The following is a 57,671-nucleotide window of genomic DNA, read 5'->3' as shown; positions in this document are numbered from 1 at the left end:
CGGCGTCGACCACCATGGTGCGGAACTTGAAGATGTAGAAGATCTCGCCACGTACCCCGACCCGTTTCTGTTTGAAGAAGACCGGGCCCGGATCGGTGATCTTGACGGCGAGGGCAACGGTGATCAGTACCGGTGCGAGCATCAGGAGCAGCAGGAAGGCCAGACTCCGGTCCATGACGTCCTTGAGGAAGACCGACCTGGTCGCGTGGGCCGGACGCTCGACGTGCAGCAAGGAGAGGTTGTTCGACGGCCGGATGGACATGCGCGGCCCTGCGACGTCCAGCAGGCCCGGGGAGACGATCAGCTCGATGCCTCGCTCTTCCAAGGCCCAGGCCAGCCTGCGCAGGGCTTTGCCGGCCAGATCGGGATGTGAGGCCACCGCGACGACCTCGGCGTCGTAGAGGTCCGCGGCGGCGATCGCGTCGCGGGGGGTCCCCATCACCGGGATCCCCTCGATCGAGGACATCGTGTCGCAGTCGGTGTCCATGCCGGAGGCGCAGACGGCCACCGGCAGCAGCCCCTGGGTCGGTTCGGCACGGATGCTGCGGAGCAGCGAGGCCGCGGCATCCGCCCGACCGACCACGATGGTGCGTTGCATGAGCTGACCGGTGCAGCGATGCTTGCCGAGCCAGTGCCGCATGCCCTGCCTGGTGATCAGCCCGGCGAAGAGCAGCATGGGGATCAAGGCGAGTACATAGGCGCGGGCCAACTGCCAGTTCAGCAGGAAGGAAGCCACCGCAAGCAATGCCAACATCCCGATGACGGCCCGCCCCACCGCGCGATATTCCTCGCTGGACACGCCCAGGAAACGGCGTTCGTAGGCATTGGACATCCCCAATGCGACGACCCAGACGATGCCCACCAACGGGACGATCCAGTAATAGGCCGGCTGAACATAGGACTCGTTGAAACGCATCAAAGCCGCGGCGACACTGCAGAGCAGGCCGGTCACCGCGTCAAGGACAAGGAGCTTTTTCAAGTAACGACGCGACCATGAATTCCGGGCCGATGGACGCGTGACGGAGCTTCCCAGGGTGGGCGCGAATAGTTCATTGCTATTTGCCGGAATCTCCAGCCTTTCGACAGGTATTCCACGGCGGTCGGTCCGATGCTGGACGCGATCACGTTTACGAGTGATCTCGCGTTCATGTATCGACACGCTGCCAACCCCTCCCAGTTGACGACAACAGATTTCGAAGTGTCCCCCCGGAAAAGAAACACCGCTTGGCCGATCCCCATTCGGCCCTGACGAGCGCAGACCTCGGCATCATTGCCGTGCCATCCGTGTCGGGTCGCGCCCGGACACCTCTCGGCATCCCGCCCCTGACGCCTTCGTCACTCTGGGCGGAAATGGCCCGCCGCTCAGACGCCGCCTCAACTGTACTCTCACGACCCTGCACGCGCAGGTGCCGTCCACGTCGGAAAAATCACGGCCGAACATCTCAGGAGGCCCCGCTCCGACCCTGCTTCCACAGAGCACTCACGCCGCTGAAATCCTTGCGGCTGGAAGGGTATCCGTCCCAAGCAGATGCTCTCGGCGTCACGGGCCGTCCTCTCCGGGAAAACCATGGAGAACAAGCTCTTCGATCACATCCACCGCATCCCCCAGGACGAATGGCAATTCCTTGCGCTCAGTGGCGCCGAAATCACGGAGAACGAAATCTGCCACGGACATCCGACCAGGCGGACGTCCGATACCCACTCTGACCCGCACATAGTCACGAGTACGCAGAGCCGAGGAAATCGACCGTAATCCGTTGTGCCCGGCCTCACTGCCCCCGCGCCGCAGACGGACCTGCCCGAAAGGCGTCTCCAGATCGTCATGGACAACGATCACCGAGGCAGCCGGAACCGAGAAGAAAGCCGCCAGAGCTGCAGTCGGTGCCCCCGACTCGTTCATATACGTCGACGGACGAGCTGCGACGATCCTGGGCCCGGGCAGCCCCCCGGGCCGTACCCCTAGCCGTGCTTCTGCCACCGCAGCCCGGGCCTTGTGCGAGCGAAAGGATGCAGAACACCGCGAAGCAATCTCGTCGACCACCATCGAGCCGACGTTATGGCGATTCCCCACATACTCCCGGCCAGGATTCCCCAGCCCGATGATCAAAGCTGGATCCAGGATGGAATGGGATATCACCGGACCAGGGTAACGGTCGGGAGCACGCCCTGGAGACGCGGCCCGACCGTTACCCTCGAACGCCAAATGATCAGGCGTTCTCCCCGGCCTCGTCCTTTTCGATGCCGGCCTCGGCCTCGGCCTCGGCCAGCTCCGCCTCGAGGGCCTCAGCGGAAATCGCCTGGGAAATGTTCACGACGAGGGTGTCGGCCTCCGTCACCAGAGCGACCCCGGCGGGCAGGTCGATGTCGGAAGCGTGGATCTGCGTCCCCGCGGCAAGCCCCTCGACCGAGACTTCGACGACGGTCGGGATGTGAGTGGCCTCGGCCTCGACCTGCAGGGTCTGGGCCTCGACGCTCACCAGCGTCTCCGGGGCGGCGTGACCGACCGTGGTGACGGTGACGTCGACGCCGACCTTCTCACCACGCTGCACGACCACCAGGTCGATGTGCTCGATGATCGGCTTGAGGACATCGCGCTGCACGTCCTTGACCAGAACCATCTGGTTCTTGCCGTCGATGGACAGGTTCAGCACGGCGTTCTGAACCTTCACGGCCAACATGGTCTCGTGGCCGGGGAGGGTCAGGTGGACCGGCTCGGTGCCGTGCCCGTAGAGGACCGCAGGGATCTTGTGCGCCCGACGAACCCGGCGAGCCGCGCCCTTGCCGAACTCGGTCCGCTTCTCCGCGACGATGGTGGTGGCCTCAGACATCTTCTTCTCCTCGATAGACAGGGAATTCGAAACTTCCTGCCTCGACGCGGGAAATCGCGCGGACACCCGCGGCCGGGAGCGCGCACCGCCCAGACCACATCCCGCGTCGATCACGGATCACCGACGACTTCACAGTCCGTGCGGTATCCCTCGCCGAGGCAAGTCTTCATGATAACGGCTCCGGCATCCCCTCCCCTTCGGGGAACTCCCCACGCCGGCCGTGCCCTACGCTCCGCAGCCGACGAACCCTCTAGCGGCTCAAGTGCACACAGCAGCGGGTCACTTTTCAGGAAAGTAGCCCGTGCGCTACCTTCACAACTAGACTGAGCGTCCGTCCTGAACGTCTGCCCATCTCTGATCCGGGCACGAGGACGTCCCGGCCCCATCCACCACTCCACCGCACATGACGCTGCACCGTCACCCGTCGCAGGCGAGGGGATGACCTGTGAACCATCGCTCGAGACCGACGCACGGCTCAGCATGTCCCCAAGATCACCGTGCACACTGTGACCTCTTCCCGTCCACATCCCTACCCCGGAGCGGATCCGACAACGAATGAGCCTCGCCGCATTGCCTCGAGCCCGCGCTGAACTCCAGCCAGGCCAGATCGTCCCCACATGGGTGCCATCTCCCAGCGGCGCGCTCTCCACCATCGTCCATCTCCCCCACAGCGACCGCGCCCGCGGCGCCGTGATCACCCTGCCCAGCCTCGGCGCAAGCCAGAACGACGCCTTCCCAGGTCTCTCCGAGCTCAGCGACGGACTGGCCCGAGCCGGTTACGTCGTGCTCTGCGCCGACTGGTCGGGAACCGGTGAGTCGGCAACCCCCGACCCGACCAGCACCCCGTCGACCTGCCGTTGGCTCGACGACGTCGCCGCCCTGGCACACTACGCCCGGGAAACCCTGCACCAGGACTCGGTCAGCCTGGTCGCCTGGGAACTGGGGGCGATGATCGCCGCCCTGGCCGCAGGTGACCCGGTCAGCCGCAGATGGGCCCAGCCCGGACGGTCGCCCTATTCGTCGGTGGTCCTCATCGACCCCCCAGCCACCGGCGTCGAATGGCTGCAGGAACGGCTGCCCGGGCACACCCGGGCCCTGGCCGGATCCGGCTCAGGCGTCGCCATCTCAGGAATCCAACCGAGCGACATCGAAGCCATCGCGCGGCTCAGCCTGCCCACCGGACGGTCGGACATGGCCCAGGACACCAGATTCCTCGTGGTCACCCGACCGGACGAAGCCCTCGCGCCCGGTCTGAGTCGCTATATCGACGGAGTCGGTGCGCTGACCCGCCCCAGCCCGGCGCTCCTGCGCGAGCCCGGTCAGGAACCGAAGGCCGTGGTCACCCACTCGACCTGGTCTGCCATCGACGGGTGGATCACCGCCGAACCTCTGGCCGAGAGCGTCGCACCCCGGTTCGACCCGGTCCGCTCCGCCCGGGTCACCCCGGCCGGGGTCGAGGAGGAATATGTCGATGTCCAAGGTCTGCCCGGCGTCCTGACCCGCCCCCTGGGGCCCCCGAGAGGAGCGCTGGTCCTGCTGCCTCCTGTCGGTTCCCACCGGGTCGGTCCAGTCGGTCACGGCTGGGTGAAACTCGCCCGGAATGCCGCCGAGCACGGCATCGCCACCCTGCGACTGGACTACGGGGTCGCCGGAGGCAAGGCCGCGGTCGTCGTCACCGACGTCGAGTACGACCGCGGCGCCGGTGTCAAAGCCAATATCGCTGCGGCCGAATGGCTCGCCGAACGGACCGGACGGACCCCGGTCATCGTCGGTCTGGGAGCCAGCGGCTGGGGAGCCCTCCAAGCCGCCCGATGGGCGCCCGTCTCCCGCGTGGTCAGCCTCGCCCAGGACGACTGGTCGACCATGCCCCTGGAACTCCTTGACCCCTCCGCTCCCCGCCCGGCCGCGCCGGCGCCCACCCCGCGCACCTGGCGCCAGCGACTGTGGTCCTGGTTCGCGGCGATCGCCGACCCACCCGGTTATGCACGCCCCTATGCCCCGCCGCGCCACCAGACCCCCCAGCCACTCCTGGAGGGCGCCACCCGTCGTGGCATCGCCTGTGACCTCTTCCTGACCCAGTCGGGGGCCGAGGAGTTCCGGCGGGCCTACGGGCACGACGCGGTGCGTGTCCTGCAAGGCCAAGGCGCCGAAGTCACCATGCGGGTGGTCTCCTGGTCGGACCAGAGGCTCCTGGAGCCCACCGCGCTGGAAGACGCCCTGGACTACATCCTCGACTGCACCTTGGCCACACGAGGGGAACCGCGTATCGGAATGGACCGTCTGCCTCCGGTCGTCCCCGGGCCACCGTACATGTCAGGGCCGCCCGGCGGCCTCCCGCCCATGCTCGGGTTGCCCGGACCTTCGTCCTCGTGAAAGCCCCCGGCCGCTGCCCGCGAGATCTCTCCCTGCGGGCAGCGGCCGGGAAAAGCGCATCTACCGGCGTCCGGATCAGTTCGGCGGATCGAACAGGCTGGTCACCGACCCGTCCTCGAAGACCTCGTGAATGGCCTGGCTGATCAGCGGAGCGATCGAGAGCACCTGCAGCTTCTCGAACTGTTTCTCCGGCGGGATCGGCAGCGTATTGGTGACGATCACCTCACGGGCCACCGAGCTCTTCAAACGGTCGACCGCGGGGTCGGAGAAGATCGCATGGGTGGCCGCGATGACCACACTCTTCGCACCGGCTTTCACCAAGGCGTCGGCTGCCTGGCAGATGGTGCCACCGGAGTCGATCATGTCGTCCACCAGGATGCAGGTGCGACCGGTCACATCACCCACCACCCGGTTCGCGACCGACTGGTTCGGCCGGGAGATGTCCCGCGTCTTGTGGATGAAGGCCAGCGGCGCTCCGCCCAACTTCTTGCTCCACTGCTCGGCGACCTTGATCCGCCCGGCGTCCGGGGAGACGATCGCAAGGTCCTCCTGACCGTAACGCTCCATCACGTAGTCGGACAGGAGCGGCAAGGCCTGCAGGTGATCGACCGGGCCGTCGAAGAAGCCCTGGATCTGGGCCGTGTGCAGGTCGACACAGATCAGCCGATCGGCTCCGGCGGCCTTGAACAGGTCGGCCATCAGCCGGGCCGAGATGGGCTCCCGTCCGCGGTGCTTCTTGTCCTGCCTGGCGTACCCGTAGAAGGGCAGGACCACGGTGATCCGCTTGGCCGAAGCACGTTTGAGTGCGTCGACCATGATCAGGTGCTCCATCATCCACTCGTTGATAGGAGCGGTGTGGCTCTGGATGCAGAAGGCGTCACTGCCCCGCACCGACTGCTCGAAACGTACGTAGATCTCGGAGTTCGCGAACTCGTACGCAGTGGTCGGCACGACGTGGATGCCCAGTCCGGTGGCGACCTCCTCGGCCAGGGTGGGATGTGCCCGCCCGGAGAGCACCATCAGGCTCTTCTCGGTGGTGCGTTTCAGGCTGGTCATCGCTGTTCGTCCTCTGCTCGCGCCGTCTCGGCCCCGTCTTCTTGCGCCGCCCGGGCGGACTGCGCCGCCGCTGCGGATTTGGTGCCGGCCCGCCGCCGGTCCACCCAACCGTCGACATTGCGTTGACGGGATCGAGCCACGGCGATCTGCCCCGGCTCGGTGTCATCGGTCAAAGCCGATCCGGCCGCGACATAGCAGCCGTCGGCAACGGTCACCGGAGCCACCAGCACCGTCTGGCTGCCGACGAAGGAGTGCTTACCGATGACAGTGGGATGCTTGGCCACCCCGTCGTAGTTGGCGAAGATGGTTCCGGCGCCGATATTCGCGCCCTCACCGATGGTCGCGTCGCCGCAGTAGGTCAGGTGGGGGACCTTCGCGCCTTCACCGATCATGGCGTTCTTCGTCTCGACGAATCCGCCGATCTTGCCCTTGGCGCCCAGCCTGGTGCCCGGGCGCAGGTAGCTGAACGGCCCCACGGTGGCGCCCGCTCCGATCAGGGCGTGGTGGGCTTCGGTCCGCTTCACCTCGGCGCCGTCGCCGATCTCGCAGGACTCGATGGTGCAGTCCGGACCGATCAGGGCGTCGGCTCCGACGGTCGTCGCACCGAGCAGCTGGCAGTTGGGACGCACGACCGTGTCGCGACCGATCGTGACGTCGGCGTCGATCCACGTCGTGGCCGGGTCGACCACGGTCACACCGGCGCGCATCCACCCCTCGACGATGCGCCGGTTGAGTTCGGCACCCATCTTGGCCAGCTGGACCCGGTCGTTGACGCCCTCGGTCTGCCACAGGTCGTCGATCAGGTGGGCGCGGACCTGGCGGCCGCGGGCCCGGGCGATGCCCAGCACGTCGGTCAGGTACTTCTCGCCCTGCGCATTGTCGGTGCCGACCTCGGACAGCGCCTCGCGGAGCAGCGCACCGTCGAAGGCGTAGATACCGGAGTTGATCTCGCAGATCGCGAGCTGCCCCTCGGTGGCGTCCTTCTGCTCGACGATGCCCGCCACCGAGCCGTCCGCGTCGCGCAGGATGCGTCCGTAACCGGTCGGGTCCGGGACGACCGCGGTGATGACGGAGGCTCCGCAGGAGCCTTCCTCGTGCGCGGCGAGCATCTGCTCGAGAGTGCGGGAGGTCAACATCGGAACGTCACCGTAGGTCACCAGGACGGTGCCCTCGACGTCCTCGGGCAGCGCGGCCAGCCCGCATTCGGCGGCACGACCGGTTCCTTTGATCTCGTCCTGATCGGCGACGACGGCGTGGGGAGCCACCTGGGCGACATGGTCGGCGACCCTGTCACGTTCGTGGCGGACGACCACGGCCAGATGGCAGGGGTCGAGCCCTTGGGCTGCGGTGATCGCGTGCCCGAGGAGCGTGCGCCCCCCGATCGCGTGCAACACCTTGGGAGTTGCTGACTTCATCCGCGTCCCCTCGCCCGCGGCGAGGATGATGACGGCGGCTGGACGGCTGACGGTCACAGGTGTGCTCCGTGGGCTCGACGACGGGTGCGGGGGCGGTGGACGAGCCCCACGTAGACCGGACGAGTGGCCGCGGCCTGGCGGGGCGCCGACGCCGCCTGCCATGCTACCGCCGCCAGGTCGTCCCCGACTGCTCCGGGCAGGAAAGGAGGCCCTCGGGACGGATTGGGAAGCGTCGTTCGACGATGTCCTCACGCAGGAGCCGCAGCGGTGACGCGCTCCGCGAGCAGACCGTCCGAGATGTCCTAACGAAGCGGCCTCGGGCCGTCGCTTCGGACAGATGGCTCCCCGGGATGGAATCGAACCATCGTCGCTAATCCTGATTCAAAGTCAGGCGGGCCCTGCCAGCAGACCAACCGGGGAAAGCATGCTCCAGGAGACGATATCTCCTTGCATCCACCACAGCTTAGACGACGACAGACCGGGCACCCGCAACCGAGGTGGAAGAACGCTGAGACAGAATAGGGCATGTGACGACGAGCAGGATCGATGGACCCCCCCGAGGGCGGATGACCGGCCGACAGAGACGAGAGCAACTCATCGGCATAGGTCGGGCTGCCTTCGCGCAAAAAGGATTCGAAGCGACGACCGTCGAGGAGATCGCCAATCGGGCCGGGGTCAGCAAACCGGTCGTCTACGAGCACTTCGGCGGCAAGGAAGGGCTCTACGCCGTCGTCGTCGACCGCGAGATAGAGGTCCTGCTGGGCATGATCACCCAAGCCCTGACCAGCTCGGGGAACCCCCACATCCTGGTCGAGCGAGCGGCTTTCGCCCTGTTGGACTACATCGAGACCAGCTCGGACGGTTTCCGGATCCTGGTACGGGACTCACCCACCGGGCAGGCCACCGGGAACTTCGCCTCCCTCATGAGCGATGTCGCCAGCCAGGTCGAATACCTGTTGGCTGCCGAGTTCCGGCGCCGCAACCTCGACCCGGAGAATGCGCCGATGTACGCCCAGATGTTGGTGGGCATGGTGGCGATGTGCGGACAATGGTGGTTGGACTCGACCCGCCAGGCCAAGGACGAGGTGGCTGCCCATGTCGTCAACCTGGCCTGGAACGGACTGGCCGGGTTGGAATCCCGCCCGCACCTCCGGGACCGGAGACACCCCGGACAGCGGAACGGGACGACCACGGACTAGCCGCATCCCACCGGTCTCCACGACCCGCCGAGCCCGTCACCAGCTCCGGGAACGCACGACGTCCGTCCGTGCTCGTCGACGGCCCACCGCGGAAACCGCACCCCCACTAGTTCGACCTCGAGAAACTCGCCGATAGGATGACACGCATGGCAGTACCGGGGATCCAGCCAGCACGTACGGACGAGGTCGACCTCATCGTCGCAGCCTGGCAACGAGAGACACCCCACCTCGACGTCGAACCACTCCAAGTTCTCTCCCGACTGACCAGGCTCTCCCGGCATCTCGACCGAGCCCGCAAAACAGCCTTCGCCCAGCACCACCTCGAAGTCTGGGAGTTCGACGTCATCTCTGCTCTACGACGCAGCGGAGACCCCTACGAACTGTCCCCCGGAGACCTCGTCAAACAGACCCTCTCGACCAGCGGCACCATGACGAACCGGATCGACCGACTCGTCGAACGTGGACTCGTCGAACGTTTCCCCGACCCGGAAGACCGCCGCGGCGTCCGGGTACGCCTGACCGACCACGGCCGCACACTCAGCGAGGACGCCCTCGCCGGGCTCCTCGACCACGAACGAGGAATCCTGGAAACCCTTGCCCCCCACGAACGGCAAGCACTCGCCGAACTCCTGGCCCGGCTGATGGCACCCTTCGAAGAAGGTCACTGACCCGGGATCGCTCAGCTGCCCCGTGAACGATCCCGGAACCGGATCAGGGCTCCGCGACCTCAGCCGCAGCCAGCCACGCCAACTCCAATTCCTCCCGCTCGTCGACCACGGCGCGCAGCTTGTCGTTCAACTCCAGGACCGCCGCATGATCCGTGGCCTTCGACACCATCTGCTGATGAAGACGCTCCTCCACCTGAGCAAGTTTCGACAGCTGCCGATCGATCCGATTCAGCTCCTTCCGCGCCTCCCGGATCTGCGCCTGGCTGTAAGACGCCGCCGAACCCCCGCCGGTCTCGTCGGAAGCCGGACGCCCCGACGTGCCGGCAACCGCCGACACCGCGCCCTGCACCACCTGCGCGCGCAACTCCAAGTACTGCTCCACCCCACCGGGCAGGTCACGCACCTTGCCGTCGCCCAGCAGGGCGACCTGACGATCACACATCCGCTCGAGCAGATACCGGTCGTGGCTGACCACCAACAACGTCCCGGCCCACCCGTCCAGGACGTCCTCCATCGAGGTCAACGTCTCGATGTCCAGATCATTCGTCGGCTCGTCGAGGATCAGGACATTCGGTTCGGTCATCAACAGCCGCAGGAACTGCAACCGGCGCCGCTCACCACCGGACAGCTCCGCCACCTTGCTCTGCTGCCGCAACCCCGTGAACCCCAGACGTTGCGCCAACTGTGAAGCGCTGACCTCCCCCTTGCCCAAGGCGATATAGCTACGCACCTCGGTGATCGCATCGATCACCCGGGCATCCGCCAGCCGTTCCAGCTCACGCACCTCCTGGGAGAGGAAAGCCGTCACCACCGTCTTGCCGACCTTGCGGCGCCCTCCGTCCAGGGTCAACTCACCGAGAAAAGCACGCAACAAAGTCGACTTGCCGGCCCCGTTGATCCCCACGATGCCGACCCGATCCCCGGGCGCCAACCGCCAGGTCACCCGATCCAGGATCGTCCGATCCCCCAGTCGAACACTGGCGTCGACCAGATCGATGACGTCCTTGCCCAGACGGCGGGTCGCGAAACTCACCAGTGAGACCTCGTCCCTGGGCGGTGGCTCGTCAGCGATCAACGCCGAGGCCGCCTCCACCCGGAAGCGCGGTTTACTCGTCCGCGCCGGTGCCCCCCGACGCAGCCACGCCAACTCCTTACGGAGCAGGTTGTCCCGACGTTCGGCCGTCACCGCGGCCACCCGAGCCCGCTCTGCCTTGGCCAGGACATAGGCCGCGTAACCACCCTCGTACGACTCGACCCGGCCGTCGACGACCTCCCAGGTTGTCGTGGCCACCGCGTCCAGGAACCAGCGGTCGTGCGTGACCACCACCAAAGCCGCATCCGAACGGGTACGCACCGAGGCCAGATATCTCGCCAACCAGGCGACGCCCTCCACGTCCAGGTGGTTGGTCGGTTCGTCCAACAGGATGACGTCCGGATCCGCCACCAGGAGCGCCGCCAAGGCGATTCGACGACGCTCACCGCCGGACATCGGTCCGACGACTGCCTCGAGCCCACCGACCCCGCCGGCCTGGACATCCCCCAGCAGGCCCACCATGACATCCCGCACCCGGGGATCGGACGCCCACTCGTGTTCAGCCAGCCCGCCGAAAACAGCCTCCCGGACCGTCGCCTGCGGTGGCAGATCGTCCACCTGGGTCAGCATGCCCAAGGAGACCGTGGAGGCCCTCGCGATCCGCCCCCCGTCGACCTGCTGGCTCCCGGCGAGCACCCTCAACAGGGTCGACTTCCCGCCACCGTTACGGCCCACGATGCCGACCCGGTCCCCGGTCAGGACCCCGAGGGACACCTCGTCCAGCAGATGGGTCGTCCCCAGGGACAGGTCGGCGCGTTCGACGGAGATCAGATTGGCCATGGTTCCTTCACAGTGGACGACGAAGCAGAGGACAAGAAGTAGAGGACCACACGGACGAGGAAACGGTCACCGCACCCGCGGGTTCGTGACGACATGAGCCCCGTGTACCGGACCGGTGACCCGTTTGACCTCCGGAGCGAGCCCTGATGCGGTCAAGGCGACCGCCAGGTCCAGAGCGTCCTCCGGTCCCTCGACCAGGAAGGCGACCGTCGGCCCCGAACCGGAGACCAGACCGCCGCAGGCGCCGTACTCACGACCGAAGGTCAGGATGTCCTGCAGCCTCGGCTGCAAGGAGCAGGCCGCCTCCTGCAGGTCATTACGCAGAGCTGCGCCCAAGGCGTGCACATCACCCGAACGGAGCGCCTGGACCATCGCCGTGCCCGGCTCGGGATCGGCGATCGGCATATCGCCTCGGAGGCGGTCGCATTCGGCGAAAACCCTCGGCGTGGAAAGCCCCTCCTCGCTGGGCACCAGAACCCAGTGATAACGCCCCTTGCCCAGCACCGGAGCCACCTGCTCCCCCCGGCCCGAGCCCACAGCAGTACCCCCGACGAGAGCGAAATTCACATCGCTGCCCAGCTCCGCAGCACACTCGTGCAGAAGATCGCGGTCACCACCCAATCCCCAGAGCACGTCGAGAGCCACCAAGGTCGCGGCGGCATCCGCCGATCCGCCGGCCATGCCTCCCGCAACCGGGATCTCCTTGTCGATGGTGATCGTGCACGGCCCGACCCGGTCGGTGGCACCGGCCCGCGAGGCCAACAACTGCCCGGCTCGTACAGCGAGATTTTCTCCGCCGACCGGGACCAGGTCGGTGTACGGACCCACGACCCTGACCTGCCATTCCTCGGACGGGGTCACCGTGACCTCGTCGAAGAGCCCGACCGCGTGGAAGATCGTCGACAACCCGTGATAACCGTCCGCCCGCGGAGGACCCACCACGAGCTCCAGGTTGATCTTGGCGGGAACCCGCACGACCACAGACTCCGGTTGCACGCTCGTCATGCCCTCACCCTATGTCGACGAACGAGGCTCACCGTTGCCGGTTCCACGCGGCGACGACCCTGGTGAAATCCTCCACGCGCAGCTGTTCTCCCCGCGTCCGAGGGTCGATGCCGGCTTCGACCAGTGCTGCCTCGGCCCGATCGGCCCCGCCGGCCCACCCGGACAAAGCCGCCCGGAGAGTCTTCCTCCGCTGGGCGAAGGCTGCGTCGACGCAGGCGAAGACATCGGCGCGTTCGGCGCCGACCGGCTCCTGGCGTCGGACCAGTCTGACCAGACCGGAGTCGACATTGGGCACCGGCCAGAAGATCGACCGAGGAACGCTACCTGCCAGGCCCACCTCGGCATACCAGGAAGCTTTCACGCTCGGCACCCCGTAGGCCTTGTTCCCCGGAGAAGCCGCCAACCGTTCGGCGACCTCCATCTGCACCATGACCAAGGCCCGTTCGATGCTCGGGAAACGCTCCAGGAAAGTCAGCAGGACCGGAACGGAGACGTTGTAGGGCAGGTTCGCCACCAGAGCTGTCGGGGCCGGCCCCGGAAGCTCCCGGACCGTCAACGCATCGGCGTGGAGCACCCGGAGCCGATCCGCACGCTCTGCCATCACCCCGGCCACCGTTCGGGGCAGTTCCCCGGCGAGGACCGGGTCGATCTCGACCGCGGTCACCCCCTCGGCCCGTTCCAGGATCGCTAAGGTCAACGAGCCCAGCCCAGGACCGATCTCGACCACCGTGTCCTGCGGGCCCACCTGGGCGAGCCGCACGATCCGACGCACCGTGTTGGCGTCGACCACGAAATTCTGCCCCCATTGCTTCGTGGGCCGGATCCCCAACCGACCGGCGATCTCGCGAATCCGGCCCGCGCCGAGCAGCTCGGCCGCCGGCGCGTCCTGCTCGGCGCGGGGATCGGTGGGCTCGGTATCGGAGAGCTTGTCCGAAGGACCGGAAGAGGGGCATGTCATGAGCTGCAGCTTAACGACGCCCGGACGAGGGGCACAGGTCTGACCGCCCTACGTCGGCACCGTGATGCACATCCCGGACACGCGGTCGTGGAACACGGATCTCCTTCCCTGCGCCACGACCGCGCCTCCGGTGTCCAGGTCAGCCCAGGCTCTTCAGGAAGGCGATGGACGAGCGCACATCGGCGACCGGCCCCTCGCCCTCGGGCTCGCCCGGCAGGATGGTGTCCTGCTCGAGCACGTACCAGCCGTCGAAGCCGACCTGGTTCAGGTCCTTGATGATCGAGGAGAAGTCGACGTCTCCCTGGCCCAGAGGGACGTAGATGCCCTGGCGAACCGCATCGGTGTAGGTCAACTCCCCGGAGCGGACTTTGGCGACGACGTCCTGGCGGACGTCCTTGGTGTGCACGTGGTTGATCCGGGCGGCATAGCGTCGGACCAGATCGACCGGGTCGGTGCCACCGATCATGAGGTGGCCGGTGTCCAGGCACAGCCCGATCTGTGAGCCTTCCATGACCCGCTCGACCTCGTCGGCCTTCTCGATCATGGTGCCGACGTGCGGGTGCAGGCTGGCCTTGATCCCCCGGGATTCGGCGAGCGCCTTGAGCTTGTCCAGGTTACCCAACAGTGCGGCCCATCCTGCGTCGTCGAGGACCGGGCGGTCGTCGTAGCCGTCCTGACCGGTTGCGGCGGCCAGGACGAGGACGTCTCCACCTGCGGCTTCGAAGGAGTCGAGTTCACGGCTGACCTCCTCGGAGGGGTCGTGGCCGGGGTCGTGCAGGACGACAGGGACGAAGGCGCCGACGGCGTCCAGGTCGTAGGGCTTCAGCGCGGCTGCACGCTCGGCGGGGGCTTCGGGCAGCCAGCCCTGGGGGCCGAACTCGGTGGCGGTCAGTCCCACGGATTTCATCTCGGTGAGGACCCGTTCGGGGGTGAGTTGGAATCCCCAGCCCGGGACTTCGCAGACACCCCAGGAAATCGGTGCACCGGCGATCTTCATGTCTTCTGCTCCTTCGTGCTGTCGGCGGCTCGTGATGTCGACCGGATGTTTCGGTGGTGACATCTGTTGTCGTGCTTCTGTGTTCGGGGACTCTCTGGGGCGGGTGCCGGCGGCCGGGGTCCCGGGGGTTGGTGTCGGCGTGCCCCTGGGAGCTCAGGACAGGCGTACCCGTTCCCCGGTGCGTGCGCTGTGGGTGGCGGCGTCGGCGATGGCCAGGGCCGCGCGGCCGTCGTGCACATTCGGGGTGATCGGGGTGTCGTGTTCCACTGCGGTGACGAAGGCGGACAGTTCTGTGGTGTAGGCGGCGGTGTACCGCTCCAGGAAGAAGTTCAGGTAGGGAGCCGCGGCTTCGGTGTATTCGGCGCCGGAGTAGCGGACGAGGGTGGCGCGGTGGTTCGCTGCTTCCAACATCCCGGTGGATCCGCAGACCTCGAGTCGCTGGTCGTATCCCGAGGGGCAGTGGCGGTTGTTGATGATGGTGGCCACGGCGCCGGAGGCTGCGGTGAGGGTGACGACGGCGGCGTCGAAGTCGCCGGCGGCTTCGATCTGGGGGTCGAGGTGTTGGCCGACGGCGTTGACTTCGACGATGTCGCCGAGCAGGAAGCGTGCCATGTCGAAGTCATGGATCGTCATGTCGCGGAAGATCCCGCCGGACTGGGCGACATAGCTGGCTGGGGGTGCGGCGGGATCGCGGCTGATGATGGTGACCTGTTCGAGGTCGCCGATCTCACCGGCGGCGGCCCTGGCCTGGATCTCGGCGAATCCGGGGTCGAAGCGGCGGTTGAAACCGATCATGACCCGGTCGGCGCGGTCGCCGAGCTGGGCGATGCAGGCGTCGACGCGGGCGATGTCGAGGTCGACCGGTTTCTCGCACATGATTTTCTTGCCTGCCGCTGCGGCGGCGAGGATATGGTCGACGTGCAGCGGGGTCGGTGAGCCGATGATGACGGCGTCGACGTCTTCCGCGTGCAGGGCTTCGTCGACGGCGAGTGTGGACTTCGCGCCGTGTTCGGCGGCCAGGCGTGCGGCTCCGTCACCGAAGGGGTCGGCGATCCAGGTGAGACGGGTTCCGGGGTGGGCGGCGACGGCGGCGGCGTGCACGGTGCCGATGCGGCCGGCTCCGATGACGGCGATGTTGAGCATGTGTCGGTTCCTTCTGGAGGTGTGCCGGTGTGGTGGCCGATGGCAGTTCGTGCCGTCGGGTCGTGCTGGTGGTGAAGCGGTGCGGGTGTTCAGGAGGCGCGGATGTCCTCGACGAGGACGGGGCGTCCTTCGCGGTAGGAGGTCGTGGCGGCGGTGGCGACGTAGAGGGCTTCGAGGGCGTCGGCTGCGGTGCAGGGGCTGGGGGTGTCGTCGAGGACGGCGTCGACGAAGGCTGCCAGTTCTGCCGCGTAGCAGGGGGCGAAGCGTTCGAGGAAGTTCGTCCATACCGGTCCGGGCAGGTCGTGGTGCCCGGGTTCGGCCGAGCGGAGGGGTGCGCGGTCGTCGAGTCCGACGACGACGCCTCCTTTGTCTCCGGCGAGTTCCATCCGGACGTCGTGTCCGGCGCCGTTGTACCGGGAGGTGTGGGCTGTTCCGAGGGTGCCGTCTTCCAGGGTGAGCAGGAGGACGGCGTCCGAGGCGTCCTGGGATGCGGAGTAGACGGGATCGCCTTTGGCGGTGCCGTAGGCGTGGACCTCGTGGACGCGTTGTCCGGTCGTCCAGCGCAGGATGTCGAAGTCGTGGATCATGCAGTCGCGGAAGATCCCGCCGGAGGTGGGGATGAAGGCCGGGTCGGGGGTGTTCATATCGCAGCTGAGCAGGTGGATGCGGCGTAGTTCGCCGAGTTCTCCGGATTCCAGGCGGCGTTTGGCTTCGAGGTATCCGGGGTCGAAGCGGCGGTGGAAGCCGATGTGGTTGAGGGTGCCTGCGGCTTCGAGGGCGTCGATGGCCCGTCGGGCGTCGGTGATGTCCGTGGCGACGGGTTTTTCGCAGAAGACGGGCATCTGGGTTTCGGCTGCACGGACGAGCAGGTCTGCGTGGGTGTCCGTGCCGGTGGCGATGACCAGGCAGTCGACGCGTTCGCGGTCGAAGAGGGTGTTGATGTCGGTGTGGGTGACGCCGAGGTCGGTGGCGACGGCGGCGGCATGTCCGGGGAGGGCATCGGCCAGGACGAGTTCTGTGACGCGTGGGAGGTCGCGCAGGATGGCGGCGTGGCCCAGTCCGATGCGACCGATCCCGAGCAGTCCGACGCGTGCCTGTTCCTGCATGTGACAACTCCTTCGTCGCCGTGAGCCGGGGGCTCGCCATCGTCGCGGACGGCGATGGTCAGCTGGCGGACTGGGCCTGCTGGGGCCGTGGTGCTCCTGCCGTGCCGTACGACCCAAGTCGATACTTTGTGAGCATGTTCTGTCAAGGCCGTTGGTCATCGGGTAGCGGCGATGACAAAGTCACGAAAAGTCACTGCGGGACGCCGAGAAGGACAGCGTCACGCCACGAAAAAAGCGAGCTCCGCCACCGACCCTCCCAAGAGAAGGCGACGAAGCTCGCGCGCGGACATCCGTCAGAAATCCGCAATTTCTCACATCGTGAGATGCTCGAGGGGGTGGCCGATCACCACGGGCCGTACAGACGCTCCGAATTCTCCGACAACACCCCGCACAACGTAGGCACGTCAACACCGAGAACCCCGGCCATCACCCGCACCGTCAACGGGACCATCCCCGGAACATTCGTCCGGCCACGGAAAGGCACCGGAGCCAGATAAGGGGCATCCGTCTCCACCAGGACCTGGTTCAACGGCACCACCGACAATGCATCACGCAGACCACGAGCATTCTTGAAAGTCACCGTCCCCGAGAAGGACAGGTAATAGCCCCGGTCCACACACTCACGAGCCATCGCCAGATCGCCGGAGAAACAATGCATCACCGTCCGCTCCGGAGCACCCTCCTGCGAGAGCACCTCGAGGACATCCGCGTGGGCATCACGGTCGTGGATCTGCATCGGCAACCCCAGGCGCTTCGCCATCGCGATATGCACCCGGAAAGCCTCACGCTGCACGCCTCGCCCCTCCGGCGGCGTCCGGAAATAGTCCAGACCGGTCTCGCCCACGGCCCGCACCCTCGGATGCGCCGCCAAGGACTCGATCTCCGCCAGCGCATCCGCCAACTGTCCGGCATCGGCCAACCCCGGGATCTCGTTGGGATGCAAAGCCACCCCCGCCACCACGGCGGGATGCGACTCCGCGATCTCCACCGCGGCCCGCGCCGCCTCCAGATCACAGGCGATGTGCACCACCCGGTCGACCCCCACCGCTGCGGCAGCGCGCAACAGCTCCGCCACCTCCGGAGGCGGCTCCCCCGCGCGAGCCATGTCCAGATGGCAATGGCCGTCGACCACCGGCAAGGGGAGCGGATCGATCCGAGCCGCCCCGCCCCCCACCTGGACGGTCACGCCGGGCTGTCCCCGTCGTCGCCCCGCAACCTGGCGACCTCTTCGTCCACCACGCTGGGGTCGAGCTTCGTGAACACAGGAGCCGGCTTCGTGATCGGGGTCCCGGGGACCACCGGCGCAGACGCCCACGCCGGGAAGTGGCTGTACTCACCGGTGATGATCGGGTAGGTGTGCAATTCCTCGCCGATGCCCTCGACCTCGTCGGCGAAGTCCTCGACCATCTCGATCCGAGGCATCGGCGTCAGCGTCCCGTCACCACCCATCACCTGGTGGACCGCATTGGACGAATGCGGCAGGAACGGACTCAGCATGACGTTGAGATCGCAGACACACTGGGCCAACACGTGAAGGATCGTGCCCAACCGCTCACGTTGGTCCTCCCCCTTCAGCTTGAAGGGTTCGGTGCGGGAGATGTAGGCGTTGACCTCACCGACCAGACGCATGGCCTCAGCGATGGCAGCCCGCTGACGGTGCTTCTCGATGAAGGCACCGACCGTGGCGAAACCGCCCCGGACCGCGGCGAGGACCTCCTCGTCACCGGCCTCCAGAGGCCCGCACTCCGGGATCTGCCCGAAGTTCTTGGCGATCATGTTCGCCGTACGGTTCACCAGGTTTCCCCAGCCCGCGACGAGCTCGGAATTCGTCCTGGTCACGAACTCCGACCAGGTGAAATCGGAATCGCTGGACTCCGGCCCGGCCGCGCAGATGAAGTACCGCAGAGCGTCCGGTTGGTAACGCGAGAGCATGTCACGCACATAGATGACGACGCCGCGCGAACTGGAGAACTGCTTGCCTTCCATCGTCATGAACTCACTCGCCACGACCTCGGTGGGCAGGTTCAACCGGCCGTAGTGCCCGGGCTCGCCACCGCACTCGCCCTGGCCCATGTACCCCAGCAGTTCAGCAGGCCAGATCTGGGAGTGGAAGGTGATGTTGTCCTTGCCCTGGAAGTAGTAGCTGACCGCTTCCGGGTCGCCCCACCATTCGCGCCACCGCTCCGGCTCCCCGATCCGACGGGCCCATTCGATGGACGCCGACAGGTAACCGATCACTGCGTCGAACCAGACGTACAGCCGCTTCCCGTTCTGCTCCCGCCATCCGTCCAGCGGGATCGGGATGCCCCAGTCGATGTCCCGGGTCATCGCGCGCGGACGCATCCCCTCCAGGAGGCCCTTGCTGAACCGGATGACATTGGGACGCCAGGTCCCGTTCTCCTCGCGGTCGTCCAGCCATCGGGCGAGAGCCTCGGCGAGAGCGGGCAGGTCGAGGAAGAAGTGCTGGGACTCCACGAACCGGGGGGTCTCCCCGTTGATCCGGCTCTTCGGGTCGATGAGGTCGGTCGGGTCGAGCTGGTTGCCACAGGTGTCGCACTGGTCACCGCGGGCGTCGGTGGCCCCGCAGATCGGGCAGGTGCCTTCGATGTACCGGTCAGGAAGGGTACGTCCCGTCGAAGGGCTGACCGCACCGTAGGTGGTCTTCTCGATCATGTAGCCATTGGCGTGGACCTGACGGAAGAGATCCTGCACGACGGCGTAATGATTACGGGTGGTGGTCCGGGTGAACAGGTCGTAGGACAGACCCAGGTTCACCAGGTCCTCGACGATGATCCGGTTGTTGGTGTCGGCGAGCTCACGTGGAGTGACCCCGGCCTGGTCGGCGGCCACCAGGATCGGGGTGCCGTGCTCATCGGTGCCGCTCACCATGAGGACGTCGTGCCCGGACATTCGCATGTAACGGCTGAAGACGTCGGAGGGCACGCCGAAACCTGCGACATGCCCGATGTGGCGGGGGCCGTTAGCGTACGGCCACGCGACAGCGGAGAGCACCTTGGTCATGCCGGAGAGTCTAGTCCTGGCCTCGAAGGACCTTGCGGACAGGCGGCCTCGACGAGAACCGGCGACGACCACGCCCCGACGAGCGGGATATCGTCACCCCGATCCGGCTCGGAGAGTTGTGAACCGGGCATGAACGGTGGCTTCCACCGAGACGTCCTCAGGCATGATGTCGATGCCGTTCTCCCCGCCGGTGGTCAACGCCAGAGCGGCATCCCGTAGCTCGCCGCCCTGGAAGGCCTCTCCCGCGGTGGAATTCACCCCGGAGAGCAGGCCCTGATCGGCGATCTCGACAGCCTCGACGTCGTCGGCGCCGGCAGCCCTGGCCACCACCAAGGCTCGCTCGCGGGCCTCCTCGACGGCCTGGCCCAGCACCCAACCCGTCACCTGTCGTCGGTTGATCTCCGTGAGACTCCACTCGACGTCGTGCAAGGTGACCCCGGCGATCGTCCCTACCTGGTGCGCGAACCTGGTCAACACCTGGAAGTCGCGGAACTTGACCTTGACCACCGCCGTCGCGGCATAACGCATCGGCAGGAGCGCCCGGGCATCCGAGTAAGGACGCCACGAGCGCGTCGTGATCGGGAGGACCGCATGCCAGGTGACCGGTGACACCCCACTGCCCTCGAGGTCACGGATGCACGCGGACACCTCGTGCACGGACGCCGTAGCCCGGTTCAACGACTCGGTCCGGTCGCCGGATTCGAAACTCACCGTGAGGTGCAATGTGGCACGTTCCGGCGGAAGAGAAGTGCGTTTGTGCCCCACCACCGTGATGTCCATACAACCCCGTTCGTCCCCTTCGACCCGGCTGCACGGACAGCCCGTCGACCAGTTAAAACACACGCCAGGCACACCTTATCCCGAGGTAGCCTCGCCTTACCCCAGCCTGTCCATGCTCTGGCTCGGGCCGGGTGCAGGGCTGGCCCGCCCCGATGTCGCGGGACGGGCCAGCACCATAGGAACTACCCGGAGATCAGTGCAGGAAGACGTTCCGGACGTCGTTGTTCAAGAAGGAGATGACGTCCATGGGGATCTCCTTCGGGCAGGCGTCGGCGCAGGCACCGATGTTGGTGCACCCGCCGAATCCTTCGCCGTCGTGCCGCTGGACCATGGCCTTCACCCGGGTCCACCGCTCCGGTTGTCCCTGCGGGAGCAGACCGAGGTGGGTGACCTTGGCGCCCATGAACAGCATCCCGGCCGCATTGGGGCAGGCCGCCACGCAGGCGCCGCAACCGATGCAGGCCGCGGCCTCGAAGGCCTTGTCCGCTTTCTTCTTCTCCACCGGTGCCGCGTGCGCGTCCGGCGCCGATCCGGTATTGGCGGAGATGAATCCACCGGCTCCGATGATGCGGTCCAGTGCCGTGCGGTCGACCACCAGGTCACGCAGCACGGGGAAGGCCGCCGCCCGCCACGGCTCGACGATGATCTCGTCGCCGTCGTTGAAGTTGCGCATGTGCAACTGGCAGGTGGTGACGCCCTTCTTACCGTGCGGACGACCGTTGATGACCACACCGCAGGTGCCGCAGATGCCTTCACGACAGTCGCTGTCGAAGGCGACCGGCTCTTCGCCGCGGTCGTTGAGGTCCTCGTTGAGCACGTCGAGCATCTCGAGGAAGGACATGTCGGGGGAGACATTGTCCACCTGGTAGGTCGACAGCTTGCCCTGGGCCTTAGGTCCGGCCTGACGCCAGATCTTCAGAGTGATTTTCACTTGTAGCTCCGCTGCTTCAACTCGATGAACTCGTACACGAGGTCTTCCTTGTGCAGGACCGGGGCTTCGTTCTCCCCGCCCCACTCCCAGGCGGCGACGTAGCAGAACTCGTCGTCGTGACGGAGCGCTTCACCGTCCTCCGTCTGGCTCTCCCCGCGGAAGTGGCCACCGCAGGACTCACGACGGTGCAGGGCGTCGATGCACATCAACTCGCCCAGCTCGAGGAAGTCGGCCACCCGTCCGGCCTTCTCCAGGCTCTGGTTCATCTCGTCGGCCTTGCCGAGGACTCGCAGGTTCGACCAGAACTCCTTGCGCAGTTCGCGGATCTTCTCGATCGCGATCTTGAGGCCCGCCTCGGTGCGTTCCATGCCGCAGTATTCCCACATGATCGCGCCGAGCTCCTTGTGGTAGCTGTCGACGGACCGGGTGCCATTGCTGGACAGGAAGTGGTTGACGCGTGCCTTGACGTTCTCCGAGGCCTCGACGACGGCCGGGTGGCTCATGTCCAAGGGCGCGTACGGCCCGCTGGCCAGGTAGTCGCGGATCGTGTTCGGCAGGACGAAGTATCCGTCGGAGAGACCCTGCATCAGTGCCGAGGCACCGAGCCGGTTCGCACCGTGGTCGGAGAAGTTCGCCTCGCCGGTCACGAACAGGCCGGGGATCGAGGACTGCAGGTCGTAGTCGACCCAGAGGCCACCCATCGTGTAGTGCACGGCCGGGTAGATGCGCATCGGGGTCTCGTAGGGGTTCTCCCCGGTGATCTCCTCGTACATGTCGAAGAGGTTCCCGTAGGAGGCGGAGACCTTGTCCCGTCCGAGACGCTGGATGGCGTCGGCGAAGTCGAGGTAGACCCCTCGCCGCACCCGGCGCTCGTTGCCGTCGAGGTCGCGTTCGAGGATCTCGGGTCCGACGCCGCGTCCTTCGTCGCACATGTTCTTCGCCTGGCGGGAGGCGATGTCACGGGGGACGAGGTTACCGAACGCCGGGTAGATGCGCTCCAGGTAGTAGTCGCGGTCCTCTTCAGGGATCTGGCGGGGGTCCTTGTCGCAGTCCTCGGCGCGCTTCGGGACCCAGATACGGCCGTCGTTACGCAGCGACTCCGACATCAGCGTCAGCTTGGACTGCTGGTCTCCGTGCACCGGGATGCACGTCGGGTGGATCTGGGTGAAGCACGGGTTGCCGAAGTAGGCGCCCTTGCGGTGGGCCCGCCAGATGGCGGTGGTGTTGCAGCCCATCGCATTGGTCGACAGGAAGAAGACGTTGCCGTAACCGCCGGTGGCCAGGACCACGGCGTCGGCCAGGTGGGTCTCGATCTCACCGGTGACCATGTCGCGGGCGATGATGCCGCGGGCACGACCGTCGACGACGATCAGTTCGACCATCTCGTGCCGGGAGAACATCTCGACCGTTCCGGCCTGGTTGTCCGGTCCCTTCACCTGACGCTCGAGGGCCTGGTAGGCACCGATCAGCAGCTGCTGACCCGTCTGGCCGCGGGCGTAGAAGGTACGGGACACCTGGACGCCGCCGAAGGAGCGGTTGTCGAGCAGACCGCCGTACTCGCGGGCGAAGGGGACACCCTGGGCGACGCACTGGTCGATGATGTTGGCGCTGACCTCGGCGAGGCGGTAGACGTTGTTCTCCCGGGCGCGGTAGTCACCGCCCTTGACCGTGTCGTAGAAGAGACGGTACGTCGAGTCGCCGTCCTCCTTGTAGTTCTTCGCGGCGTTGATACCGCCCTGCGCGGCGATCGAGTGCGCACGACGCGGGCTGTCCTGGTAACAGAACGCCTTGACGTTGTAGCCGGCCTCGCCGAGTGTCGCGGCGGCGGCGCCACCGGCCAGACCGGTGCCGACCATGATGACGGTCAGCTTGCGGCGGTTGGCGGGGTTGACCAGCTTGGCTTCGAACTTGCGTTTGGTCCAGCGCTCCTCGATCGGACCGCTGGGGCACTTCGTGTCTTTGACCGGCTCACCTGCACGGTAGAGGCCGTTGATCAGTTCACTCATGAGTCGAATCAGCCCTTACTTGATGATGCCGACGAGGATGGCGACCGGGGTCAAGGCGAAGCCGCCGGCCACGGCCACGGCGACGAAGACCGCGGCGAGCTTGGCGTTGGTACGTGCCTTCACACTGTTGGTCCATCCCAAGGTCTGGATCGCGCTCCACGTCCCGTGGTGCAGGTGCATCGCGAGTGCGCACAGGGCCACCAGGTAGATCAGCGTCACCCACCAGATCTGGAAACTGGCCACGACCAGCTTGTACGGGCTCTCCACCCCGTTCACCAGGAAGTCCGATCCCATCCGGCCGTCACCGGTGAACTTGATCACGGTGAAGTGGGCCAGGTGCCAGATGATGAAGACGAAGAGGGTGATCCCGCCCCAGCGCATGGCTTTGCTGGACAGGCTCCGCTGAACCGTCATCTTGGCGGAGTACTTGGTGCCACGTGCAGCGTTGGCGCGCTTCCACAGAGTGCTGGCGGCATAGATGTGCAGGCCGACCGCAAGAATCAGACTGAGCCGGAAAAGCCAGAGGAAACCTTCGTGGGGAAGGATCGGCTCGAACATTGTCCGCAGGTGGTGCGCATAGTCGTCAAAAGCATGCTGACCGGCGAACAACTTGAGGTTGCCGTACATGTGGAAGAGAACGAAGAAGACGAGATAGAGACCGGAGATCGCCATCACGATCTTCCAGCCGATGGACGAGAGGGCCGGACTCGGCCGAGTAGGTGTCAGAGTCGAAGTAGCCACGAGCGCAGTCTGCCCTGTTCTAGTGGAGGAAAAGAGATTTGACGCCCACCTCGATCGATCGTGAATCGATCCTTCGAACCGGCCGACGGCGTGGGCTTCCCCCGGCCGGGCGGCGATCACCCGGTATCGGCGCCGCACGGACCTCCGGCCGCAAGGGCGAGAGCATCGCGGCGGCGCCCTAAGTCACCCATGTCGCTTTCCTCTCTTCGCGGTTTACCGCAACAATCCTAATTCTTCACACCCGAAAACCCACCTTGTGAGCCAGGAATCGTGCCGAAGGTCCCAGGTCGTACGGGCCTGGAAGTAGGCGCGTACGACCTGAGAATGTCTACTTCAGTGCCCCTTGGAGCGCTTCTAGGAGGAGATCCAGTTCCTTTTCGGTGATCGTCAGGGGCGGAGCGAATCGTACCGTCGACCCGTGGGTCTCCTTGGCGAGAACGCCTGCCGACATGAGACGTTCGCAGATCGTTCGGCCGGTGCCCACAGCGGGGTCGACATCGGCTCCGGCCCACAGGCCGCGGGTGCGTAGGCCGACGAGTCCGTTCCCGACGAAAGAGGACAGACCGTCGGCGAGATAGCGGCCTCGAGCCTGAGCCGCCTCGAGGATCTCGCCTTCGGCGAGGATGCCCACGACCTCGTGCGCCACGGCACAGGCCAGGGGGTTGCCCCCGAAGGTGGATCCGTGGGAGCCCGGGGTGATCACCGACATGACGTCCGCGTCGGCGAGTACGGCACTGACCGGAAGGATGCCGCCGCCGAGGGCTTTCCCCAACAGGTAGAGATCCGGCACGACCTGTTCGTGATCGCAGGCGAAGAGGGTTCCGGTGCGGCCCAGCCCGGATTGGATCTCGTCGGCGATCATCAGCATGCCGTGGGTGTCGCACAGCTCCCTGACCGCGCGGAGGAAACCGTCCGGTGGGATGTTCACCCCGCTCTCCCCCTGGATCGGCTCGAGGAGTACCGCGACCGTGTCCGGCGTGATCGCCGCGGACAAGGCCTCGACGTCCCCGAAGGGAATCCCACGGAATCCCTCGGTGAAGGGACCGTAGTCGGCGCGGGCGGTGTCGTCCGTGGAGAAGGACACGATGGTCGTGGTCCGGCCGTGGAAGTTGCCGTCCATGGTCAGGATCACCCCGGTGTTCTCGGCGACGCCCTTGACCCGGCGTCCCCATCGTCGGGCGATCTTCACCGCGGTCTCCACGGCTTCCGCGCCGGAGTTCATCGGCAGGACGTACTCCTTGCCGGCGAGCGAGGCCAGGTCGGTCACGAAGGGCCCCATCTGGTCGTGGTAGAAGGCCCGCGAGGTGAGGGTGAGTCGTTGCACCTGTTCGACGGCTCGGGCGACCAGTCGGGGGTGGCCGTGCCCGAAGTTCAGTGCCGAGTATCCGGCGAGGCAGTCGAGATACCGGCGGCCTTCGACGTCCTCGACCCAGACACCTTGGCCGGATCGGATCACGACCGGCAGGGGGTGGTAGTTGTGTGCTGCGTGGCCCTCGGTGAGGGCGATGTGCTGCGCGCTGTCCAGCGATCTTGCGTCCGTGGTGTCCCCGGCCATGGGTGAGTCCTTCCCGCCTTCGGTCATCCTGTCGAAAATCAGGATGTCAGAACACAACTCACCCCGGTGGGGCGGCCTCGACGCGACATCGGGCCCCGACCGGGGTGAGGAGGACGACCGAGGAGAGGTGGTCCGATCAGGCGAGGACCTTCTCCAGGGGGACGTGTTTCATGTCGAAGGCCTCGGCGACTCCGGGGAAGACGACCTCCCCGCCGTAGGTGTTCAGCCCGAGCGACAGCGGGTGGCTGTCGAGGCAGGCGTCCTTCCATCCCTGGTCAGCGAGACGGATCGCATAGGGCAGAGTGGCGTTCGTCAAAGCCCAGGTGGAGGTGTTGGGCACCGCACCAGGCATATTGGCGACGCAGTAGAAGACCGAGTCATGGACGGGGAAGGTCGGGTCCGCGTGAGTGGTCGGCCGGGAATCCTCGAAGCATCCGCCCTGGTCGATGGCGATGTCGACGAGTACGCTGCCGGGCTTCATCTGGGAGACCAGCTCGTTGGAGACCAACTTGGGCGCTTTCGCGCCGGGGATCAGGACGGCACCGATGACCATGTCCGCCTGCATGACCTGCTGCCTGACGGACAGCGTCGAGGAAGCCAGGCCGTGCACGCGGTTGTTGTACCGCCAGAAGCTCATCCGGAGTTTGTCGAGATCGGTGTCGAGGATGGTGACATCGGCTCCCATGCCGAGCGCGATATTGGCGGCGTTCTGACCGGCGACCCCCCCGCCGAGGACGACGACCTTCGCATTGGCGACGCCGCCGACCCCGCCCATCAGGACCCCGCGGCCGCCCTGAGCCTTCATGAGGGCATGCGCGCCCACCTGAGGAGCGAGGCAGCCGGCGACCTCGGACATCGGGTAGAGCAGGGGGAGCATCCCCGACGGGTGCTGAACCGTCTCGTAGGCGATGGAGGTGGTGCCGGCGGCGAGGAGCGCGTCGGTCTGCGCCTTGTCCGCCGCGAGGTGCAGGTAGGTGAAGAGCACGAGGTCGTCGCGCAGCCGCGGGTACTCCTCGGCGATGGGTTCCTTGACCTTCATGACCATCTCGGACTCGCCCCACAGCTCGTCCGCGGTGTCGATGATCGTGGCACCCTCGGCGACGAACTCGTCGTCGGTGATCGAGGACCCCAGACCGGCACCTTTCTGGACGAGCACGGTGTGCCCGTGGTGGACGAGTTCGTGGACCCCGACGGGGGTGATGCCGACGCGGAACTCGTTGTTCTTGATCTCGGTCGGAATACCGATCTTCACTGCGACCCTCCTGACATGGAACGTCCCTGTATTCCCCGGACGTGTCGTCCCGTACGCGACATTCACTGCCGCTCGTCACGAGCCTAGAAAGAAGCAGCCTTCACGTCAGCCGAATTGCTCTAATAAACAAAAGAACACGAGAATTTTGCCATTTGCTGACCTCTTTGCCTCCGCGCAGAGGACGGTGCCACTTCAGCTGCGGGAGGTCGCGGCCGCGTAGAGCTCCTTGCTGGACATCCCGCTCACTGCGGCCACGGCTTTGCAGGCGTCCTTGAGCCGTTCCCCCGCGGCGACCCGTTCCCGGACCTGCGCCAACGCCTCGGCCGGGTCGCCCCGTCGCTGACCTGCTCCGTCGACGACGACGGTGATCTCCCCGCGCACCTCGCCCCCGGCCCAGCGGGCCAGTTCGTCCAGGGTTCCTCGCCTGACCTCTTCGTAGGTCTTCGTCAGCTCCCGGCAGACCGCTGCCCGACGGTCGGTGCCGAAGGCCTCGGCCAGGGCGGTGAGCATGGCCTCCAAGCGGTGCGGTGCCTCGAAGAAGACCATGGTGCGTCGTTCGGTGGCGAGCTCGGCCAACGCCCGTGCCCGCTCCCCCGGCTTGCGCGGCAGAAACCCCTCGAAGCAGAACCGGCGTACCGGGAGGCCGGACACCGCCAAGGCTCCCAGGACGGCGCTGGGCCCGGGCACGCAGGTCACCCGGATGTCGTGCTCGACCGCGGCAGCGACCAGTCGGTACCCGGGATCGGAGACGCTGGGCATGCCCGCGTCGGTGACCACCAGCACTCGCGCACCCGATCGGAGGTCGTCGACCAGGTCGTCGGCGCGCCCGGCCTCGTTGTGCTCGTGGTAGGACACGATGCGCCCGACGGGGCGTACCTCCAGCGCGGCGAGCAGACGTTGCAGGCGCCGGGTGTCCTCGGCGGCGATGACATCGGCAGATGCCAGTTCCGCGGCCAGTCGCGGTGAGGCGTCGCGGGGGTCGCCGATCGGGGTGGCGGCGAGGACGAGGAGGCCGGTGTCGGTCATAGGACGATCCTGCCAGGAAGTGGCGTGAGCACCTGGGCCGCCTACCATGTCGCCCATGACGTCAGTGAGCGCGACGCCCCCCGAGACGCTCGGCAGACAGGCCGGTGCCAGCCGACCGTCGGCCACGGTGATCGGCCGCGATGTGGATATCGCCGGCCGGGTGGACATCCTGCGCAGGCGTCTGCTGGGGGTGCGGCCTTCGGACCGGTTGCTCGGCTGGCTCGGCCCCTTGTTCGCGGCTCTCGTCGGTGGCGTCATCCGTTTCTGGGAACTGGGCCGGATCAACACGCTCATCTTCGACGAGACCTACTACGTCAAGCAGGGCTACTCGATGCTCCTGCACGGCGTGGAGATGCGGGACAACCAGGTCAACAAGGAGAACGTCCTGTGGAACGCCGGAACCTTCGATCCGGCGAAGATCTTCATCAACGAAGCCGATTTCGTGGTGCATCCGCCGGTCGGCAAGTGGGTCATCGCCGCGGGTGAGTACCTTTTCGGGATCTCCGATCCCTTCGGGTGGCGTTTCTCGGTGGCCCTGCTGGGAACCTTGTCGATCCTGATGCTGGGCCGGGCGGCCCTGCGACTGTTCGGCTCGGCCTATCTGGCGACCTGCGCTGCCGTACTGCTGGCTTTCGACGGGCACCACTTCACGCACAGCCGGACCGGCCTGCTCGACCTGATCGTCATGTTCTTCGCCCTGGGTGCTTTCTGCGCTCTCCTGGTCGACCGGGATCACACCCGGGAGAGATTGGCGCACAAGATCGCTCAAGGTGCGCCGATCACCGGGACCGGGCCGTGGTTGTGGGGGCGGCCGTGGCGCTGGGTCGCCGCGGTGAGCCTCGGGTTGTGCATCGGCACGAAATGGTCCGGATTGTGGTTCCTGGCGGTCTTCGGGCTGATGACGGTGGCCTGGGATCTGGGTGCTCGTCGTACCGTCGGTGTCCGGCGTTGGCTGAGCGGGACCTTTGTGAAGGACGCTGTCCCTGCCGGGATCGGCATGGTCGGCACGGCTTTGGTCGTCTACGTGGCGAGCTGGGTCGGCTGGTTGACCGGAAGCACCGGTTGGGGGCGGAACTGGGCTGCGGAGAACCCGGCGCAGACCGATCTGGGCGGGATCGTGCCGGATGCCTTGCGCGCGTTGTGGAACTACCACCAGCAGGCGTGGAACTTCCATGTCGGTTTGAACTCGGGGCATCCGTACGCGTCGAATCCGTGGTCGTGGATCATCATGGGGCGCCCCACCAGTTTCTACTACGAGGGTCCGAAGCTGGCCGAGCAGGGGTGCGCGGTCGATCAGTGCAGCAAGGCGATCACCAATATCGGCACGGTGTCGATCTGGTGGGCGGCGGCGGCGATGATCCCGGTGCTGCTCTTCTGTTGGGCGATGCGTCGTGACTGGCGGGCCGGGGCCGTGCTGGCTGGTCTGTTGGCGGGGTGGTTCCCGTGGTTCCTCTTCCAGGAGCGCACCATCTACACCTTCTACGCGGTGGCTTTCGTCCCCTGGGTGGTCCTGGCGGTCGTCTACGGGATGTCGCTGATGGTGGTTCCACGGTCGGCCGGCCCGGGCCGGTATCGGATGGGTGTCCTGGTGACCGGCGGTTTCGTGGTGTTGTCGGTGGCTTTGTTCGTGTTCTGGTGGCCGGTGCTCACCGCGCAGGTCATCCCGTATCCGGAGTGGCAGTGGCGGATGTGGTTCCCTTCGTGGGTGTGATTTCTGCGCCGCTTCCGGTCGTGGCCCTGGCTGGCGCGCCCCTTGAGGTCGTAGGTCAGCGTCGTTGCCGGTATCCGGCGAGGACGAGCAGCCCCAACACCAGCACCGACACGGTGAGCAGGGTGCCCATCTGGAGTGCGCGGTGGTCGGGGTCGATGGAGGCCCAGACGGCGACCAGGACGAAAAGGATGACGGCGGCCACGGCGGGGAAGAGAATCGCAGCGACCCGGCTGGGGCGGCGTCGGACGGGGACGGCGCCGGCAGTGTTCTTCTGTCGACGTACCTTCTTGGTCCGGGGCCCTGCTCCTGGCCAGGAGTCGGTGCCCTGAGCTGTGGTCGCTCCTGGCCAGGTGGGGACGACGGGGGCGACGGAGCGTAGTCCGCCCGCTCCCGGCCAGGAGTCCGGCGGGGGCGGGGTGGCTGCGTCGTAGGTCTGCTCGGACACGATGCCAGTCTCACACGCGATGGGAGTTATGTCCGCTATTGACGGTCGAAGGCCCCTGCCCGCAGACCGCTACCGCTCGCGCTGGTCGTCGCGACCCTGTGGGTCGTGATGGCGTTCCGGAACTCCTCAGCGATCCCAGCCCGTCCCTGTCCACACCGGCAGCCGATAGTGATGAGTTCGCCGACGGCATCGAGATCGCGAAAACAAAAGAGCGACGATCCGACTCGGTGAGTCGTTCGTCGCCCTCGCACCAACACCAGGTTCTACCGATGTCAAGTGTTCTCGTACATCTGAAATTGTGGAGCTGAGGGGACTCGAACCCCTGACCCCCTCGTTGCGAACGAGGTGCGCTACCAGCTGCGCCACAGCCCCTTGATGCGAGAACCAACCATAGCACCCGTGAAGTCAACGTAGAAATCAGTCGATAACCCACCGGCTCAACCGGCTCCGCGCCAGGGAAATGCCCTGTTCACTCCCCCACGGCGAGCCGATGTTGTGGCATCCGATCGCCCTGCAGCCCACTGTCCAGTGGCACCACCGGGATCTCTTCGGTATCGGGTTCGGGCGTGGCGGCAGGCCTTTTCATCATGTACAGCGGGCGCGGTACCGGCACCGGCGACCAGCCCCCGCCGAACAAGTCGTCCTCGTGAACGGTCGGGCGCTCCACGCCGTCCTCCGAGGAAGCACGGACGGCGGCCTGCGCGACCTCCACGCCCGCCTCGTCCTGCGCCCTCGACTGGCCGCCTCCGGCAGCACCGGAAATACTCCGGGCAGCGGACACACCGACCGCATCCTCACCCTCGCTGTGGTTCCGATAAGCCGCGGCGCGGCGGATGCGGCGGCCCGCTGACACCTGGTGTTCCCACCACACCTGGCCGAAGAGCGCCGCCGCTGCACCCGCGGCACAGACCGGCAGCCACCACGACACCCGTCCGAGGGAGGCGGCCGACGCGCCGAGCAGGGTCACTGCCGAGGCGACCAGGAAGGCGTAGGCCCGCGTCCGCCGACGGCGGCTGTCCCCCCGACCGTCCGGCGGAGGAACCGCCCACCCGGAGGCGTGCTCCGTACAGTCTTCCGGCGACACGACCGGAAGGCTGGTACCGGGGGTCGTACCCGGCCGGCGGGCCAAGGCACCTGCCGTCAGGATCGAGGCCCCGTTCCCGCCGGAGGACGTCCCGGCCGTCTCGTGCTCCACAGGTTTCGACGAGCGCCGTTCCAGCACCCGGATGTGCTCGGAGAAACGGTCGACGGTACGCGCCGTGATCAACCGTTCACGCCGTCGGACAACCCGCACCCAGCCATATCCGATCCAGGTGACGAGAAGAACGAAGAACACCAATCCACTCGCTGCCACAGCACATAAATTACGACCGTGGACAACCCGCCCCAGGAACTCTCAACGGTGTGTCGAAAGCTTAAATGACAAAGCTGTCATTCATCCCCGATGAACGGATAAAAAGCTGATCAGGTCGGACGTCCGCCGCACTCGACCTCATTCCAACGATCGACCCACGAACGGCCCCGCACATCTTCACGAAGCAATGAGAAACAACGATGGTCCCGCCATTCTCCATTCACGAAAATGACACCCCGGGCGACACCTTCATCCACGAAACCGAGTTTTTCCATCACCCGCGTACTGGGCTGATTGTCCAATTGCACATAAGCCACCAACCGGTGCAGGGCCAGCGGACCGAACGCACGATCCACCACCGCGGACAACGCCGCCGGCGCGATCCCCCGCCCGGCCCACTGCTGAGCCGTCCAATAACCCACGACCGCCGACCGCGAAGAACCCCACACCAACTGACTCAACTGCACCTGCCCGACGAGACAACCGTCCACCTCCACCACGAAGGACTGGGCACGCCCCGCCCGACCCTCAGCGTCGTAATAACGCACCAGACGCCCGAAAGACGCACTCCGCCCCGGCCGAGGACTACCCGCCTCCCACGGACGCAACCAACCCTGCTGGGCCTGACGGAGCGCCTCCCACTCGGCCCGATCCCGGCGCCGCAGAGGACGCAGGACCACATCGGGACGCCCCCCGGCGCGACGAACACGCACGACGGCAGGCCAGAGCCCACTCACACGTGGTCTCCTCCGCCCATCTGATCCAACACATGGGCCAACACCGGCTCCAGAGCGGCGAGCGCATCCTTGACGCCGCCGGTCGAACCAGGCATGTTGACCACCAAGGTGCGGCCGGCAACACCGACAACTCCGCGGGAGAGCACGGCATTGGCGATGCCATTGTCGATACCGACCCGGCGGATCGCCTCGGCCAGACCAGGGATCTGCCTGTCCAGCAGAGGAATCGTCATCTCAGGGGTGAGATCCGTGGGAGTGACACCGGTGCCACCGGAAGTGAGGACGACATCCGGGCCGACAGCCACAGCCTCTTCGAGCGCTCGACGGACCGGTTCACCATCGGCCACGATCACCGCGTCAGGACAGATGACACCCCACTCCCGGAGACGGTCGACAGCGAGTTTCCCGCTGCGATCGGCGTAGATCCCCGCCGCGGCTCGTGTCGAAGCGACGATGACCACCGCCGTCCGGCCGGTGAGTCGAGAACCTTCCTGCGAACTCATGCCTCTTCAGACCAATCTCCCGACCGGCCCCCGGACTTGGAAGTGACGCGAAGATCGGTGATCCGGGCGTGCTTGTCGACCGCCTTGACCATGTCGACCAAGGCCAATGCGGCGACACTCACACAGGTCAACGCTTCCATCTCGATACCCGTCCGATCCGCGGTACGACAGATCGCGTGGATGTCCACGCCGGCGTCGGTGACCTCCAGGTCGACCTCCACACCGTGCACCGCGATCGGATGCGCCAGAGGAACCAGATCAGGACATTTCTTCGCGGCCTGGATACCGGCGATACGAGCCACCGCCAGCGCATCACCCTTCGGGACGGTCCCCGAACGCAGCGCCGTCACGGCCTCTGCGCTGAGGAGCACCCGGCCGGCAGCCCCGGCCTGACGGGCAGTGACCGCCTTGGCCGTGACGTCGACCATGTGCGCGGTCCCATCGGCCCGCACATGGGTCAACCCTTGGTTCTCGTTCACGCAGCACTCCCCTGTTCTTCGCCGACGACCTCGATCGGCCCGATCTGCAAGCAGGACAAGGTATCGCCTGGAGACACCCTGGTCACATCGGCAGGGACCACGGCCAAGGCGTTGGCCGCCGCGAGCCCGCCGAGGATGTGACTGCCCTGGGCCCCGGCCAGCCGGACGGTGTGCCGGTCCGGGGAACGGGTGAGCTGCACCCGGGTGTACTGGACTTTGCCCTGCGGAGACGCCCACCCGTCGGTGACGACGGCGCGGATCGGCTCCTGCTCGCGGGCCGGCCGGCCGGCCATCACCCGCAGCGCAGGCGCGACGAAGGCCTCGAAGGAGACGAGCGCGCTGACCGGGTTGCCCGGCAGGGTAAACACGGGAGTACGGTCCGGGCCGATGACGCCGAACCCCTGAGGTTTGCCCGGCTGCATGGCGACCTTGTGGAAGTCGACGGTGCCCAGACTGTTCAAGGCCTCCTTGACGACGTCGAAAGCACCCATGGAGACACCGCCGGTGGTGATGATCGCATCGGCGCGGACGAGCTGGGACTGCAAGGTGTGCAGGAAGGTGTCGATGTCGTCGGGCACGCCGGAAACCCGGTACGGGAGGGCGCCGAGTTCACGGACCGCGGCGACGAGCATCGGCGAGTTGCTGTCGACGATCTGACCCCGGCCGGGCATCTGCCCGGCGTCGACGAGTTCGTCGCCGGTGCTGATCACGACGACCCGAGGTGGGGGGACGGCCACGACCTCGCCGTAACCCACCGCGGCTATGACCGCGATCTGCCGGGACCCCAGACGGGTTCCGCTACGGACGACGACCTCACCGGGGGCCACGTCCTCGGCTTCACGACGGATGTGCCGCCCGGAAGGAGGCGAGGCGTGGACGGCGACCGTCTCCGCGCCGGCGTCGGTATCCTCGACGGGAACGATCGTGTCCGCGCCTTCGGGAACGGGCGCGCCGGTCATGATGCGATAGGCCCGTCCCGGCGGGAGCACCAACTGCCGGGTGTCACCGGCAGGGATGTCCCCGACGACGTCGAGAGTCACCGGGGTCTGCGGCGAGGCGCCCTCGACATCGGCGGCACGCAACGCGTACCCGTCCATCGCGGAGTTGTCGAAGCCGGGCAACCCGGTGAGCGCGGTGATGTCCTCGGCGAGCACACATCCCTGCGCGTCGAGGAGGTGCATGCGACTCGCCTGCAGTCGAGAGACCTGCGCGAGGATCCGCTCCAGGTGCTGTTCCACGCTGATCATGGTCTTCCTTTCGCTCCCGGGTGGATCCGGGCCACATCGCCGTGAGCTGAACGCATGGATGCACCCTATCGGCGCGGGCAGACTTGCCCCATGAGCCCACACCCTGCGGAGCTGACCCCGTCGGAGATCACTGCCGTCAAGAAGGACATGCGGGCCCGGGCGCGCGCCAGGAGAGCAGCCCGAGCGGCCGAGGACGACAGCACGGCACGGCGGTCCAGGGATGCCGATCTGATCGCCGAGGCCGTCCTGGACGCGCCGGGGCTCCCCGGCCGGGGCGACTGGTCGGGGCTCGTCGTGGCGTCCTACCTGGACATGCCCACCGAGCCGGCCACCGATGCGATGCACCGGGCGTTGACCGGACGAGGCGCCCGGGTCATCGTCCCGGTCCTCCTGCCCGACATGGACCTCGACTGGACCGATGCCCGATACGGGCGCCCAGGCAGCAGAGAGGACCCCGAGCAGCCGACTCCTCGGCACGGGGTGGACGCCGTCGGATCGGCCGACCTGGTGATCGTGCCCGCGCTCCTGGTTGACGAACAGGGATGGCGGCTGGGCCAGGGCGGTGGATGCTACGACCGGGCGTTACGACGCCGACCCGCGCATGCCCTGGTGGCGGCGCTGGTCGATGACGACGCACTCGTCCCCTGGGTGCCCCATACCGTCCATGACCGACCGGTCGACGCGGTGATCCGTCCGACGTCCGGTTGGACTCATCTCCCGGCCGGATCATCCGATTTGCGAAAATAGCCCCGCCGCAGCCCGTCACAGAGGAGCACCGTGTCCCCGCTGGAGTCCTTCACCGTGTGGGACCTCGGGATGTGGCTGGCGATCGCCTCCGCCGTCCTCGTCGTCGCCGTCGCCGCAGTACGCCTGTCGACCAGGACCGGGCTTCCCTCGCTGCTGATCTACCTGCTGATCGGCGTCGGGCTCGGCCCGGAGGGGCTGGGACTGGAGTTCCAGTCCATGTCGCTGACCCGGGTCCTGGGGTATCTCGCGCTCGCCCTGATCCTCGCCGAAGGTGGGCTGACCACGGACTGGTCGGACATCCGCTCCTCGGTGGCCCCGGCCGCGCTGCTGTCCACGGTGGGGGTCGGCGTCTCCGTCGTGGTCGTCGCGGTCGCGGCCCATCTCCTCATCGGGATCGACTGGCAGATCGCACTGCTCCTGGGTGCGATCCTCGCTTCCACGGATGCCGCCGCCGTCTTCTCGGTCCTGCGATCGGTTCCGCTGCCCCGGCGCCTGACCGGCATCCTCGAGGCCGAGTCCGGTTTCAACGACGCCCCGGTGGTCCTGGTCGTGGTGGCATTGTCCGCGCAAGCCGCCGGCCAGGCCCCGCAGAGTTCCGTCGGCGACGCGGCCCTCCTGCTCGTCGTCTCGATCGTGGGCGAGCTCGTCGGAGGAGCCCTGATCGGGGTGGCGACCGGCTGGCTCGGTGCCCGGGTGATGCGTCTACTGGTGTCCGGTCATTCGGGGATCTTCCCGATCGGGGTGTACGCCTGGGCCATGCTGGCCTACGGGTTGGCTTCGGTGCTGCACACGTCCGGGTTCATCGCCGTCTACCTGGCCGGGCTGTTGTTGGGCAACCAGCAGTTGCCCCACCGGGCGGCGACCCGGGGGTTCGCGCAGGCATCGGGCTGGTTGGCCCAGATCGGTCTCTTCGTGATGTTGGGGATGCTGACCACACCCACCGAACTGATCGATCAGCTGTTGCCTGCCGTCGTCCTGGGACTGGTCCTGCTCGTCGTGGCCCGACCGGTGTCGGTGTTCGCGTCCTGCACCTTCTTCGGACTGTCCTGGCGGGAGCAGCTCTTCCTGTCCTGGGCCGGGCTCCGCGGCGCGGTACCGATCGTCCTGGCCACCGTGCCCTTCATCGCCGGAGTTCCTGGGGTCAGTTGGCTCTTCGACCTGGTGTTCGTGCTGGTCCTCGTCTTCACCGTCGTGCAAGGGCCCACTCTGCCCTGGGTGGCGCGGCGACTCCACGTCACCGAACGGGACCGGGCGCACACCCTCGAGGTGGAGACCACCCCGTTGGAGGAGGTCGGCGCGGACCTGTTGGAGGTCAGCATCGGCGAGGAGTCCCGACTCCACGGAATCGAACTGTTCGAACTGCGTCTACCGGTCGGTGCACAGATCGCCCTGGTCGTCCGCGACCGGACCTCCTTCGTGCCGACACCGAACACTGCTTTACGCCGGGGCGATCGGATGATCGTGGTGGCAGCGCCAGGAACGCGGGAGCAGACGGAGCACCGCCTGCACGCCGTCGACCTCCAGGGAAGGCTCGCCGGTTGGCACCGGACCATCGGTGCCCCGGACGGGAGGAAACCGCCTGTCAGAGGTGGCCGGGCGGTCGCCGACGGCCCGGATCGGCCGGGGTGACCTCGGAGCTCGCGTCGAAGAACACATCCCCTGGACAGCGCTGTGACCAGCGGCGGCGTGGAATGGCTGCGGTCGTGGCAGCGTTAGAATCGTCGATGAACCCACTTTTCCCTGCTGGAGATGATGCATGCCCACCTATGCCTACGCCTGCACCGACTGCGGACACAACTTCGAGGTACGTCAGTCTTTTTCCGACAACGCTCTGACCGACTGCCCGGAGTGCACCGGGCGGCTGCGCAAACTGTTCAACGCGGTGGGCGTGGTCTTCAAGGGCAGCGGTTTCTACCGCACCGACTCCCGCGGTTCGTCCTCCAGCTCGACGGCGGCCTCCTCGACGTCGACCTCGACGTCGTCGTCCGGTGGCTCCGGCTCGTCCGGTAGCTCCACCCCCAGCTCCTCGTCGACCAGCAGCTCGACGTCGACGAGCTGACTCGACGACGGATCTCCCGCGCGACGACGGCCCCGTAACCCCTCCGACCAGGTGGTGACGGGGCCGTCGTGCGTGCCGTAGACGAAGGTGGCACCTCCGGTACCGCGCGATGAGGGCCGAGCCGATCTGCTCTCGTCCACATCCGCCCGCGCGGCCGACACGATGTCCCCATCCGGGCCAGGGAGGCTCCGGCCCGCCCAGAGTGAGACCTAGGCTGCCCGACCATGGCCCTCCCCACCCGCACCACCGCCCCGCCCTCGACCCCAGGTCGGCTGCCGCGCCCCTTCCGTCGAGGCGCCCCTGAACAACTGCCCTCCTCCCGGACACGCGCCTGGCGTCGTACCACCCTGCGCAAGCTCGCCGCCGGTTCTTGTGCCCTGGCCGCCTGCTGGCTGACCCTGCATCAGGTCGAAGCCCGCTCCGCCCCCGAGGAACACACCGTCCTGACTGCCGCCCACGACCTGCCCGTCGGACACACGTTGACCCAGGCCGACCTGACCCGACTGCCGGTTCCCCGCCGAGTCGTTCCCCCCTCAGCTCTCGACGATCCCGCAGCCGTCGTCGGCCGCACCTTGACCGGGACGCTCAGCAGCGGGGAGATCCTCACCGCACCCCGGGTACGTGCCGAGGCCCTCACCCTCCCGGAAGGCCGCCGCGCCTTGCATCTCCCCTTGGCCGACGGCGGGGCCCTGACCCGACTCAGCCCCGGTGACCACGTGGACATCGTCGCCGTCCGCGACGGCAATGTGCTGGCTGCGGACGCAGTGGTCCTCGACGTCGACAAGGTCTCCTCGGGTGCTTTCGGCGCCGCACCGCAGAACGACCGTGGGCTCACCGTGTCCGTCTCGACGGCCCAGGTGGGGCCGGTGACCAACGCCGGTCTGGGCGGCAGCACCCGAGGCGTCCACGTGGTCTCCCGCGGGCAAGGTCCGGCCTCGGGGAAAAGCTGAGGAATTCATTCGTCGCAACACCCGAATGAGATGAATAAGCAGGAAGCCCAACATGAGTAGGATGTCCGACGGTCGTTCCGCCTCGCACGACGACGTGTTCTTGATCTCGCGGGCGAACCTGTCCCCCATAAAAACTTCGTCGACAGGACAACCATGCTCAAAGGCTTCAAAGAATTCATCATGCGCGGCAATGTCGTGGACCTCGCGATCGCGGTGGTCATCGGTGCGGCATTCCAGAAGGTCGTCGACACATTCGTCTCGGCCATCGTGACCCCCATCCTGAACGCGATGCCCGGAGCAAAGGTCGAAGGTTGGGGTTTCCAACTCCTCGCCGACAAACCGAATACCTTGATCAACTTCTCCACCATCATCAACTCGGTGATCGTCTTCCTCATGACGGCAGCGGTGGTGTACTTCATCTTCGTCGTGCCGATGAACAAGCTCGCCGAGCGTCGCGCCCGCGGCAAGGAGCCGGAGCCCAAGGCCGTCTCCGAAGAGGTGCTGCTGCTGCAGGAGATCCGCGACGAGCTGCGCAAACGCGCCTGACGATCCGGGGACGCCGTATCTCCGGCCCGGAGTAGTACACCGGCCGGCAGGATCGCAGCCGCCACAGCGGAGGGGCGGGACATCTGACGATGTCCCGCCCCTCCGCTGTCACCAGGTGCTCTGCTCACCTGTGGTGTCGAGACAACTTCAGCCCCAGTGCGGCGGCCGTTGCTCCAGGATCCACCGGTCACGTTCACTCAACAGGGCGGGTTTTCCGCCGGTCCGTCCGGCGGCACGCCCACCTGGGACGGATGGCGGAACCTCCAGATCGTCCGAGGTCGGGTCCAGCTGCGGCACCACTCCCGGCGCATCGTCAGTGCGTACACGCCGACGGCCGACCCGTCTGATCTCGGGCCTGTTCTGCTCCACCGATTCCCTCGCTCCTACTCGCGGACGATCTCCACGATACGGGCGACATCACGGGCCGGGTCACGGAAGATGTCCGTGCTCCACACCCGCACACACCGCCACCCCCGCAAGGCCAACTGTTCGGGGATCAACCTTTCTCGTTCACGCACCGTCGACACCCCAGCGGCGCGGTCCCCGTCGGAGACGACCGCGACCGTCATGCTCCCGGGATGGTGCGGGTCCTCGACCACGAGGTCCAAGCGCATCCGGCCGAAGCCGAAACCTTCGTGGACGGTCAGGCCCTCTGTGCGCAACCTGGTGGCCAGTTCGGTGACCAGGGCATGTCGTCCGGCCAGCCGGAGACGTTCCTCCGCCGTGTACTCGGAGACCTTCTCCTCCGGGTCGTCGCCGCCCTCCGCCCCCGGCTTCTTGGCTTCTTCCGGCTTGTCCTGGCCTGCGGGGGACGCACCCGGAGCAGAACCTGCCCCAGGTGCAGGAGCCGGGCCGATGGCTGCGCATCCGCCGGAGGACCCGCCTTGTTCGGCATAGGCCAACAGCTCGGCGAGGCGGCGCTGGCCAGGGCCCCCGTCGGCGACCCGCGCCATATCGGCCGGGGTCACCGCGGTGACGATGTCCAAGCGATGCCGGGCCATGGCGACCACGGTGTCGACGACCCGATCACCGTCGTAGCGGACGAGCCGCTCCGGCAGATGCATCTGCCCGTCGGCGCCGGGCACCAATCCGCTGGCGAAGACGACTGTGTCACGGCTGTGCCCTGCGGCGTCGTCGACCGTGGTGATCAACAGGCGTTCAGGGTGTTTCTCCACCAGACAGGCCGCAGAGGCCGCCTGTGCGTCCTGGGTGAAGGCATAACGGATGTCCCGGTCCAAGGTCTGGGCCTGCTCCGGGGAGAGCGCCACCACGGCGATGCTGTCCCCGGGCCGACGACGAGCGTGTTCCACGACGAGTTCGACGACCCTACTGTTCTCCCGGCCTTCTGCCGCCTGCCCTTCGTCGTCCGCGGAGGACAGAACCACACCGGTGCGCAGCAGACGCACCGGAACTGAACGTCCGGCATTGGGCCATACCTCGATCGGTTCGTCGCGACGGGCATTCGCGAAGGACACCAGTTGGGCATCCCGTTCCCCGTAGACCCGATCGAGCCGCCGCGGAGGCAGAAGGGCTGCCAGCTCGGTCAACACCGATGCCAGTCCTTGGTATTCGGTGTCGGGGAGGTAGGTGTCACCGGTGGCGAGGGTGTCGAACTGCATCGGCTCCAGGCAGCGCAGATCACCGACCGCCACCACATGGGCGGCTCGGGTCAGCGCCGAGATGGCATGGGACAGAGGAAGCCGTCCGGCATCGTCGATCAGGACCGCATCGAACGCCAGGTGGGTGGGCACCACCGAGGCGACCGTCAAGGGGCTCATCACCCAGATCGGAGCGACCGCGGCAGCGACTTCACCGGTATCGGCCAACAGGGTGCGGATCGGACGCGGCTGTTCCTCGTCGACCGCGGCCCGCAGAGCGGTCACCTGGTCGGGGCGGGTGGACGCCTCCACCCGGGCATGTGCCCTGGCCCGGTCGAGGACATGTGCCGCCCGCCCGGCCAGCAGAGCCCGATCGCTGTCGGCGAAATGCCTCGACAGCGAGCGCAGCCCCGCGCCGTCATGCTGTCCGTAAGCATTGTCCTCCCGCGCGATGTGATCGAGCAGGGAAAGCCACCATACGAATTCGACCTCTGCGGCGACTCTGTCCACCGGCACCTTGCGGCAGGCCAGATCGTCGAGGAGATCTCCCAGACCCGCCGCGGTCAATCGGTCGAGCCGCTCGGCGACCTTGGGGAGGACCCGCACCCGGTCCCCCTGCTCGGTGAGTCGGATCAAACGTTGATGGACCTCGTCCAACGGCTGGGTGAGCAGCCCGCCGCCCTGTCGACTTCCCACGAGCGCCTGGTCGAGCCAGTGCAGGTCGGCGACCAGGGAGTCCCACCGGGAGCAGGCGTCGTCGTATCCCTCGGGAACACAGGGTTCCGCGTCCCGTCCGGACAGCGCCGACCACCGGTCGACCTGGTCCTGGGCACGGATCAACCCCTCGTGGAGGGAATCCACCCGGGCGTGGGGCAGCACCAGGGAGCGGGCCGTCTTCTTACCGACGCTACGGGTCCACCACCGGGCGTGGCCCTCGTTGTTCGGCGAGGTCGCCACGATGAGCGGCTGCAAAGGGGTCAGGAAGATCTCGTGCCGGTAGTCCCCGAGGGTCTCCCGGACATCGGCGATGAGTTCGAGCGCGACTCCCCAGTCCTCGACGGTATGCGCCGGTGGCAGGCCGGCCGCGGACAAGGTCGCGTTCAGCGAGGCCCGGTCCTCGGCAAGACGTCTCTTCGCCAGCTGTCGGACGAGCGCGAGCCCCCGCTCGTAGTCACCGATACCGGGGAAACGCACCCCCCACCAAGGGTCGTCGGCGCCTTTCGCCGTCCATGCGCCTTCGGCGGCGACCTCGGCGGCCTCGGCAGCGAGGCGTTCCATCGTCGGGCGGGTCAGCTGGTGCAGGGGCGCCGGCGCGATCCGGACCCGCGAGGTCGGCGCGTTCTCCCGGGCGGACAGCACCGCGAGCGCCGTCTGGGCGTCGAAGACGCTGACATTCCAGGGTTGGCGACGGCCGTGCAGGGAGTCGATGTGGGCGGCCAGACGTCCGCGGGTGCGTGACAGGGCTGCTTCGGGGGTGTCTGCGTCCGGGCGTGGGTTCTCGGTGGCGTCGGCGAACCGGAAACGGGTGGCCTGTCGGCCGTTCTCCGGGACCGATCTCAGGTCGTAGGCCTCGTCGTGGGCGTCGATGCCTTCGACGACTCGGCGGGCGAGGGTGCGGCGTAGTTCCTGGGGGTCTCGGGCGTCGAGCACCAGTTCGGAGAGGCCGGCCTTGTCGAGGTATTTGGTGAAGTCGTCGAGCTGTCTGGCGCTTTCGCTGATGACCAGGACCCGTTGGTCGTTGCCGACGAGAGCGGCGGCGACATTCACCAGGGTCTGGGTGGCGCCGGATCCGCGGGGCGCGTCGACGACGACATGTCGTCCGCTGCGTGCCGCGTCGACGACTTCGGCCTGGCGGGGGTCGGCGTCCAGGACCAGCAGTTCCCGGTCGAGGTCTGGTTCGGTGGGTCGTCTGGAGCGGTCGGCGAGTCCGCTGGCGGCGTCGGATCGTAGGGCCTCACGTCCGCCGGCGTCTCCGGCGAGGGCGGCGACGATGTCGTTCGCTGAGGCCAGTCCGGCGAAGGCGGCCAGGTCGGCGACCATCGCCATCTTGCCCAGGGCGAAGGTGGACAGGACCCGTCGGTCGTCGATGGTGAAACCGGGTACCTGCACGAGGAGCCTGCGGAGCTCGCGGTACACCGGCAGCGGGTCGAACCTGCCGGTGGAGTGCGCGAGTTCGGCGAGGGCGTCCCCGTCGAGCCGCACCCCTTGCTCGGAGGACATGTAATGCATGAGGACGGGGTTGATCTCGATCCGGGAGGACAGTTCGAGCTCGACGTCGGTCTCTCCGGCGTCCACGGCGTGCAGACGCACCGAACGCAACATGATGGGCGCTTGGGGGCAGCGCAGGGTGCCGGGCAGCTCCCAGGTCGCCATGCCTACACAGACGTAGGTGGAGGCGATGCCGTGTTCTTCCCACAGTTCCAACGATTTCGCCCGTATCCGCCGGGTGGTGACCAGGACGTCCCGGAAGGCTGCCGATTCCCGCACCAGGTGCGACAGGCGCACGACATTGCCGGCCATCAGCATCGACAGGCCGGTCGGGTGGGCTTTCGTCAGGTCCAGCGCGCCGTCGATGCTGTCCCGGTACCAGAGCAGGGCGTTGGGTCCGCCGGTCTCGGCGAGTTCTCCCCGCCATGTCCGGAGGGCCACTCCGACCCGTTCGCTGCGCGACGGGGCGGCGCCCGGTTCCCAGCCGACGTCGGCGACGGGTACGCGCCGGTCGCGGCGGCTCACCGGGCGGTCCTCACCGACTGCTGCCTGTGCGCTCGCGGTGTCAGCGACCTTAACCTCCATGTCCGATGTTCTCTGTCCTTGAGAAGTGGTCTCGGCGGGAGCGATGTTCTCGCTCGGTCCGCTTTGGTGTTCGGGTTGTTCTTCTTGGTCTGTGTGGCCCGAGCGGTCGACGACGACCTTGTCGGAGGTGTCGTCCTGCGGCGGTGCAGGCGGGTGCACACGGCGTCGGGCGCCGGTGGTGCGTCCACCGGCTGTCGTCGACGTGCGACGTGCCGTGTCACCACCGGTGCCGGCGGTTGGCCGCTTTGGGGTCGGATTCACGCCCCCAGGCTACGTGTTCACCTGCGGTAGCCCTGGCCTGGACACGCGCGCCCTGGTCGGCGTGTCATGATCCTCCCACCTCACCCTTGCAGGTCGGTGTCCTGCGCCGACCCGGCAGGTCAGACGCCGGTAGATGCGCCTCCCCCCGGACCGGTGGACCGGGTTGACGGGCGAGTGGGACACATAACCAAACGCATGAGAGACTATGCGAGTGCCTGCGGCTGGCAGGTCACGCCCTCGTAGCTCAGGGGATAGAGCACCGCTCTCCTAAAGCGGGTGTCGGCAGTTCGAATCTGCCCGGGGGCACTTCTCATCTCTGCAGGTCGGACCTTTTTTCTGTCGGCTGGGGCCGCAGGAGGACCCCTGCGGCACATGTGCGACGAGCGAGCGGCCTGCTCTTGACCGACAGGGCCGTCAGGTCTTCGCCCCTCCCGCGTAGACGATCCCTCTTCCAAGTGCCTCGCCCAAGAGTGGCACCGTGGGGGCCGTCGCGGCCACGTCGGCCTTCCCCCACCGCGGGCTTGTCACGAGCAGTGAGTCAGCGCCTGAAACTCGCCTGGGAACGACTGCCGGTCGGGCCCAGAGGCCGGCCAAACCGGTGAACAGGACCAGGTCCGCGCAGTGCCGAGAAGCAGACCTCCGCATACTCCATGGCGTATGCCACCTGCGGCGGAGTCCCCGACACACGTCCCGCGCCGATTCCCCCCAAAACCACGGCACGCAATGATTGATCATGATTGGATTTAACCGAATTCGCTCTTAATAGCTCACCTGAGAAATGGCGTTCAGGGAGAGCACGGTGACCTCACTTTTCGTGATGGAGGAGGGCAATGGTGCATCCACGACCGATCACGGCTACGCCAGCCGCTGCCATCCTGTCCGACGGCAGCAACTCGCCACCGAATAGCACCGCGCCCGACAGGAGCCGGTGACCTTGCCCTCCGCCAGCCGACCTGTTCACCGCCGACCCACCCACCTCGATCCCCCCACCGATCGACCATCCCCAAACCGGACGACGATGTCCACCCCCGGAAAAGGAACGATCGCCGCCACCCCACCCATGGGGTGGTGCACCTGGAACGCCTTCCGCACCGCCATCGACGAGACGATGGTGATCGCGATGGCCGACGCCATGGCCAGCACCGGCCTACGCGACGCCGGATACCGCTACCTGGTGATCGACGACGGCTGGCAAGCACCCCGACGCGACCGACACGGACGCCTGGCCAGCGACCCCCACCGTTTTCCCAGCGGCATCCCGGCCCTGGTCGAAGAAACCGAGCGGCGTGGACTGACCCTGGGGATCTACGCCTCCCCAGGCCGCCAGACCTGCGCGATGATCTACGACCAATACACCGGGGAAGGGCTGGGCTCCTACGGCCACGAACAGCAGGACATGACCCAATTCGCCGACTGGGGCATCGGCTACCTCAAGTACGACTGGTGCGAAGCCCACCGGTCCGGCACCGGGCTGGACTATCGGAGTGCCTTCACCAGGATGCGGTCCGTGATCGACGACCTCGGCTGGCCGGGGATCTACTCCATCTCCGAGTACGGCCGGAGCAATCCCTGGGAGTGGGCCCCCGGCACGGCCCACTCCTGGCGGACCACCCCCGACATCCTGCCCACCTGGGAATCCATCCTGGGCATCGCCCACAACAGCCGATTCATCGGCCGATATGCCGGACCCGGAGGGTGGAACGACCTGGACATGCTGCAGGTCGGCAACGGAGAACTCACCGCCGCCGAATGTCGCACCCATCTGACCCTGTGGTCATTGCTCGCCTCACCACTGATGGCCGGCAACGACCTCCGGACGATGCCCGAATGGGTGTCCTCCGTGCTGACGAATCCCGGCGTCATCGCCATCGACCAGGACCCGGCGGGACGGCCCGGGAACCGTCTGCTCAGAGAGGACACCCACGAGATCTGGACCCGTCCCCTCGCCCGGGGCCGACATGCCGTGGCCGTCATCGCCACAGGCCGTGAACCCGTGCACGTCACCTGGGACGGCACGACCCTACGCACCCGGGACCCCCACGAAATGGCGATCCGTCTTCCGGTGACCGGTCCGCTCCGTGACATCTGGACCGGTACCGCCGTGGAGGACCGTGCGGTCGATCCTCACGACGTCCTCCTCGCCGTCCCCGATCAGCCATCCCCCGACCGAGGTCGGTCCCCCGCAGAGCACCCCGCCCCGGCCCAGCCGGCATCCCCCCGAGGAGACGAACGATGAGGGTTCGCACACTGGCCGCCCTAACCGCCCTGACCCTGCTGGCACCCGGGCTGGCAGCCTGCTCCGGATCCACCGGAACGAGCGGGAAGATGGAAAGCCTCACCGTGTGGGTCCCGCCCCTGGCCTCGGACAACCAGGACAAGGCCATGTGGGACGAGATCGTCAAACCCTTCGCCGACGAACACAAAGTGAAGGTCGATGTCACCGTCGTGCCGTGGGATTCCTACGAGACGAAGTACATGACAGGAGTGACCTCGGGTAAAGGGCCTGACGTCGGCTATATGTATTTCGAGATGCTCGGCGACTACATCTCCCGCAAAAAAGTTGTCGATCTCGACAGCCACTTGTCCGACACACAGAAATCGAATCTCATTTTCCTCGACAAGGGGAAAATCCGTGAAAAACAGTACGCCCTGCCCTTCGCCGTAGGAGGAGCACGCGTCATGTTCTACAACAAAGACCTGCTGGCCAAGGCGGACGCGCAACCGCCCACCACATGGGAAGAGTTCCTGGCCGTCTGCGAAAAACTGAAGAACGCCGGGGTCACCCCGTTCGTCGGCGCCTGGGGAGACCCCTCCCGCGGCACCTTGAATGCCCAGTTCTTCCCCTTCCTCTGGCAAGCCGGAGGAGAGCTGTTCAATGCAGAGGGGACGGCCACCAGGTTCGACTCCCCCGAAGCCATCAGAGCCGCAACCTTCATCAACGACCTCAAAACCAAAGGATATCTACCCGCCGAGGCCACCGGAACGACCCCCGACACCGCACACAAGGAGTTCCACACCGGAAAAGCTGCCTTCATGCTCGACACCGAAGCACACGCCCCGCAGCTGAAGAAAGCCGGCCTCAACTACGGATTCACCGCGTCCTTGAAGGACCGACGCGAGGGAACCTTCATCGCCACCGACTCACTCGTGATGCTCGACAAATGCGCCGACAAGAAGCTGTGCGCATCGCTGATGGATTTCCTCACCAAAGGCCCCCAGGCGGACAAGTTCCGCGAACGAATGCATTTCCCGCCGATCGGTAAAGACGCAAAGAAGGCGTACGACAAAGAATTCGCAGACATCTACACCGAACAGAAGGACATCCTTCACGCACTCCCGGTGATCACCAACGGCGCGCCCGCCTACAACGCCCTCTACAAGAATCTCCAACAGATGTTGGGTGGGGAGAAGACACCGGAACAAGCCATGAAGGATGCGGCCAAAGAAGGAAATGCGGCATTGAAGAAGTGATCGCCCGGTACGGGAGTCTGCGCCGTCGCCCGTCGCCCGAAGCACATCGGCCCCGAAGGAGGGAACCTCATGGGCATCCGACAACGCCGGTGGACAGGTCTGTGGTACGTGGCACCGTCGTTGATCGTCATCACCGTCGTCGCGATCGCCCCGATGGTGATGTCAGCCGGACTGAGCTTCTCCGACTACTCCGGTTTCGACAGCCCCCGGTTCACCGGTGCCGCCAACTACGAGAAACTGCTCGACGACCCTCATTTCTCCGCCGCACTCGTGAACACCGCGATCTTCACCCTGATCGCGGTTCCCTTGCAGACCGTGATCCCGATGGGCATAGCAGCGCTCCTGGTCGACACCCGGTGGCTCCTCCTCAACCGGATGGTGCGCTCGGTGCTCTTCGTCCCGGTCGTCGCCTCCCTGGTCCTGGTGGGCACGGTCTGGCAGTACATGCTTGCCCCAGGCAGCGGTTTCTTCAACACCGTCCTGCGCCGTCTCGGGCTCGCCTCGATCAATTTCCTCGGCGACCCGAACACGGCCTTGTTCTGCGTGGCTCTCGTCTCCGTGTGGAAGAACCTCGGCTACTTCCTGGTCATCTTCTACGCAGGCATCCTCGACATCCCCCGCGAGCTCTACGAAGCCGCCCAGGTCGACGGCGCGGGCGGATGGCGGCAGTTCCTGCACATCACCGTTCCCGGGCTGCGTCCGGTCGTCTTCCTGGTGACGGTGCTCTCCACCATCTGGTCATTCCAGGTCTTCGACCTGGTATACGCCATGACCGGAGGTGGTCCCGGCGGCGCCACCTCCACGATCGTCATGGCGGTCTACGAGTCGGCGTACAAGAGCTTCGACATGGGCTACGCCTCCGCCATGGCGATGGTGCTCCTCATGATCATCGCGGCCGCTTCTGCGGCACAACATCTGTTCTTCCGACGTCGGGACCGATGACATGGGACGCCTCAGCCGCATAGTTCTCTGGGCCGCGACCGCACTCCTGGTGATCTCGGCCGCTCTTCCGTTCGTGCTGATGCTCCTGACCGCTTTCCAACGGACGACCACCCTGCGTTTCGAGATCGACCCCGACGCGCTCACCTTCGGCAACTTCGCCGACCTGATGACCGTGCACGGATTCGGTCAGGCGCTGGTCAACACCACGGTCGTCGTGTTGATAGCGTGCGCCCTGAACAACATCGTCTGCGCAACAGCCGCCTACGGTTTCGCCGTTCGACCCTTCCCCGGGTCGAAGACGCTCTTCGCGGTCTACCTGCTCACCATGATGATCCCCAGCCAGGTCACGATGATCCCGCTCTTCCTGATCTTTCGTGAGGCCGGGTTGCTCGGCGGCTACCTCTCGCTGGCGCTGCCGGTCGTCAACGCCTTCGGCGTCTTCCTCATCCACCAGTTCATGGTGTCCATCCCGGTCTCGCTCTTCGAGGCCGCCCGGATCGACGGGGCCTCCGACCGTCAGATCTTCGTGTCGATCGTGCTGCCGATCATCCGGCCGGTCCTGGTGACCCTGACCGTGTTCACCTTCCTCACCACCTGGAACGATTTCCTGTGGCCCTTGGTCTCCGTCAACGACGACTCGATGCGCACGGTCACCCTGGCGGTCGCACAACTCAAGGGTTCCTTCGAGACTCAGTACGGGATGGTCATGGCCGGCACGACCATCGCGTTCACCGTGCCCTTCCTGGTGTACGTCCTCCTCCAGAAAGCCTTCGTCGAAGGCGTGGCGAGCACCGGGGTCAAAGGATGAACAACCGATGGACGGTGGTGCTCTGCGACGACCTGGAGAAGATCCGCACCCACCTCGCACCGCGTCCCCTGGACCGGAGGACACCCCTCGCCGGAAGACTCGGACAGCGGATTTCCTTCCAGGTGGCGGTCCGTCCTCCCGCCACCGCGCAGGATCGGCCCCCCGGCACCCCCAGCGTGCGAGTGACCACGGTCGCTGCCCACCCGGTCGTCCATCAGGTCGGCATGGTCCCGGTTCAGGTTCCGACGTGGCGCGACCACGACGAGGAATGGATCGACGACATTCCCGGCCTCTACCCCGACGTCCTGCTACCGGTGCGGCCGGACGAACTGCCCTCGGCAGGATGGAATGCCTATTGGGTCGACCTGCACCTGCAGGAACCCGGAGAACATCAGGTACAGGTCGAGGTGGAAGTGTCCGGTTCCCCGGTCGCGGTGGAACAGGTGCCGCTCCGCGTGGTCGACAGTATTCCTCGGCCGTCCCGGGTGGCCCATGTCGAATGGTTCCACGCCGATTGCCTCGCCGAGTTCTACCAGGACGACATGTGGTCACCGGGTCATTGGCGAGCCGTCGACTCCTTCCAGGCCGCTGCCGCCGACATGGGGGTGACCGGCCTGCTGTCCCCGCTGTGGACCCCGATGCTGGACATCGCCCCCGGACGTTATCGCACCACCTCCCAGCTGTTGGATCTCCACGAGCAGGACGGACACTGGGAATTCGGGACGACCCGCCTCGACCGGTGGGTACAGGGCCTGAAGAGACACGGGTTCACCCACTTCGAGGTGCCCCATCTGTTCACCCAGTGGGGCGCCGAGGCCACACCCCGGTTCGTCGTCGACGGTGAGCCACGGTTCGGATGGGGCACTCCTGCGACCGATCCGTCATACCGCGGTTTCCTCGAAGCCCTGGTGCCCTTCCTGCGTTCCTATCTGGACCGGGCCTGGGGCGGACCGGTGCTCTGGCACATCTCCGACGAACCCCGGCCCGAGCATCGGGCGGCCTATGCCGCCGCCCGGTCCGTGGTGGCTGATCTACTGGTCGGCGCCCGCACGGTCGACGCCCTGTCCGATCCGTCGTTCCTCGACCTCGTCGACGAACCCATCGTCGCGACCGATCACGTGGAAAGCTTTCTCGCGCAAGGGCACCCGGCGCGATGGGTATATCACTGCGTCTCCCAGTGCCGCGCGGTGGCGAACCGGTTCATCGCTCAACCGATGACCCGCCATCGAGCCCTGGCCCTCCACTTGCACGGACACCGGGCGGAGGGATTCCTCCACTGGGGGTTCAACTTCTACCGGACCCAGTTCGGACGACGTCCGGTCGACCCGTGGCAGGAAACCGCCGCCGGAGGCGCCTTCCTCTCCGGCGACGCCTTCGTCGTCTACCCCGGTCCGGGCCGACAAGCGCTGCCGAGTCTGCGTCACCGTGCCCTGTCCGCGGCCTGGGACGACCTCGCCCTGTGGGAGGCCGTCGCCGAAGTCCACGGCGACGAAGCGACCCGTCGACTCCTCGCCGAGGACATCGCCCGAGGTTTCCACACCCCCAGCCCCTCACCGGCGCGGCTCCACCATCTCAGATCGCACGCACTCACCCTCGTATCTGCCACTGCACGACCGCCGTCGGGCACCCCCTCCTCCCGCCACCGGAAAAGTCCCTGAGGAGAACACGATGAAGAGACGATCATTCCTGCAGGGGGCTGCGGCGCTCGGCACCGGAGCGCTGCTGGGCTCCCGACCGCAGGGCGCCCCTTCAGCCGCCGCCTCAGCTGGAATCCCCCGGTTCTCGGTGAAGGAACCGCTCCCTGAGTGCCGTTTCCAGAGTGAACTGATCGATCGGACCACCCCGAACCGTCCGGGTTATCTCCTCACCGCGAGCGACGAGTTCGCGGGAGGGCACAACCAGAAACTCTGGGTGGACCATTATCTGCCGCACTGGAGCACCCCCGACCGCACCAAGGCCCGGTACGCCCACGGTCCGTCCGCACTGCGGTTGCAGATCGAGAAGGACATGCCCGGATGGGACGCGGTGAAGGATCCGTACACCAAGGTGTCGAGTTTCCAGAGCTACGAACGCGACCATCTGCACCGATGGGCCGATTACTCGGGCGTGCACCATCACGAGACTCCGCAACGGAACTATCTGCAGAAATACGGCTATTTCGAGCTGCGTGCGAAGGTCGCCCCCGGCGGAGGACTGCATTCGGCGTGGTGGATGATCGGCGCCAACCAGGACAAGGCGGACGGTGACGGGTCGACGTCCGGTCAGGCTGCGGAGATCGACATCTTCGAATTCTTCGGACGGAACCGAGCCTCTCGAGGACAGATCGCCTTCCACGCCTGGCACGACCGCAGACTGCTGATGTGGGGACTGCCGAAGAAGATCGGGGCCCCCGGCGTGGACTATTCGCAGGACTACCACGTCTTCGGCATGGAGTGGGAGGAGAACCATCTGCTGTTCACCTTGGACGGCGCGGTGACCTGCCGTCAACGGCGGGCGCCGGACTACCCGCTGCTGACGCTCCTCGGCGTGTACGAGAAGACGCGCCCCACGTCATGGTCCGGTCCTTTCGACCCGACCGTCCCGTATCCGAAGACCTTCGAGATCGACTACTTCCGGGCATACCAGCGCGTCCCCGCTTTCCCGTGGCGGACGTGGTGGAGCGACGGCTATCTCGCGGGGACGGCGCGCGCCCGGAACCATGTGACCCGGCATCTGGGTGGCGGGGTGGGTAATCACGTGTCCTTACGGCATCTGTGGGTGCCTCGGGCCGGATTCCACGAGGTCGGGGTCGAGTACCGTTGCGCCGAGGCCCGTCCGTTGTATCTGCAGGTGAACGGCCGGGATGTCGTCGATCTGGGGAGGCTGGGTTCGGGTTCCTTCCGGGGTTCTTTCTCGGTGGCGAAGCGACGTCTGCCCTTGCAGGCCGGGTTCAACACGCTCACGGCGTTCTCGCCGCGTGAGCCTGCCCCGGACCTGGGGAGGGTTCTGCTCGGGTGAGGGCCTTGACCTGATCGGGTGGGCCGGTTCGGTTCCGGGCTCGTTCAGGCCAGGATGATCTCCGTTCCTTTTTCCTGGAGCGCGGTGAGTTCTTCCGGGTCGGCGCTGTCGTCGGTGACGAGGGTGTCGATGTCGTCGCTGTCGATCATGCGGGCGAAGGCGTGGCGTCCGATCTTGGCGCCGGTGGCGACGACGACGACCCGGTCGGAGCGTTCGGCCATGATGCGTCCGATCGCAGCTTCTTCTTCGTGTCCGCAGGTGGCTCCGTTCCGGGCGGAGAAGGCGGCGACACCGAGGATGGCGACGTCGAGCCAGAGTTGTTCCATGACTGATGCGGCGAGGGGGCCGGTGACTTCGTAGGACTCGGGTCGGGCGATGCCGCCGAGGCTGACGCAGCGGAGGTAGGGACGCAGGACGAGTTGTCCGGCGATGTTGAGGGCGTTGGTGACGACGGTGAGGGTGGCGGTCTCGTGCTGGGCGAGGTCGGGTCGGCTGGCGATGCGATGGGCGACGTCGGTGGTGGTGGTTCCGCCGTTGAGTCCGACGACAGCGCCGGCGGGGAGGAGGTCGGCGGCTCGTTGGGCGATCCGGCTCTTGGCGTCGTCGGGGGTGGAGGAGCGGTAGCGGGCCGGTAGGTCGTAGGCGACGGTGGTGGCGACGACGCCGCCGTGGGTGCGGGTGGCGAGTTGTTGGTCGGCGAGCAGCCCGAAATCGCGGCGGATGGTGGCTTCGGAGACGCCGAGTTCGGCGCAGGCCTCGGTGACGCTGAGCCGTCCGCGTTCGCTGAGGAGGTCGAGCAGTGCGGCCCACCGGTGGCTGCGTCCTGAGGTGTTGTCGGCCATCGATGATCTCCTGGCATGCGTCACTATTGATTGGTTATGATCGATTTTAGGTTTCATCGATCAGTAATGGTCTTCCTGGTCTCTCTACTCAGGGGAGGAACTCCATGAGTGGTAATCCGTCCTATCTTGCCCTCGAACTCGCCGACCAACCGGACGACTGGGCCTGGGCCGGCACCCGCGCCGCCGAGATCGCAGATCTGCTCCCCGCCCCCGGCGAGCGCGTCGCCGCCATCGGTTGCGGAACCTCCCTCTACATGGCGCAGGCCTACGCCGGACTACGCACCCGCGCCGAAGCAGGATGGACCGACGCCTTCCCCGCCAGCGAACACCACCTCGAACGCGGCTACGACCAGGCCGTGGTCATCTGCCGATCGGGCACCACCACCGAGATCGTCGACGTCGTCGACACCCTGCACCGGCTGCGCATCCCCCACGTCGCCCTCGTCGGCACCCAGGACACACCCGTCGCCCGACGGGCCGACAAGGTCATCGACATGTCACGGGTCGACGAGAAAAGCGTCGTCCAGACCCGATTCGCCACCACCACCTTGTCTCTCCTACGCGCGTCCCTGGGCGAAGACCTCGCCGAGGCCGTCGCCGACGCCCGAGCGGTACTCGACGAGACACCCCCGCACGACCGGCTCGTCCACGCCGAACAGTTCACTTTCCTGGGCCGCGGGTGGACCGTCGGATTGGCCCACGAAGCCGCGCTGAAACTCCGCGAATCAGCCCGCCGATGGACCGAGTCCTATCCCGCGACGGAATATCGGCACGGGCCCATCAGCATCGCCGGTCCGAACCGGGTGGTCTGGGCTCTCGGCGAGGTCCCCGCCGGTCTCGCCGAGCAGGTCACCGCGACCGGCGCCCACTTCGAACACCGCGACAGCGATCCGCTCAGCGAACTGGTCCGGGTGCATCGGCTCTGTCTGGCCGTCTCCACGGCCCACGGGCTGGACCCGGACGCACCGATGCACCTGACCCGGTCGATCATCCTGTGACCGGGTGAAGACCGCCGCCCACCACCGCGGCCCACCTATCGCGGCCTCGCCACCGTCGGCCGCTCAGACTGCAGCGAGCAGGTTCATCAGGCGGGCGCTCTCCGCACGCACCGCGTGCCGGGCCGGCCCGAAGAACTTCCGGGTGTCGACCGTGCCGGGGTTCTCCGCCAGGTAGTCGCGCAATGCCGTGGAGAAGACGACATTCAGATGGGTCGCGATATTGATCTTCGTCATCCCGGCACGGACAGCCGCAGAGAGGAGCTCGTCCGGCACCCCCGAGGAGCCGTGCAGCACCAGCGGAACAGGAATCGCCCGTCTGATCTGCGCGATGAGCTCCAGGTCCAGACGTGCCGTCCGCTCGGTCATCGCGTGGCTCGACCCGACCGCCACGGCGAGCGCATCGACCCCGGTGTCCGCCACGAAACGAGCGGCTTCCGCAGGATCGGTGCGTGCGCCCGGCGAGTGGGCTCCGTCCTTGCCGCCGATCTCACCCAGCTCAGCCTCCAAGGACACCCCCCGGTCGCGACAGTTCGCCGCGAGGACACCGGTGTTCTTCCGGTTCTCCTCGTCGGGCAGTCTCGACCCGTCGTACATCACCGAGGTGAATCCGAAGTCCACGGCTTCGGCGATCAGCTCGAGGTCGGTGGCGTGGTCGAGGTGGAGCACACAAGGGACCGGCGCCTGATCCGCCAGTTCACGGGTGGCGGCCGCGATCGGCGTCAACAATCCGCCGTGGTACTTGACGCAGTTCTCACTGATCTGCAGCACGACGGGCAGTCCGGTGTCCGAGGCCGCCGCGACCAGGGCTTCGGCGTGCTCGACCTGGATGACGTTGAAGGCTCCGACCCCGCGCCCGGTCCGATAGGCCGGAGCGAGCACATCGGACAGGGTGGCCAGACTCATACGATCTCCTCGATCACGACGTGGGTGAGCATCCCGTCGGCCCGCTCCGGATCTACGCAACCCGCGACTGGGCTGAGCACAGCAGCAGCGGACCAGGTCACGGCTCGTCGCAGAGCCTCCCCGAAAGCACGTCCGTCGACGGCGGCGGCGGCGAAGGCCGCTGCGAGCGCGTCACCGGCTCCGGTCGGGTTGCCGCTCAACGGGGCGTCGAGATATGCCCGGACGGGAGGTCGCTCCGGGCGGACGAGGAGGATTCCGCGTTCACCGTCGCTGACCACGACCTGGCGGGCACCGTGCCGGAGCAGTTCCTCGGCGCCGGCTACCGGGTCGTCCAGCCCGGTCGCTGCCGCGAGTTCGATGCGGTTGGGTTTGACCAGGTCCGGTCTTTCCGTGCAGGCCGCCAGCAGTGCCGACCCGCCGACGTCGACGATGCGGACGACGTGTTCCCCGCAGCTGTGGAGCAGCCGGGCATAGCAGGTGTCGTCGGCGCCTGGCGGCAGGCTTCCGGAGATGACGAGGACTGCCGGGCCGGGCCGGGCCAACAGTCGGTGGGTCCGTCGTTCCAGGCTCGTCCAGCTCCCGGTGTCCAGGAGAGGTCCTGCCTCGTTGAGCATGGTGGCCTTCTCCGGGGTGAGGACGTTGACGGTTCTGCGGTTCTCGCCGTCGAAGGGCACGAAGTCGTCGGGGTCGAGTCCTCGGACGCGCAGGTCTTCCGCGATGAGCCGCCCGGTGGCTCCGCCGAGGACGCCGGTGGCGGTCACCGGATAGCCGAAGTCGCGGAGGACGGCGGCGACATTGATGCCTTTGCCGCCGGCTCTGGCGGCGACCTGTTCGATGCGGTGGCTATGTCCGGGGTGGAATTCGTCGAGCCGGTAGGTGATGTCGAGTGCGGGGTTCGCGGTGACGGTGACGATCACGTTTTCTCCAGGAGTCGCCAGGCGAGGCGGCCGGCTCCGAGGCATCCGGCGAGGTCGCCGAGGCGCGCGGGGACGATCTGCAGGGGACGCAGTGCGCTGCCGTGGGCTGCGGCGCGGGTGCGCAGGGGCTTGAAGAGGGTGTCCCCGGCGTTGGCGAGCCCGCCTCCAACGACGGCTACGGGGATGCCGCAGGCATTGGCGGTGAGGGCGAGGACCCGTGCGAGGTGGTCGACGGCCTCTGCCCAGATCTCGCAGGCCAGTGGATCTTCTGCTTCGACTTTGGCGGCGACGGTGTAAGCGTCGACGGTGGCGGGGTCGATGCCGGCTCGGGTCGCATAGCGGTGGGCGATGGCTCGCGCCGAGGAGTGTGCTTCGAGACATCCTCGGGCACCGCAGGGGCATTCCGGGCCGTCCGGGTCGACGACGGTGTGGCCGATCTCTCCGGCGTAGCCACCGGCGACGAGTTCGTGGCCGTCGACGCGCAGGGCGGCGGAGATCCCGGTGCCGATGGGCATGAAGAGGACGTCGGGGTGGTGGCGTGCGGCGCCGATCCAGCTCTCGGCGACGAGGCCCGCTCGGACGTCGTGGCCGATGGCGGTGGGCAGGCCGGTCGCTTCGTGGATCGGGTGGTGCAGGTCGAGGTCGCGCCAGTGGAGGTTCGCCGATCTGATGCCGAGGTTGCGGCTCTCGTCGACGACGCCGGGGACGGTGACTCCGATGGCTTGGGCAGGGTGTGCGCTCTGCTGGGTGAGCCGTTCCAGGAGTTCGGCGACGGTCCGTCCGAGGTGTCGGTTCACCGTGGCGGGGGTGGGGGCGGTGAGGGTGTGTTGCAGGCTGCCGTCGGCGCCGACCAGTGCGGCTTTGATCCGGGTGCCTCCTACGTCGAGGGCGGCGACGTAGGTCACTTTCTGCCTCCGTGGGGTGCACGGCGGGGTCGTGGTGCGGTCGTGCTCGCATCACTCTTCGCCTCGTTGCGTAGAAATGATTGGTTGAAGCAGTTTTCAGTCAGTCTCGATCATACATTTGGGGGCAGGAGACGTCGAGGACTACCGCGTCATACGCCGGGGACAACCCGACGACGACACCGCCCAGATACGACCCGGGGCTCAGAACCGGGTCCGGCTCAGAACAACCTGCCCGCCCGACCCGCCTCCGACTCCTCCAACCCCAGCAGGAAACGCTTTCGATCGAGCCCACCGGCGAAACCGGTCAACGACCCGTCCGCGCCGACCACCCGATGGCAGGGGACGACGATGCTCAACGGATTGCGACCGACGGCCTGGCCCACCCTCTGCGCCAAGGCCTTGTTCCCCAGCTGCTCGGCCAGCGCACCGTAGGTCGTCGTCGTCCCGTAAGGGATCGTCCGGAGCAGAGCCCACACCCGTTCGGAGAACTCGTTCCCGGCAGAAGCCACCGGGAGGTCGAAGGAGCGGCGATCCCCGCCCAGGTATTCACGCAGCTCCCGCGCCGCCCGGGCGATCAGCTCGTCCGTCTCCTCCGTGGTCTCCTCGCCGATCTCGGAGACCGACGGCGGATACCGATGCTCAGGGAAGTAGATCCCGACCAGATTCTCCACGTCCGCGACGAGCAGGAGCTCACCGAGCACGGTCGTGACATGGGCATGCCTGCGTGTCGCCGCCATCAGATGTCCTTTCCCGATCGTCCATTCTCACCGGTGGACGGACCGTGGAACCACAGGCCTCGCGGAAGCCATTGCCACACAACCTCGCCCCACCTAATCTGACAAAGGGGACGAACTCCCCGCCGGACACGAGCTCTTCCGAGGGGATCTCCGATGACTCAGCAGCTCAACCCGTATCTGACCTTCGACGGTCAGTGTGCCGACGCGATGGATTTCTACGCCCGCGCGCTCGGCGGAAGCGTCCGGGTCATGACCTTCCGAGAAGCAGGGATGGAACTGGACGGCGTCATGCATGCCGCATTGGAGACTCCGGCCGGCTTCCACCTGTACGCCAGCGACACCGCCGAGGGCATGGGCCTGCCCTACCAGCCAGGAAACAACGTGCAGATCAGCATCTCCGGCGACGACGGCGACACCTTACGCGGCTACTGGACCGCGCTCTCCGAAGGCGCTCGGATCCTGATGCCTCTGGAACGCCAGATGTGGGGTGACGACTACGGCCTCCTGACCGATCGGTTCGGCGTCCTCTGGCATGTCAACATCTCCGGCGGGCAGGACTGACCACCCAGGCCGTTCCGCGGCGGTGCCCGGCCCCCGCCGGGAAGAACCGGACACCGCGGCCGCCGTCCGGCACCTGTCAGAGGCTGGCGTAGTGGGCGACGATCTGGCGGATCTCCTCGGCATGTCCGTAGATGTCCTCGAGCACTTCGATGTCGACCTTGGACTGGTCCTTGTTCACGTCGAACAGCCCGAGTCGCTTGATCCGTCCGTTGAAATAGAGCCGGACG

Annotated in this window: 50 protein-coding genes, 3 tRNA genes and 1 pseudogene (2 of these 54 running past the window's edge); 18 read left to right on the top strand and 36 right to left on the bottom strand. The window is 66.8% G+C overall.

What is annotated here, in order from left to right; translation table 11 throughout:
• From AUCHE_RS07920 to AUCHE_RS07910, 3 genes are all read right to left on the bottom strand, one after another.
• A protein-coding gene (locus tag AUCHE_RS07920; RefSeq protein WP_407639824.1) for a sugar transferase crosses the window boundary here: on the bottom strand, positions 1-916 show its 5' portion. It extends 401 nt beyond the left edge of the window; the window shows 916 of its 1,317 coding nt (coding positions 1-916); the start codon lies at positions 914-916; the stop codon falls past the left edge of the window.
• Between the two features lie 624 nt (positions 917-1,540).
• Positions 1,541-2,137 (bottom strand): aminoacyl-tRNA hydrolase, encoded by a 597-nt coding sequence (pth, locus tag AUCHE_RS07915; RefSeq protein WP_245706780.1) that lies wholly within the window; start codon positions 2,135-2,137, stop codon positions 1,541-1,543.
• Positions 2,138-2,207: 70 nt separating this feature from the next.
• Positions 2,208-2,828, bottom strand: coding sequence for a 50S ribosomal protein L25/general stress protein Ctc (locus AUCHE_RS07910; RefSeq protein WP_006502760.1), 621 nt, complete (start codon positions 2,826-2,828; stop codon positions 2,208-2,210).
• Between the two features lie 621 nt (positions 2,829-3,449).
• On the opposite strand from AUCHE_RS07910, the gene AUCHE_RS07905 reads away from it, so the two are divergent.
• Complete coding sequence (locus tag AUCHE_RS07905; protein WP_162137232.1) at positions 3,450-5,201, top strand: alpha/beta fold hydrolase; 1,752 nt, start codon at positions 3,450-3,452, stop codon at positions 5,199-5,201.
• A gap of 75 nt (positions 5,202-5,276) precedes the next feature.
• Here AUCHE_RS07905 and AUCHE_RS07900 read toward each other — a convergent pair whose 3' ends face one another.
• From AUCHE_RS07900 to AUCHE_RS07890, 3 genes are all read right to left on the bottom strand, one after another.
• Positions 5,277-6,257, bottom strand: coding sequence for a ribose-phosphate diphosphokinase (locus AUCHE_RS07900; protein ID WP_006502758.1), 981 nt, complete (start codon positions 6,255-6,257; stop codon positions 5,277-5,279).
• A complete protein-coding gene (gene glmU, locus AUCHE_RS07895; RefSeq protein ID WP_006502757.1) occupies positions 6,254-7,729 on the bottom strand; it encodes a bifunctional UDP-N-acetylglucosamine diphosphorylase/glucosamine-1-phosphate N-acetyltransferase GlmU in 1,476 nt (491 codons plus the stop codon). The genes AUCHE_RS07900 and glmU overlap by 4 nt, the downstream gene beginning before the upstream one ends.
• Positions 7,730-8,010: 281 nt before the next feature.
• A tRNA-Gln gene (locus tag AUCHE_RS07890) sits at positions 8,011-8,092 on the bottom strand.
• Positions 8,093-8,238: 146 nt separating this feature from the next.
• Between AUCHE_RS07890 and AUCHE_RS07885 the strand changes: the two genes are divergently transcribed.
• Both AUCHE_RS07885 and AUCHE_RS07880 read left to right on the top strand, forming a co-directional pair.
• The gene (locus tag AUCHE_RS07885) at positions 8,239-8,871 is read left to right on the top strand and encodes a TetR/AcrR family transcriptional regulator (RefSeq protein WP_006502756.1); all 633 of its coding nucleotides are present in this window, start codon (positions 8,239-8,241) and stop codon (positions 8,869-8,871) included.
• Between the two features lie 146 nt (positions 8,872-9,017).
• Positions 9,018-9,539, top strand: coding sequence for a MarR family winged helix-turn-helix transcriptional regulator (locus tag AUCHE_RS07880; protein ID WP_006502755.1), 522 nt, complete (start codon positions 9,018-9,020; stop codon positions 9,537-9,539).
• Positions 9,540-9,582: 43 nt separating this feature from the next.
• On the opposite strand, the gene AUCHE_RS07875 is transcribed toward AUCHE_RS07880, so the two are convergent.
• The 15 genes from AUCHE_RS07875 to rsmI all read right to left on the bottom strand — a co-directional run bounded on the left by AUCHE_RS07875 (position 9,583) and on the right by rsmI (position 27,933).
• Positions 9,583-11,412, bottom strand: coding sequence for an ABC-F family ATP-binding cassette domain-containing protein (locus AUCHE_RS07875; RefSeq protein ID WP_006502754.1), 1,830 nt, complete (start codon positions 11,410-11,412; stop codon positions 9,583-9,585).
• 66 nt (positions 11,413-11,478) lie between these two features.
• On the bottom strand, positions 11,479-12,417 hold the full coding sequence (locus AUCHE_RS07870; protein WP_006502753.1) for a 4-(cytidine 5'-diphospho)-2-C-methyl-D-erythritol kinase: 939 nt from the start codon (positions 12,415-12,417) through the stop codon (positions 11,479-11,481).
• Between the two features lie 28 nt (positions 12,418-12,445).
• Positions 12,446-13,375 carry a 16S rRNA (adenine(1518)-N(6)/adenine(1519)-N(6))-dimethyltransferase RsmA gene (gene rsmA / locus AUCHE_RS07865; RefSeq protein ID WP_006502752.1) on the bottom strand — a complete coding sequence of 310 codons (930 nt, stop codon included), beginning with the start codon at positions 13,373-13,375 and terminating at the stop codon, positions 12,446-12,448.
• 139 nt (positions 13,376-13,514) lie between these two features.
• Entirely contained in the window at positions 13,515-14,372 is an 858-nt protein-coding gene (locus tag AUCHE_RS07860) for a TIM barrel protein (protein WP_006502751.1), read from the bottom strand.
• Between the two features lie 153 nt (positions 14,373-14,525).
• Positions 14,526-15,515, bottom strand: coding sequence for an inositol 2-dehydrogenase (gene iolG, locus AUCHE_RS07855; protein ID WP_006502750.1), 990 nt, complete (start codon positions 15,513-15,515; stop codon positions 14,526-14,528).
• A gap of 89 nt (positions 15,516-15,604) precedes the next feature.
• The gene (locus AUCHE_RS07850; RefSeq protein WP_006502749.1) at positions 15,605-16,621 is read right to left on the bottom strand and encodes a Gfo/Idh/MocA family protein; all 1,017 of its coding nucleotides are present in this window, start codon (positions 16,619-16,621) and stop codon (positions 15,605-15,607) included.
• Positions 16,622-16,964: 343 nt separating this feature from the next.
• On the bottom strand, positions 16,965-17,807 hold the full coding sequence (locus tag AUCHE_RS07845; RefSeq protein WP_006502748.1) for a TatD family hydrolase: 843 nt from the start codon (positions 17,805-17,807) through the stop codon (positions 16,965-16,967).
• The gene (gene metG / locus AUCHE_RS07840) at positions 17,804-19,642 is read right to left on the bottom strand and encodes a methionine--tRNA ligase (protein WP_006502747.1); all 1,839 of its coding nucleotides are present in this window, start codon (positions 19,640-19,642) and stop codon (positions 17,804-17,806) included. The genes AUCHE_RS07845 and metG overlap by 4 nt, the downstream gene beginning before the upstream one ends.
• A 93-nt stretch (positions 19,643-19,735) precedes the next feature.
• Positions 19,736-20,422, bottom strand: a complete 687-nt coding sequence (locus tag AUCHE_RS07835; RefSeq protein WP_006502746.1) for an SIMPL domain-containing protein — start codon at positions 20,420-20,422, stop codon at positions 19,736-19,738.
• Between the two features lie 193 nt (positions 20,423-20,615).
• Entirely contained in the window at positions 20,616-21,353 is a 738-nt protein-coding gene (locus tag AUCHE_RS07830; protein ID WP_006502745.1) for a succinate dehydrogenase/fumarate reductase iron-sulfur subunit, read from the bottom strand.
• Entirely contained in the window at positions 21,350-23,359 is a 2,010-nt protein-coding gene (locus AUCHE_RS07825; protein WP_006502744.1) for a fumarate reductase/succinate dehydrogenase flavoprotein subunit, read from the bottom strand. The genes AUCHE_RS07830 and AUCHE_RS07825 overlap by 4 nt, the downstream gene beginning before the upstream one ends.
• Before the next feature lie 15 nt (positions 23,360-23,374).
• A complete protein-coding gene (locus AUCHE_RS07820; RefSeq protein ID WP_006502743.1) occupies positions 23,375-24,100 on the bottom strand; it encodes a succinate dehydrogenase cytochrome b subunit in 726 nt (241 codons plus the stop codon).
• A 328-nt stretch (positions 24,101-24,428) separates the two neighbouring features.
• A complete protein-coding gene (gene rocD, locus AUCHE_RS07815) occupies positions 24,429-25,655 on the bottom strand; it encodes an ornithine--oxo-acid transaminase (protein WP_006502742.1) in 1,227 nt (408 codons plus the stop codon).
• A gap of 136 nt (positions 25,656-25,791) precedes the next feature.
• Entirely contained in the window at positions 25,792-26,907 is a 1,116-nt protein-coding gene (gene ald / locus AUCHE_RS07810; protein WP_006502741.1) for an alanine dehydrogenase, read from the bottom strand.
• Positions 26,908-27,099: 192 nt separating this feature from the next.
• Positions 27,100-27,933, bottom strand: coding sequence for a 16S rRNA (cytidine(1402)-2'-O)-methyltransferase (rsmI, locus tag AUCHE_RS07805; RefSeq protein WP_006502740.1), 834 nt, complete (start codon positions 27,931-27,933; stop codon positions 27,100-27,102).
• A 55-nt stretch (positions 27,934-27,988) separates the two neighbouring features.
• Here rsmI and AUCHE_RS07800 point away from each other — a divergent pair, with 55 nt between their 5' ends.
• Positions 27,989-29,644: a dolichyl-phosphate-mannose--protein mannosyltransferase gene (locus AUCHE_RS07800; RefSeq protein ID WP_143114772.1), complete on the top strand. Its 1,656-nt coding sequence runs from the start codon at positions 27,989-27,991 to the stop codon at positions 29,642-29,644.
• Between the two features lie 55 nt (positions 29,645-29,699).
• Here the strand turns inward: AUCHE_RS07800 and AUCHE_RS07795 are convergent, their stop codons facing one another.
• The 7 genes from AUCHE_RS07795 to glp all read right to left on the bottom strand — a co-directional run bounded on the left by AUCHE_RS07795 (position 29,700) and on the right by glp (position 34,409).
• Entirely contained in the window at positions 29,700-30,089 is a 390-nt protein-coding gene (locus AUCHE_RS07795; RefSeq protein ID WP_006502738.1) for a hypothetical protein, read from the bottom strand.
• 299 nt (positions 30,090-30,388) lie between these two features.
• Positions 30,389-30,461: transfer RNA gene (locus AUCHE_RS07790), tRNA-Ala, on the bottom strand.
• A 97-nt stretch (positions 30,462-30,558) separates the two neighbouring features.
• Complete coding sequence (locus AUCHE_RS07785; protein ID WP_162137231.1) at positions 30,559-31,443, bottom strand: hypothetical protein; 885 nt, start codon at positions 31,441-31,443, stop codon at positions 30,559-30,561.
• A 110-nt stretch (positions 31,444-31,553) separates the two neighbouring features.
• A complete protein-coding gene (locus tag AUCHE_RS07780; protein WP_006502736.1) occupies positions 31,554-32,180 on the bottom strand; it encodes a GNAT family N-acetyltransferase in 627 nt (208 codons plus the stop codon).
• The gene (locus tag AUCHE_RS07775; protein ID WP_006502735.1) at positions 32,177-32,683 is read right to left on the bottom strand and encodes a MogA/MoaB family molybdenum cofactor biosynthesis protein; all 507 of its coding nucleotides are present in this window, start codon (positions 32,681-32,683) and stop codon (positions 32,177-32,179) included. Before AUCHE_RS07775 ends, AUCHE_RS07780 begins: the two co-directional genes overlap by 4 nt.
• Entirely contained in the window at positions 32,680-33,162 is a 483-nt protein-coding gene (gene moaC, locus AUCHE_RS07770; RefSeq protein ID WP_006502734.1) for a cyclic pyranopterin monophosphate synthase MoaC, read from the bottom strand. The genes AUCHE_RS07775 and moaC overlap by 4 nt, the downstream gene beginning before the upstream one ends.
• Positions 33,159-34,409: a molybdotransferase-like divisome protein Glp gene (gene glp, locus AUCHE_RS07765; RefSeq protein WP_006502733.1), complete on the bottom strand. Its 1,251-nt coding sequence runs from the start codon at positions 34,407-34,409 to the stop codon at positions 33,159-33,161. The genes moaC and glp overlap by 4 nt, the downstream gene beginning before the upstream one ends.
• Positions 34,410-34,499: 90 nt before the next feature.
• On the opposite strand from glp, the gene AUCHE_RS07760 reads away from it, so the two are divergent.
• The 3 genes and pseudogenes from AUCHE_RS07760 to AUCHE_RS17840 form a co-directional block, all read left to right on the top strand.
• The gene (locus tag AUCHE_RS07760; protein WP_052024841.1) at positions 34,500-35,156 is read left to right on the top strand and encodes a 5-formyltetrahydrofolate cyclo-ligase; all 657 of its coding nucleotides are present in this window, start codon (positions 34,500-34,502) and stop codon (positions 35,154-35,156) included.
• Between the two features lie 30 nt (positions 35,157-35,186).
• Entirely contained in the window at positions 35,187-36,785 is a 1,599-nt protein-coding gene (locus tag AUCHE_RS07755) for a potassium/proton antiporter (protein WP_006502731.1), read from the top strand.
• Positions 36,786-36,912: 127 nt separating this feature from the next.
• Positions 36,913-37,053, top strand: a pseudogene (locus tag AUCHE_RS17840) (FmdB family zinc ribbon protein); the annotation flags it as partial.
• A gap of 14 nt (positions 37,054-37,067) precedes the next feature.
• On the opposite strand, the gene AUCHE_RS17835 reads toward AUCHE_RS17840, so the two are convergent.
• Positions 37,068-37,376: a hypothetical protein gene (locus tag AUCHE_RS17835; RefSeq protein ID WP_006502730.1), complete on the bottom strand. Its 309-nt coding sequence runs from the start codon at positions 37,374-37,376 to the stop codon at positions 37,068-37,070.
• A gap of 63 nt (positions 37,377-37,439) precedes the next feature.
• Here AUCHE_RS17835 and cpaB point away from each other — a divergent pair, with 63 nt between their 5' ends.
• The gene (gene cpaB / locus AUCHE_RS15620) at positions 37,440-38,165 is read left to right on the top strand and encodes a Flp pilus assembly protein CpaB (RefSeq protein ID WP_006502729.1); all 726 of its coding nucleotides are present in this window, start codon (positions 37,440-37,442) and stop codon (positions 38,163-38,165) included.
• A gap of 153 nt (positions 38,166-38,318) precedes the next feature.
• Positions 38,319-38,711, top strand: a complete 393-nt coding sequence (gene mscL, locus AUCHE_RS07740; RefSeq protein WP_006502728.1) for a large conductance mechanosensitive channel protein MscL — start codon at positions 38,319-38,321, stop codon at positions 38,709-38,711.
• Positions 38,712-39,094: 383 nt separating this feature from the next.
• Here the strand turns inward: mscL and AUCHE_RS07730 are convergent, their stop codons facing one another.
• Positions 39,095-43,363, bottom strand: coding sequence for a hypothetical protein (locus AUCHE_RS07730; protein ID WP_143114769.1), 4,269 nt, complete (start codon positions 43,361-43,363; stop codon positions 39,095-39,097).
• Between the two features lie 233 nt (positions 43,364-43,596).
• On the opposite strand from AUCHE_RS07730, the gene AUCHE_RS07725 reads away from it, so the two are divergent.
• The 7 genes from AUCHE_RS07725 (at position 43,597) to AUCHE_RS07695 (ending at position 51,581) form a co-directional block, all read left to right on the top strand.
• Positions 43,597-43,669: transfer RNA gene (locus tag AUCHE_RS07725), tRNA-Arg, on the top strand.
• A gap of 712 nt (positions 43,670-44,381) precedes the next feature.
• Positions 44,382-45,599: a glycoside hydrolase family 27 protein gene (locus tag AUCHE_RS07720; RefSeq protein ID WP_006502726.1), complete on the top strand. Its 1,218-nt coding sequence runs from the start codon at positions 44,382-44,384 to the stop codon at positions 45,597-45,599.
• The gene (locus AUCHE_RS07715) at positions 45,596-46,834 is read left to right on the top strand and encodes an ABC transporter substrate-binding protein (protein WP_006502725.1); all 1,239 of its coding nucleotides are present in this window, start codon (positions 45,596-45,598) and stop codon (positions 46,832-46,834) included. Before AUCHE_RS07720 ends, AUCHE_RS07715 begins: the two co-directional genes overlap by 4 nt.
• 69 nt (positions 46,835-46,903) lie before the next feature.
• On the top strand, positions 46,904-47,776 hold the full coding sequence (locus AUCHE_RS07710; protein ID WP_006502724.1) for a carbohydrate ABC transporter permease: 873 nt from the start codon (positions 46,904-46,906) through the stop codon (positions 47,774-47,776).
• Between the two features lies 1 nt (position 47,777).
• Complete coding sequence (locus AUCHE_RS07705) at positions 47,778-48,584, top strand: carbohydrate ABC transporter permease (RefSeq protein WP_006502723.1); 807 nt, start codon at positions 47,778-47,780, stop codon at positions 48,582-48,584.
• Positions 48,581-50,242, top strand: a complete 1,662-nt coding sequence (locus AUCHE_RS07700) for a DUF4091 domain-containing protein (RefSeq protein WP_006502722.1) — start codon at positions 48,581-48,583, stop codon at positions 50,240-50,242. The genes AUCHE_RS07705 and AUCHE_RS07700 overlap by 4 nt, the downstream gene beginning before the upstream one ends.
• Positions 50,243-50,252: 10 nt before the next feature.
• Positions 50,253-51,581 carry a family 16 glycosylhydrolase gene (locus tag AUCHE_RS07695; protein ID WP_006502721.1) on the top strand — a complete coding sequence of 443 codons (1,329 nt, stop codon included), beginning with the start codon at positions 50,253-50,255 and terminating at the stop codon, positions 51,579-51,581.
• A gap of 44 nt (positions 51,582-51,625) precedes the next feature.
• On the opposite strand, the gene AUCHE_RS07690 is transcribed toward AUCHE_RS07695, so the two are convergent.
• Positions 51,626-52,423: a DeoR/GlpR family DNA-binding transcription regulator gene (locus AUCHE_RS07690; protein ID WP_006502718.1), complete on the bottom strand. Its 798-nt coding sequence runs from the start codon at positions 52,421-52,423 to the stop codon at positions 51,626-51,628.
• A gap of 104 nt (positions 52,424-52,527) precedes the next feature.
• Here AUCHE_RS07690 and AUCHE_RS07685 point away from each other — a divergent pair, with 104 nt between their 5' ends.
• Entirely contained in the window at positions 52,528-53,421 is an 894-nt protein-coding gene (locus tag AUCHE_RS07685; protein WP_006502717.1) for an SIS domain-containing protein, read from the top strand.
• A gap of 63 nt (positions 53,422-53,484) precedes the next feature.
• Here the strand turns inward: AUCHE_RS07685 and AUCHE_RS07680 are convergent, their stop codons facing one another.
• The 4 genes from AUCHE_RS07680 to AUCHE_RS07665 all read right to left on the bottom strand — a co-directional run bounded on the left by AUCHE_RS07680 (position 53,485) and on the right by AUCHE_RS07665 (position 56,883).
• Entirely contained in the window at positions 53,485-54,324 is an 840-nt protein-coding gene (locus tag AUCHE_RS07680) for a class II fructose-bisphosphate aldolase (protein WP_006502716.1), read from the bottom strand.
• A complete protein-coding gene (locus tag AUCHE_RS07675) occupies positions 54,321-55,241 on the bottom strand; it encodes a 1-phosphofructokinase family hexose kinase (protein WP_006502715.1) in 921 nt (306 codons plus the stop codon). The genes AUCHE_RS07680 and AUCHE_RS07675 overlap by 4 nt, the downstream gene beginning before the upstream one ends.
• Complete coding sequence (locus tag AUCHE_RS07670; protein ID WP_006502714.1) at positions 55,238-56,146, bottom strand: ROK family protein; 909 nt, start codon at positions 56,144-56,146, stop codon at positions 55,238-55,240. Before AUCHE_RS07670 ends, AUCHE_RS07675 begins: the two co-directional genes overlap by 4 nt.
• A gap of 218 nt (positions 56,147-56,364) precedes the next feature.
• Positions 56,365-56,883 carry a methylated-DNA--[protein]-cysteine S-methyltransferase gene (locus AUCHE_RS07665; RefSeq protein ID WP_006502713.1) on the bottom strand — a complete coding sequence of 173 codons (519 nt, stop codon included), beginning with the start codon at positions 56,881-56,883 and terminating at the stop codon, positions 56,365-56,367.
• 153 nt (positions 56,884-57,036) lie between these two features.
• Here AUCHE_RS07665 and AUCHE_RS07660 point away from each other — a divergent pair, with 153 nt between their 5' ends.
• Entirely contained in the window at positions 57,037-57,444 is a 408-nt protein-coding gene (locus tag AUCHE_RS07660) for a VOC family protein (RefSeq protein ID WP_006502712.1), read from the top strand.
• A gap of 76 nt (positions 57,445-57,520) precedes the next feature.
• On the opposite strand, the gene AUCHE_RS07655 is transcribed toward AUCHE_RS07660, so the two are convergent.
• A protein-coding gene (locus tag AUCHE_RS07655; RefSeq protein WP_006502711.1) for a type I restriction enzyme HsdR N-terminal domain-containing protein crosses the window boundary here: on the bottom strand, positions 57,521-57,671 show its 3' portion. It continues 968 nt past the right edge of the window; the window shows 151 of its 1,119 coding nt (coding positions 969-1,119); its start codon lies off the right edge, out of view — the gene reads right to left on this strand; it ends in the stop codon at positions 57,521-57,523.

It is taken from the genome of Austwickia chelonae NBRC 105200 (genome assembly GCF_000298175.1).
Taxonomy (GTDB): Bacteria; Actinomycetota; Actinomycetes; order Actinomycetales; family Dermatophilaceae; genus Austwickia; species Austwickia chelonae.
The sequence above is the reverse complement of the archived record's forward strand: the minus strand, read 5'-3'. Positions and strand labels throughout refer to the sequence as shown.

What these genes read in the sequence shown, in the direction of transcription:
- AUCHE_RS07910 (WP_006502760.1), bottom strand. Translation starts at nt 2,828, where the DNA reads ATGTCTGAGGCCACCACCATCGTCGCGGAGAAGCGGACCGAGTTCGGC.
- AUCHE_RS07900 (WP_006502758.1), bottom strand. Translation starts at nt 6,257, where the DNA reads ATGACCAGCCTGAAACGCACCACCGAGAAGAGCCTGATGGTGCTCTCC.
- AUCHE_RS07885 (WP_006502756.1), top strand. Translation starts at nt 8,239, where the DNA reads ATGACCGGCCGACAGAGACGAGAGCAACTCATCGGCATAGGTCGGGCT.
- AUCHE_RS07880 (WP_006502755.1), top strand. Translation starts at nt 9,018, where the DNA reads ATGGCAGTACCGGGGATCCAGCCAGCACGTACGGACGAGGTCGACCTC.
- AUCHE_RS07875 (WP_006502754.1), bottom strand. Translation starts at nt 11,412, where the DNA reads ATGGCCAATCTGATCTCCGTCGAACGCGCCGACCTGTCCCTGGGGACG.
- AUCHE_RS07870 (WP_006502753.1), bottom strand. Translation starts at nt 12,417, where the DNA reads ATGACGAGCGTGCAACCGGAGTCTGTGGTCGTGCGGGTTCCCGCCAAG.
- rsmA (WP_006502752.1), bottom strand. Translation starts at nt 13,375, where the DNA reads ATGACATGCCCCTCTTCCGGTCCTTCGGACAAGCTCTCCGATACCGAG.
- AUCHE_RS07860 (WP_006502751.1), bottom strand. Translation starts at nt 14,372, where the DNA reads ATGAAGATCGCCGGTGCACCGATTTCCTGGGGTGTCTGCGAAGTCCCG.
- iolG (WP_006502750.1), bottom strand. Translation starts at nt 15,515, where the DNA reads ATGCTCAACATCGCCGTCATCGGAGCCGGCCGCATCGGCACCGTGCAC.
- AUCHE_RS07850 (WP_006502749.1), bottom strand. Translation starts at nt 16,621, where the DNA reads ATGCAGGAACAGGCACGCGTCGGACTGCTCGGGATCGGTCGCATCGGA.
- metG (WP_006502747.1), bottom strand. Translation starts at nt 19,642, where the DNA reads ATGACCAAGGTGCTCTCCGCTGTCGCGTGGCCGTACGCTAACGGCCCC.
- AUCHE_RS07835 (WP_006502746.1), bottom strand. Translation starts at nt 20,422, where the DNA reads ATGGACATCACGGTGGTGGGGCACAAACGCACTTCTCTTCCGCCGGAA.
- AUCHE_RS07825 (WP_006502744.1), bottom strand. Translation starts at nt 23,359, where the DNA reads ATGAGTGAACTGATCAACGGCCTCTACCGTGCAGGTGAGCCGGTCAAA.
- rocD (WP_006502742.1), bottom strand. Translation starts at nt 25,655, where the DNA reads ATGGCCGGGGACACCACGGACGCAAGATCGCTGGACAGCGCGCAGCAC.
- rsmI (WP_006502740.1), bottom strand. Translation starts at nt 27,933, where the DNA reads ATGACCGACACCGGCCTCCTCGTCCTCGCCGCCACCCCGATCGGCGAC.
- AUCHE_RS07800 (WP_143114772.1), top strand. Translation starts at nt 27,989, where the DNA reads ATGACGTCAGTGAGCGCGACGCCCCCCGAGACGCTCGGCAGACAGGCC.
- AUCHE_RS07775 (WP_006502735.1), bottom strand. Translation starts at nt 32,683, where the DNA reads ATGAGTTCGCAGGAAGGTTCTCGACTCACCGGCCGGACGGCGGTGGTC.
- glp (WP_006502733.1), bottom strand. Translation starts at nt 34,409, where the DNA reads ATGATCAGCGTGGAACAGCACCTGGAGCGGATCCTCGCGCAGGTCTCT.
- AUCHE_RS07760 (WP_052024841.1), top strand. Translation starts at nt 34,500, where the DNA reads ATGAGCCCACACCCTGCGGAGCTGACCCCGTCGGAGATCACTGCCGTC.
- cpaB (WP_006502729.1), top strand. Translation starts at nt 37,440, where the DNA reads ATGGCCCTCCCCACCCGCACCACCGCCCCGCCCTCGACCCCAGGTCGG.
- mscL (WP_006502728.1), top strand. Translation starts at nt 38,319, where the DNA reads ATGCTCAAAGGCTTCAAAGAATTCATCATGCGCGGCAATGTCGTGGAC.
- AUCHE_RS07720 (WP_006502726.1), top strand. Translation starts at nt 44,382, where the DNA reads ATGTCCACCCCCGGAAAAGGAACGATCGCCGCCACCCCACCCATGGGG.
- AUCHE_RS07715 (WP_006502725.1), top strand. Translation starts at nt 45,596, where the DNA reads ATGAGGGTTCGCACACTGGCCGCCCTAACCGCCCTGACCCTGCTGGCA.
- AUCHE_RS07710 (WP_006502724.1), top strand. Translation starts at nt 46,904, where the DNA reads ATGGGCATCCGACAACGCCGGTGGACAGGTCTGTGGTACGTGGCACCG.
- AUCHE_RS07705 (WP_006502723.1), top strand. Translation starts at nt 47,778, where the DNA reads ATGGGACGCCTCAGCCGCATAGTTCTCTGGGCCGCGACCGCACTCCTG.
- AUCHE_RS07700 (WP_006502722.1), top strand. Translation starts at nt 48,581, where the DNA reads ATGAACAACCGATGGACGGTGGTGCTCTGCGACGACCTGGAGAAGATC.
- AUCHE_RS07695 (WP_006502721.1), top strand. Translation starts at nt 50,253, where the DNA reads ATGAAGAGACGATCATTCCTGCAGGGGGCTGCGGCGCTCGGCACCGGA.
- AUCHE_RS07690 (WP_006502718.1), bottom strand. Translation starts at nt 52,423, where the DNA reads ATGGCCGACAACACCTCAGGACGCAGCCACCGGTGGGCCGCACTGCTC.
- AUCHE_RS07685 (WP_006502717.1), top strand. Translation starts at nt 52,528, where the DNA reads ATGAGTGGTAATCCGTCCTATCTTGCCCTCGAACTCGCCGACCAACCG.
- AUCHE_RS07680 (WP_006502716.1), bottom strand. Translation starts at nt 54,324, where the DNA reads ATGAGTCTGGCCACCCTGTCCGATGTGCTCGCTCCGGCCTATCGGACC.
- AUCHE_RS07665 (WP_006502713.1), bottom strand. Translation starts at nt 56,883, where the DNA reads ATGGCGGCGACACGCAGGCATGCCCATGTCACGACCGTGCTCGGTGAG.
- AUCHE_RS07660 (WP_006502712.1), top strand. Translation starts at nt 57,037, where the DNA reads ATGACTCAGCAGCTCAACCCGTATCTGACCTTCGACGGTCAGTGTGCC.